Origin of the sequence: Pseudomonas sp. Os17, assembly GCF_001547895.1 — a bacterium.
Classification (GTDB): domain Bacteria; phylum Pseudomonadota; class Gammaproteobacteria; order Pseudomonadales; family Pseudomonadaceae; genus Aquipseudomonas.
This window is the reverse complement of the sequence record NZ_AP014627.1, coordinates 3152940-3210610: the sequence shown is the minus strand read 5'-3', so window position 1 is coordinate 3210610 and position 57671 is coordinate 3152940. Positions and strand designations below refer to the sequence as shown.

At 65.4% G+C, this 57671-nt stretch carries 47 protein-coding genes (2 of these 47 cut by a window edge); 18 read left to right on the top strand and 29 right to left on the bottom strand.

Features of this window, described 5'->3' with window-relative positions; all coding sequences use genetic code 11:
* Nucleotides 1–651, top strand: partial view of an NAD(P)/FAD-dependent oxidoreductase gene (locus POS17_RS14430; RefSeq protein WP_060839193.1) — the 3' end only. It extends 663 nt beyond the left edge of the window; only the last 651 of its 1314 coding nucleotides appear in the window; the start codon falls outside the window, past its left edge; its stop codon occupies nt 649–651.
* Nucleotides 652–777: 126 nt separating this feature from the next.
* Here POS17_RS14430 and POS17_RS14425 read toward each other — a convergent pair whose 3' ends face one another.
* Together POS17_RS14425 and POS17_RS14420 are read right to left on the bottom strand one after the other, a co-directional pair.
* Nucleotides 778–1725: an alpha/beta fold hydrolase gene (locus POS17_RS14425; protein WP_060839192.1), complete on the bottom strand. Its 948-nt coding sequence runs from the start codon at nt 1723–1725 to the stop codon at nt 778–780.
* Nucleotides 1726–1858: 133 nt separating this feature from the next.
* On the bottom strand, nt 1859–2614 hold the full coding sequence (locus tag POS17_RS14420; RefSeq protein ID WP_060839191.1) for a TetR/AcrR family transcriptional regulator: 756 nt from the start codon (nt 2612–2614) through the stop codon (nt 1859–1861).
* Between the two features lie 365 nt (nt 2615–2979).
* Here POS17_RS14420 and POS17_RS14415 point away from each other — a divergent pair, with 365 nt between their 5' ends.
* From POS17_RS14415 to POS17_RS14400, 4 genes are read left to right on the top strand one after another with little or no spacing between them, the layout of a single operon-like run.
* On the top strand, nt 2980–3684 hold the full coding sequence (locus POS17_RS14415) for an ABC transporter ATP-binding protein (RefSeq protein WP_060839190.1): 705 nt from the start codon (nt 2980–2982) through the stop codon (nt 3682–3684).
* Nucleotides 3681–4880: an ABC transporter permease gene (locus tag POS17_RS14410; RefSeq protein ID WP_060839189.1), complete on the top strand. Its 1200-nt coding sequence runs from the start codon at nt 3681–3683 to the stop codon at nt 4878–4880. The genes POS17_RS14415 and POS17_RS14410 overlap by 4 nt, the downstream gene beginning before the upstream one ends.
* On the top strand, nt 4873–6372 hold the full coding sequence (locus POS17_RS14405) for a TolC family protein (RefSeq protein WP_060839188.1): 1500 nt from the start codon (nt 4873–4875) through the stop codon (nt 6370–6372). Before POS17_RS14410 ends, POS17_RS14405 begins: the two co-directional genes overlap by 8 nt.
* Complete coding sequence (locus POS17_RS14400) at nt 6353–7648, top strand: efflux RND transporter periplasmic adaptor subunit (RefSeq protein WP_060839187.1); 1296 nt, start codon at nt 6353–6355, stop codon at nt 7646–7648. The genes POS17_RS14405 and POS17_RS14400 overlap by 20 nt, the downstream gene beginning before the upstream one ends.
* Nucleotides 7649–7847: 199 nt before the next feature.
* Here the strand turns inward: POS17_RS14400 and POS17_RS14395 are convergent, their stop codons facing one another.
* From POS17_RS14395 to POS17_RS14350, 10 genes are all read right to left on the bottom strand, one after another.
* Nucleotides 7848–9551, bottom strand: a complete 1704-nt coding sequence (locus tag POS17_RS14395) for an AMP-binding protein (protein WP_060839186.1) — start codon at nt 9549–9551, stop codon at nt 7848–7850.
* Between the two features lie 19 nt (nt 9552–9570).
* On the bottom strand, nt 9571–10869 hold the full coding sequence (locus POS17_RS14390; RefSeq protein WP_060839185.1) for an acetyl-CoA C-acetyltransferase: 1299 nt from the start codon (nt 10867–10869) through the stop codon (nt 9571–9573).
* A complete protein-coding gene (locus tag POS17_RS14385) occupies nt 10866–11759 on the bottom strand; it encodes a MaoC family dehydratase (RefSeq protein WP_060839184.1) in 894 nt (297 codons plus the stop codon). The genes POS17_RS14390 and POS17_RS14385 overlap by 4 nt, the downstream gene beginning before the upstream one ends.
* A gap of 3 nt (nt 11760–11762) precedes the next feature.
* On the bottom strand, nt 11763–13115 hold the full coding sequence (locus tag POS17_RS14380) for a 3-oxoacyl-ACP reductase (RefSeq protein WP_060839183.1): 1353 nt from the start codon (nt 13113–13115) through the stop codon (nt 11763–11765).
* A 30-nt stretch (nt 13116–13145) separates the two neighbouring features.
* Nucleotides 13146–15695 carry an acyl-CoA dehydrogenase gene (locus POS17_RS14375; protein ID WP_060839182.1) on the bottom strand — a complete coding sequence of 850 codons (2550 nt, stop codon included), beginning with the start codon at nt 15693–15695 and terminating at the stop codon, nt 13146–13148.
* Between the two features lie 277 nt (nt 15696–15972).
* A complete protein-coding gene (locus POS17_RS14370; RefSeq protein WP_060839181.1) occupies nt 15973–17409 on the bottom strand; it encodes an outer membrane protein transport protein in 1437 nt (478 codons plus the stop codon).
* 124 nt (nt 17410–17533) lie between these two features.
* Nucleotides 17534–18025 (bottom strand): alkane oxidation protein activator PraB, encoded by a 492-nt coding sequence (gene praB, locus POS17_RS14365; protein ID WP_060839180.1) that lies wholly within the window; start codon nt 18023–18025, stop codon nt 17534–17536.
* Nucleotides 18026–18230: 205 nt separating this feature from the next.
* Nucleotides 18231–18722 carry an alkane oxidation protein activator PraA gene (gene praA, locus POS17_RS14360; RefSeq protein WP_060839179.1) on the bottom strand — a complete coding sequence of 164 codons (492 nt, stop codon included), beginning with the start codon at nt 18720–18722 and terminating at the stop codon, nt 18231–18233.
* A gap of 129 nt (nt 18723–18851) precedes the next feature.
* Nucleotides 18852–20144 (bottom strand): alkane 1-monooxygenase, encoded by a 1293-nt coding sequence (locus POS17_RS14355; RefSeq protein WP_060839178.1) that lies wholly within the window; start codon nt 20142–20144, stop codon nt 18852–18854.
* A 295-nt stretch (nt 20145–20439) separates the two neighbouring features.
* Nucleotides 20440–21435, bottom strand: coding sequence for an alpha/beta fold hydrolase (locus POS17_RS14350; protein WP_060839177.1), 996 nt, complete (start codon nt 21433–21435; stop codon nt 20440–20442).
* Between the two features lie 267 nt (nt 21436–21702).
* On the opposite strand from POS17_RS14350, the gene POS17_RS14345 reads away from it, so the two are divergent.
* Genes POS17_RS14345 through POS17_RS14335 form a run of 3 tightly spaced genes read left to right on the top strand, consistent with a single transcriptional unit; the run spans nt 21703 to nt 25040 of the window.
* Nucleotides 21703–23262, top strand: coding sequence for a flavin-containing monooxygenase (locus tag POS17_RS14345; RefSeq protein WP_060839176.1), 1560 nt, complete (start codon nt 21703–21705; stop codon nt 23260–23262).
* Nucleotides 23259–24158 (top strand): SDR family NAD(P)-dependent oxidoreductase, encoded by a 900-nt coding sequence (locus POS17_RS14340; RefSeq protein ID WP_060839175.1) that lies wholly within the window; start codon nt 23259–23261, stop codon nt 24156–24158. The genes POS17_RS14345 and POS17_RS14340 overlap by 4 nt, the downstream gene beginning before the upstream one ends.
* 42 nt (nt 24159–24200) lie before the next feature.
* Nucleotides 24201–25040, top strand: a complete 840-nt coding sequence (locus POS17_RS14335; protein ID WP_060839174.1) for a metal-dependent hydrolase — start codon at nt 24201–24203, stop codon at nt 25038–25040.
* 31 nt (nt 25041–25071) lie between these two features.
* Here the strand turns inward: POS17_RS14335 and POS17_RS14330 are convergent, their stop codons facing one another.
* Entirely contained in the window at nt 25072–25845 is a 774-nt protein-coding gene (locus POS17_RS14330) for an AraC family transcriptional regulator (protein ID WP_060839173.1), read from the bottom strand.
* 151 nt (nt 25846–25996) lie between these two features.
* Between POS17_RS14330 and POS17_RS14325 the strand changes: the two genes are divergently transcribed.
* Both POS17_RS14325 and POS17_RS14320 read left to right on the top strand, forming a co-directional pair.
* The gene (locus POS17_RS14325) at nt 25997–26395 is read left to right on the top strand and encodes a DUF3224 domain-containing protein (protein ID WP_060839172.1); all 399 of its coding nucleotides are present in this window, start codon (nt 25997–25999) and stop codon (nt 26393–26395) included.
* Between the two features lie 35 nt (nt 26396–26430).
* Nucleotides 26431–27210 carry a type 1 glutamine amidotransferase domain-containing protein gene (locus tag POS17_RS14320; RefSeq protein WP_060839171.1) on the top strand — a complete coding sequence of 260 codons (780 nt, stop codon included), beginning with the start codon at nt 26431–26433 and terminating at the stop codon, nt 27208–27210.
* 69 nt (nt 27211–27279) lie between these two features.
* Here the strand turns inward: POS17_RS14320 and POS17_RS14315 are convergent, their stop codons facing one another.
* From POS17_RS14315 to POS17_RS14295, 5 genes are read right to left on the bottom strand one after another with little or no spacing between them, the layout of a single operon-like run.
* Complete coding sequence (locus tag POS17_RS14315; protein WP_060839170.1) at nt 27280–28044, bottom strand: ABC transporter permease; 765 nt, start codon at nt 28042–28044, stop codon at nt 27280–27282.
* Nucleotides 28044–29243, bottom strand: coding sequence for an ABC transporter substrate-binding protein (locus tag POS17_RS14310; RefSeq protein WP_060839169.1), 1200 nt, complete (start codon nt 29241–29243; stop codon nt 28044–28046). Before POS17_RS14310 ends, POS17_RS14315 begins: the two co-directional genes overlap by 1 nt.
* Nucleotides 29209–30048, bottom strand: a complete 840-nt coding sequence (locus tag POS17_RS14305; protein ID WP_060839168.1) for an ABC transporter ATP-binding protein — start codon at nt 30046–30048, stop codon at nt 29209–29211. Before POS17_RS14305 ends, POS17_RS14310 begins: the two co-directional genes overlap by 35 nt.
* A complete protein-coding gene (locus POS17_RS14300; RefSeq protein WP_060839167.1) occupies nt 30045–31112 on the bottom strand; it encodes an acyl-CoA dehydrogenase family protein in 1068 nt (355 codons plus the stop codon). The genes POS17_RS14305 and POS17_RS14300 overlap by 4 nt, the downstream gene beginning before the upstream one ends.
* A gap of 48 nt (nt 31113–31160) precedes the next feature.
* Nucleotides 31161–31721, bottom strand: a complete 561-nt coding sequence (locus POS17_RS14295; protein WP_060839166.1) for a carboxymuconolactone decarboxylase family protein — start codon at nt 31719–31721, stop codon at nt 31161–31163.
* Between the two features lie 104 nt (nt 31722–31825).
* Between POS17_RS14295 and POS17_RS14290 the strand changes: the two genes are divergently transcribed.
* Nucleotides 31826–32737, top strand: coding sequence for an AraC family transcriptional regulator (locus POS17_RS14290; protein ID WP_060839165.1), 912 nt, complete (start codon nt 31826–31828; stop codon nt 32735–32737).
* Between the two features lie 20 nt (nt 32738–32757).
* On the opposite strand, the gene POS17_RS14285 is transcribed toward POS17_RS14290, so the two are convergent.
* Genes POS17_RS14285 through POS17_RS14265 form a run of 5 tightly spaced genes read right to left on the bottom strand, consistent with a single transcriptional unit; the run spans nt 32758 to nt 36534 of the window.
* Complete coding sequence (locus tag POS17_RS14285) at nt 32758–33429, bottom strand: methionine ABC transporter permease (protein ID WP_060839164.1); 672 nt, start codon at nt 33427–33429, stop codon at nt 32758–32760.
* Entirely contained in the window at nt 33426–34403 is a 978-nt protein-coding gene (locus POS17_RS14280) for a methionine ABC transporter ATP-binding protein (protein ID WP_060839163.1), read from the bottom strand. The genes POS17_RS14285 and POS17_RS14280 overlap by 4 nt, the downstream gene beginning before the upstream one ends.
* On the bottom strand, nt 34400–35209 hold the full coding sequence (locus tag POS17_RS14275) for a MetQ/NlpA family ABC transporter substrate-binding protein (RefSeq protein ID WP_060839162.1): 810 nt from the start codon (nt 35207–35209) through the stop codon (nt 34400–34402). Before POS17_RS14275 ends, POS17_RS14280 begins: the two co-directional genes overlap by 4 nt.
* A 30-nt stretch (nt 35210–35239) precedes the next feature.
* Complete coding sequence (locus POS17_RS14270; RefSeq protein ID WP_060839161.1) at nt 35240–36277, bottom strand: isopenicillin N synthase family dioxygenase; 1038 nt, start codon at nt 36275–36277, stop codon at nt 35240–35242.
* Between the two features lie 41 nt (nt 36278–36318).
* Nucleotides 36319–36534, bottom strand: a complete 216-nt coding sequence (locus POS17_RS14265) for a TOBE domain-containing protein (protein ID WP_011061476.1) — start codon at nt 36532–36534, stop codon at nt 36319–36321.
* 244 nt (nt 36535–36778) lie between these two features.
* Between POS17_RS14265 and POS17_RS14260 the strand changes: the two genes are divergently transcribed.
* From POS17_RS14260 to POS17_RS14235, 6 genes are all read left to right on the top strand, one after another.
* Entirely contained in the window at nt 36779–37600 is an 822-nt protein-coding gene (locus tag POS17_RS14260; RefSeq protein ID WP_060839160.1) for an aldo/keto reductase, read from the top strand.
* A 202-nt stretch (nt 37601–37802) separates the two neighbouring features.
* Entirely contained in the window at nt 37803–40637 is a 2835-nt protein-coding gene (locus POS17_RS14255; protein WP_060839159.1) for an ATP-binding protein, read from the top strand.
* The gene (locus tag POS17_RS14250) at nt 40624–41814 is read left to right on the top strand and encodes an EAL domain-containing response regulator (protein ID WP_060839158.1); all 1191 of its coding nucleotides are present in this window, start codon (nt 40624–40626) and stop codon (nt 41812–41814) included. The genes POS17_RS14255 and POS17_RS14250 overlap by 14 nt, the downstream gene beginning before the upstream one ends.
* Before the next feature lie 109 nt (nt 41815–41923).
* On the top strand, nt 41924–45130 hold the full coding sequence (locus POS17_RS14245) for a hybrid sensor histidine kinase/response regulator (RefSeq protein ID WP_060839157.1): 3207 nt from the start codon (nt 41924–41926) through the stop codon (nt 45128–45130).
* A 74-nt stretch (nt 45131–45204) separates the two neighbouring features.
* Entirely contained in the window at nt 45205–45852 is a 648-nt protein-coding gene (locus tag POS17_RS14240) for a response regulator (protein ID WP_060839156.1), read from the top strand.
* Between the two features lie 23 nt (nt 45853–45875).
* On the top strand, nt 45876–46289 hold the full coding sequence (locus POS17_RS14235) for a TIGR03067 domain-containing protein (RefSeq protein WP_060839155.1): 414 nt from the start codon (nt 45876–45878) through the stop codon (nt 46287–46289).
* A gap of 25 nt (nt 46290–46314) precedes the next feature.
* Here POS17_RS14235 and POS17_RS14230 read toward each other — a convergent pair whose 3' ends face one another.
* Complete coding sequence (locus POS17_RS14230) at nt 46315–48627, bottom strand: ATP-dependent DNA helicase (protein ID WP_060839154.1); 2313 nt, start codon at nt 48625–48627, stop codon at nt 46315–46317.
* Nucleotides 48624–50276, bottom strand: coding sequence for a VRR-NUC domain-containing protein (locus tag POS17_RS14225; protein ID WP_060839153.1), 1653 nt, complete (start codon nt 50274–50276; stop codon nt 48624–48626). The genes POS17_RS14230 and POS17_RS14225 overlap by 4 nt, the downstream gene beginning before the upstream one ends.
* 202 nt (nt 50277–50478) lie before the next feature.
* On the opposite strand from POS17_RS14225, the gene POS17_RS14220 reads away from it, so the two are divergent.
* Nucleotides 50479–50703 carry a YgdI/YgdR family lipoprotein gene (locus POS17_RS14220; RefSeq protein WP_060839152.1) on the top strand — a complete coding sequence of 75 codons (225 nt, stop codon included), beginning with the start codon at nt 50479–50481 and terminating at the stop codon, nt 50701–50703.
* 15 nt (nt 50704–50718) lie between these two features.
* Here the strand turns inward: POS17_RS14220 and POS17_RS14215 are convergent, their stop codons facing one another.
* The 4 genes from POS17_RS14215 to POS17_RS14200 all read right to left on the bottom strand — a co-directional run.
* Nucleotides 50719–51102 carry a hypothetical protein gene (locus tag POS17_RS14215; RefSeq protein WP_060839151.1) on the bottom strand — a complete coding sequence of 128 codons (384 nt, stop codon included), beginning with the start codon at nt 51100–51102 and terminating at the stop codon, nt 50719–50721.
* A gap of 186 nt (nt 51103–51288) precedes the next feature.
* Entirely contained in the window at nt 51289–53142 is a 1854-nt protein-coding gene (locus tag POS17_RS14210; protein WP_060839150.1) for a polyurethane esterase, read from the bottom strand.
* A gap of 108 nt (nt 53143–53250) precedes the next feature.
* Nucleotides 53251–56343, bottom strand: coding sequence for an autotransporter serine protease (locus POS17_RS14205; RefSeq protein ID WP_231979034.1), 3093 nt, complete (start codon nt 56341–56343; stop codon nt 53251–53253).
* Nucleotides 56344–56865: 522 nt separating this feature from the next.
* Nucleotides 56866–57671, bottom strand: partial view of a polyurethane esterase gene (locus POS17_RS14200; protein WP_060839149.1) — the end only. 877 nt of this gene lie beyond the right edge of the window; only the last 806 of its 1683 coding nucleotides appear in the window; the start codon falls outside the window, past its right edge — the gene reads right to left on this strand; the stop codon is at nt 56866–56868.

Below are 57671 nucleotides of genomic sequence, written 5' to 3'. Positions count from 1 at the left end.
CACGGCGACAGCGTCACCGTGCGCTGCGCGACGGGCACGGTCAGCGCCGGGCACCTGGTGCTGGCCTGCAATGCCCACCTGGAGGATCTGGAGCCGCGGCTCAGTGGCAAGGTGCTGCCGGCCGGCAGCTACATCATCACCACCGAGCCCCTGAGCGAAGAGCGCGCCCGCGCGCTGATCCCGCAGAACCTGGCGCTGTGCGACCAGAAGGTCGGCCTGGACTACTACCGGCTGACCGCCGACCGGCGCCTGCTGTTTGGCGGTGCCTGCCACTATTCGGGACGCGACCCGGCGGACATCGCCGGCTACATGCGGCCGAAGCTGCTCAAGGTGTTCCCGCAGTTGCAGGATGTGGCCATCGACTTCCAGTGGGGCGGCAAGATCGGTATCACCGCCAACCGCTTCCCCCAGGTCGGACGTCTGCGCCAGTACCCCAACGTGTATTACGCCCAGGGGTATTCCGGGCATGGCCTGAACGTCACCCACTGGACCGCCCGGCTGCTGGCCGAGGCGATCGAGGCCGGCCACAGCCAGGGCCTGGACGTGTTCAGCGGCGTGCCGCACATGACCTTTCCCGGTGGTCCTGCGCTACGCGCACCGCTGCTGGCCCTGGGCATGCTCTGGCACCGGATGCGCGAAATGCTCGGTTGAGCGACCTCCTTCGCCGGCCGCATCCGCCGCCGTGGGAGCCGGCTTGCCGAACAGGGATCGCCGCCTTGCGCCGCCCCTGCCGAGGCCTTCGCTGGCAAGCCAGCGTCCGAGGAACCGGCGGGTGCTCTAGGTGAACCGTCGCTGCAGAAAATCCAGCAACAGGGCATTGACCCGCTGCGGCTGCTCATTCTGGATCCAGTGTCCGCAGTCCGTCAGCAGGTGCTGTTCCAGGTCGGCCACCTGACCGGGCATGCGCTTGAGGGTATGGGCTTCGAGCACGCCCACCGGATCACGGTCGCCCAGCAGGAACAGGGTCGGCTGCTGCACCCGGGCCTGGGCCAGGAACTCGGTGCGCTGCCAGGTGCGCTCGAAGTTGCGGTACCAGTTCAGGGCACCGCGAAAGCCGCGCCCGGCAAAGGTCTGGCGATAGGCCTGGAAGTCCTCCTCGCTGCACCACGGCGGCAATTCTCGTGGCACCCTCACCCCGTCGAACAGCCGGGAATCGGCCGGTTTGGGCTCGAGCAAGGCCTGCACATTGCCCATGAACAGCCGCAGGCTGGCGTCGATATCGGCGTCCAGTTCCGCCTCGGCCACCCCGGGCTGCTGAAAGTAGAGGATGTAGTTGAAATGCCCGCCATGCACCTCGCGCATGATCTCGCTGGCCGGCCGTTTCGGACGCCCGGCAAAGGGCACGGAAAGGGTCGCCAGCGCCGCCACCCGCCGCGGCTCCAGCAATGCCAGGTGCCAGGCGACCGGGGCGCCCCAGTCGTGGCCGACCATGCACACCCGCTGATGACCAAAGGCATCCATGGCCTGCTGGATGTCCGCGCACAGGGTCAGAAGATCGTAGGCCTCCACCGCTTCCGGAGCCGAACTGCGGCCGTAACCGCGCATCTCCGGCACGAACACGCGAAACCCGCCGCGCACCAGGGCCGGCACCTGATGGCGCCAGGAGTGCCAGCACTCGGGAAAACCATGCAGCAGCCACACCGGGACTCCGTGCTCCGGTCCGGCGACCTGGACACTGAGTTCGATTCCGTTGACGGCCAGAAGATGCTGTTGATAGGCAGGCATGCCGGGCGCTCCAGGGCAGATGCGAGGAGCAGAACCTAGCAGATGGTGGCCGCAGCCTTGAGCAATATTGATGGTTTGAATGAGGGTGCCACGCCTGCCGACACCCTGAGGTGCGGGCAGGCGTGGCGTCCGCTCAGGCGGGAATCATGCCGGCCAGGGACTGGCTGTGCTGACGAATCAGGCGCTGGGTGTTCAAGACCTTTTCCAGGGCCTGCTCGGAATCGGGATCTTGCATGGGGGCGCGAATCGCTGCCGACACCAGGCTGATCAGCTTGGCCATGACTTCGGCATCGGTGGCCGGACGCCCCAGGCTCATGGCCTGCATCAGCAGGCGCAGTTCGGTGCCGGCCATGACCCCGGAAATCGCCTTGAGGGCGAACTGCAGACGCACCCCCAGTTCGTTGCGCGGCAGGTCCGGTAGCGCCAGGGCAAAGGCCTTGAAGAAGCGCTCGAACACCGGTTGATAGTGTTCCTTGAGGTATTCCTGAATGAATGGCGAGGTATCGCTGTACACCCGGCCGAGGAAACGAATGAACGACCGGCCTTCCAGGCCACCGCTTTCATCACTGCGCTCCAGGCCCATGGCGGGAGCGAAAAGCACCCCCAGCAGGGTCTCGCAATCCAGCGGTCCGTCGGCCTGCTCTTCGCACTTGGCCAAGAGTTCCAGACGTTGATCGTTGAGCGGCCCCAGGCGTTGCATCAGCAGGGCCTTCATCAACGAATCCTTGTCGCCGAAGTGGTAGTTCACCGCCGCCAGGTTGACCTTGGCGCGCTCGGTGATCTGACGCAGCAGCACGGCGTCGTAGCCGTACTTGATGAACAATGCCTCGGTCGCTTCCAGCAGTCGGGTCTTGGTGACATTGGGGGCACTGAGTTTCTTGGCGACCATGGAGGACTAACCTTTGCTGGGTGAAAAAACTGACCGTTCGAACAGTGTTTTAAAAAAAAATTTGATTTTTTATACCCGCGAGAAGCCCTAAAAGCAAGCGCCCCAAGGACGCACGCCGGCCTGCAAGAACCTTTTATGACCCACGGGTCCCCGTGTTTCAGTCGCCGCGAAAAAACCTCGAAAAGCCCCCAATTAGCCGGTTCAGACGGCTGGCGCACCAGGATGAACGCAGTTACTATTCAAACAATTTTTTAAAACAATAAATAAAAACCAGAGCTTGGCCTTGCCCCTGGACCCCGCGCAACGCGACGCCTGCGCACCGTGGATATTCAAGCAAGCAGTCGAGCCAGCCGGCGCGGTAAGCGATGACAGCGACGATAATCGACTCAGGTTTTATCTCCCTGCAAGGCATAGGCAAGAGCTATCGGCTGGCGGAGCAACCGCTCCACATTCTCAAGAACGTCTCCCTGTCCATCGACTCCGGCGAGAGCTGCGCCATCCTCGGTGCCTCGGGTTCCGGCAAAAGCACCCTGCTCAATATCCTCGGCCTGCTGGACCTGCCCGACAGCGGCGAGTACCGCTTCGCCGGCCACGATATCTTCCGCGCCAGCCCCGACCAACTGGCGGCCATCCGCAACCGGCAGATCGGCTTCGTGTTCCAGAGCTTCAACCTGCTGCCGCGCCTCAGCGCCCTGGACAACGTCGCCCTGCCCCTGAGCTACCGCGGCGTGGCCCGGCGTGAATCCCTGGAACGTGCCCAGCACATGCTCGATCAGGTGGGCCTGGGGCAACGGGCTCAGCACCGCCCCGCCGACCTCTCCGGCGGCCAGCGCCAGCGCGTGGCGATCGCCCGGGCCCTGGTGGGCGAGCCATCGGTGATTCTCGCCGACGAACCCACCGGCAACCTCGACAGCCACACCGCCCGGGACATCATGGACCTGCTGCTGGCGCTGAACCGCGAACGCCAGGTGACCCTGATCATCGTCACCCACGACCCGGGCATCGCCCAGCGGCTGGAGCGGCAGATCCGCGTGACCAACGGCGTGGTCCAGGAGGTCTGCCCGGCATGAGCCTCAAGGTCGAGCAGAGCGCCAGCCAGCTGCTGCACGAAGCCTTCGTCAGCCTGCGCACCCTGGGCAAGCGTTCGATCCTGGCCCTGCTGGGCATCGTCATCGGCAGCTCATCGGTGGTAGCCCTGATCAACATCGGCCATAACGCCGCCCAGGACGCCGCGGCGATCTTCCAGGACATGGGCACCGACACCCTGGCGGTGCAATTTCCCGATTCCTCGGCCAGCCGCGCGCCCATGCCGCCGCTCCTCGACCTGGCGGCCCTGCACCAGGCCCTGCCGCAGTTGCTGGACATCGCCCCGGTGGCGCTGTTCAGCGGGCCGGTGGTGTACCGCGGACGCTCCAGCAACGCCAACCTGGTGGGTAGCACCCCGTCCCTGGCCAGTGCCATGCGCCTGCAGGTGCAGCAAGGGCGCTTTCTCTCGGCGTTCGACAGCGGGCAAACCTACGCGGTGGTCGGCGCCCAGGTCGCCGAAGCCCTGAGCACGCCCCACGACCCGCTGCGCCTGGGGGAGCGGATTCGCATCAACGACTACCTGTTCCAGGTGATCGGCATCCTCGCCAGGCAACCGGCGGCGGTGCTGATCCCGGTGCAGACCAACGAATCCCTGTTCATCCCCCTGGAAGGCATGCGGCGGATTTCCTCAAGCCCGCAGATCAGCAACCTGATCGCCCGCGCGGCACCGGCCCAGGACATGAACCGGCTGGCCGCGGCCCTGGGCGACACCTTGAAGCAGCACCTGCCCGGGCGCAGCGTCGAGGTGCAGGTGCCACAGAAGATCATCGACGGCATGACCCGGCAAAGCCGCACCTTCGGCTACCTGCTGATGGCCCTGGGGGGCATCTCCCTGGTGGGCGGTGGCGTCGGGGTGATGAACGTGATGCTGATGAACGTCTCGGAGCGGCGCCGGGAGATCGGCATCCGCATGGCCCTGGGCGCGCGGCGCCGGGACATCCGCAACCTGTTCCTGCTCGAAGCGGTGACCCTGACCGCCGTGGGCGCACTGTCCGGTGCGGTGCTGGGCATGAGCGCCGCCTACCTCTATGCCCGCCTCTCCGGCTGGCAGTTTTCCCTGGCCGGCACCTCCCTGCCACTGGGGATCGGCAGCACCCTGCTGATCGGGCTGTTCTTCGGCCTGTACCCGGCCGTCTCGGCCTCGCGCCTGCAACCGGTGGAGGCGCTGCGGGATGAATGATCGCCAACGCGCCGCGCTCTTGCTGCTGTGCCTGCTCAGCCCCCTGGGCCAGGCCGGTTCCCGGGACATGGACGTGGCCCGCCAGGCGTCGGCCCCGACCCTGCGCAGCGCCTACGAACGCAGCGTGCTGCTGAGCCAGCAGCAGACCGAGCTGACCCTGGCCGATGCGGTCTACCTGGGCCTGCGCAACAACCGTGGCATCCGCAGCGCCTACCTGCAGCGGGTGGCACAGAAGTTCGACCTGCGGGTGTCGGAGGACACCTTCAACCCCAAGCTGCTGCTCAGCGGCACCTACCGGGCCAACAAGGGCAGCAACGACGGAGTGCGCAACACCACCCTCAATCCCAGCTCCAGCCTGCTGGGGGAATACGGCACACGCCTGAACATGGCCTGGCACCAGGAACTGAGCCAGGCCAACCGGGCCGGCTACTACCGCCGCGACGGCCTGGACCTGTCGATCATCCAGCCGCTGCTCAAGGGCGCCGGCTGGGACGTGACCACCGCGCCGCTGCGCCTGGCGCGGATCAACGAACAGGCCTACCGCCTCAACCTCAAGGCCAACGTGGCGCAGACCATCAGCGACATCATCGGCGCCTACCGCGAACTGCTGCGGGCCCAGGAACAGCTGGCGATCGTCGAGGACGCCCTCAAGCGCGCCAATGCCCTGCTCCAGGTGAACAAGGCGCTGATCGCCGCCGGGCGCATGGCCGAGTTCGAGATCGTGCAGACCGAAGCCGACATCGCCAGCCAGGAGCTGGGGGTGGAAGAGGCGCGCAATCAGGTGGACATCAACCGCCTGTCGCTGCTGCGCCTGCTGGCCCTGGACCTGTCGACCCGGATCCGCGCCAGCGACGGCCTGCAAGCGGCGAAAGTCAGCATCGACCAGCAGGACGCCCTGCGCCTGGCGCAGATCCAGCAACCCACCTACCTGGCGACATTGCTGGGCAGCCAGCAGGCCGACCTCAACCTGATCATCGCCAAGGACCAGAGCCGCTGGGATGTGTCCCTGGTGGCCGGCGCCAATCAGGTGCGCAACCGTTACGACAACGACGGCGGCAACGGCGCGGGACGGACCTGGGACAGCTATGCCGGCGTGCAGGTGCAGATTCCCATCGGCGACTTGAGTACCCGTCAGGCCGAGGTGCATGCCCGGGTCGACGTGGAAAACCAGGCCCTGGTGCTGGCCGATGCCCGCCAGGCCCTGGAGCGCAGCGTCAGTGACGTGGTGCGCGACCTGGGCACCCGCTGGCGCCAGTACGAGATCGCCCAGCGCGCCGTGGAACTGTCCAGGCGCAAGCTGGATATCGAACGGGAAAAACTCAGCGCCGGGCGCTCCAGCAACTTCCAGGTGCTGAGTTACGAAAGCGATTTGCGCACCAGTGAAAACGCCCGCCTCAATGCACTGATTGCCTACCTCAACGCCCAGACCCAGCTGGATCTGACCCTGGGCACGACCTTGGAGACCTGGGACATTGCGCTCAACGACTTCTGAGCAGAAAAACTGGCGCAAGCGCGGCCTCCTCGGCGGCACCGCCCTGATCGTGCTGGCCGTGGCCGGCGTCGCCCTCACCCACTACCGCGCCGTGGACGATCCGGCGCTGCAACAGGGTCGCTGGATCGAGGTCAGCACTACGCCGCTGATTCATCAGATCGGCCTGGTGGGCAAGATCGAGCCCCAGCGCACCATCAGCCTGACGGCGCCGTTCGACGGCAACGTTCTGGCCAGTCTGGTGGAACAGGGCCAGCGGGTGGAGGCCGGTCAAACGCTGCTGAAGATGGACCCCAGCCTGATCGAGATCCAGGTGCGCGAAGCCTTGTCAGCCCAGCTCAAGGCCCGGCGCAGCGTTCAGGAACTGCAGAACTGGGACAGCAGCGCCCTGGTGACCCGGGCCCGGCGCACCTTGCGCGCCTCGCAGATGGCGGTGAGCAATTCCGAACGCAAGCTCAGTGAAAGCCAGAGCCTGTTTGCCCGGGGCATCATTCCCCGCAACGAACTGGACGATCTCAAGCAACTGCTGCAGAGCCAGCGCCTGGACCTGACGGCGGCCCAGGGTGAACTGCAACAGGCGCTGGACCAGGGCAAGGGTGAATTCCGCCAGATTGCCGAGATGGAACTGACCAATGCCACGGTCAAGTACGAAGCCCTGCGCGCGCTGCTGGCGGGCAAGGACGTGGTCGCCCCCTTTGCCGGAATCGTGGTCCCGGCGCCGGGGCTCAACCTGACGCCCATCGCGTCGGCGGCGGCCTCGGGGCCGGTGCAGACCGGCAGCAAGGTCGGCCAGGGCCAGGCCCTGTTCGGCCTGGCCAACATCGAGCAACTGAAGATCGTCAGCAAGGTGTCGGAGTTGGACATCAACCAGCTGCGCCAGGGCCAGAGCGTGGAAATTCTCGGTGACGGCTTTGACGGCGAGCGCCTCCAGGGCCAGGTGGACATCGTCAGCAGTCTGGCGCTGCCGGGGGACGCCAGCGGTGCCAGCGCGCAGTTCCCGGTGACCCTGTCGGTGCCCAAGCTGACCCGCGAACAACAGCAGCGCGTCCGCCTGGGCATGAGCGCGCGATTGAGCATCATTACCTACCGCAACGATCAGGCCATAGTGCTGCCGCCAGCGGCGATCCAGCGCGAGGCCGACGGCATGAGCGTGGAATACCGGGCAACGGCCGATCAACCAGGCCGGCGGGTACCGGTGAGCGTGGGCCAATCGACCCCGGAGGGCGTGGAAGTGTTCGGCCTGCAGCCGGGCCAGGTCCGCCTGCCCAACGCCTTGTAGGTTCAGGCTTGCCCGGCTATCACCCGAAGAACCTCTAGCGCCCTCGGGACACTTGCGTCCCTGCGGGCCGTTCGCAGCCTTCGGCAGCGGCTACAGTGATCGCCGTGGAGGTAGCCGCTGCCGAGCCCCGGCGAGGCTGCGAAAAGGCCCGCAGGGCCTTGCTTGACGATCTTCAGAAGAACCTCGGACGCCCTCGAAACTAACGCAGGGCGCGGCGCAGGACCTTGCCGACGGTGGTCTTGGGCAACTCTTCGGTACGGAACTCGACGTAGCGCGGCACCTTGTAGCCGGTCAGGTACTCGCGGCAGTGGGCCAGCAACTGCTCCTGGGTCAGGTTCGGGTCCTTGCGCACCACGAAGATCTTCACCTTCTCCCCGGTCACCCCATCCTCGACGCCAATCGCCGCCACCTCGGCGACGCCCGGATGCAGGGCCACCACGTCCTCGATCTCGTTGGGGTACACGTTGAAACCCGAGACCAGGATCATGTCCTTCTTGCGGTCCACCAGACGGATGAAGCCCTGCTCGTTCATCACCCCGATATCCCCGGTGGACAGCCAGCCGTGGCGGTCCAGGACCTTGGCGGTTTCTTCCGGACGCTGCCAGTAGCCCTTCATCACCTGGGGCCCGCGCACCTGCAGCTCGCCCTCCTCGCCCAGTTCTGCCAGCTCGCCGTCCTCGCGCACGAAGCGCACCCAGGTCGACGGCAGCGGCACGCCGATGGTCCCGGTGAAATCGCCCTCGCGCATGCGCGCGATGTCGATCGGGCTGATGCTCACCACCGGCGAGCACTCGGTGAGGCCGTAGCCTTCGATGATCGGCACCCCGGTGACCTCCTTCCAGCGCCGGGCCACGGCGGTGTGGGTGGCCATGCCACCGGCGATGGCCAGTTTCAGGTCGGAGAAGTCCCGGCCGCGAAACTCCTCGTTTTCCAGCAGGCCGTTGAACAGGGTGTTGACCCCGACGATGCCGCTGAACTTCTCCTTGCGCAGGATCATCTGCACCCGCTTCACGTCCCGCGGGTTGGCGATGAGGATGTTGCGCCCGCCCAGGCACATGAACATCAGGCAGTTCACCGTCAGCGACAGCACGTGATACAGCGGCAGCAGGGTGACGTTGGTTTCCTGCTGGTTCTCGTCCAATTGATCGCCGACCCAGGCCTTGGCCTGCATCAGGTTGGCGAGGATGTTGCGGTGGCTGAGCATCGCGCCCTTGGCATCGCCGGTGGTGCCGCCGGTGTATTGCAGGAAGGCGATGTCATCCTGCTTGAGCTCCACCGGCCGGTGCTCCAGCACACTGGCCAGTTTCATCATCGCCGGGAAGCGGATCGAGCCCGGCAGGTTGAACTTGGGCACTTGCTTCTGCACGTGGCGCAGGGCGAAGTTCAGCGCCGCGCCCTTGAAGGTACCCAGCAGGTCGCCGATGGCGGCCACCACGATGTTCTTCAGGCGGCTGCCCGGCATCGCCTGCTCCAGGGTGTGGGCGAAGTTCTCGAAGATCACCACCGTCTCGGCGCCACTGTCCTTGAGCAGGTGCCGCAGTTCATGGGCGGTGTACAGCGGGTTGACGTTGACCACCACCGCCCCCACCAGCAGGGTGCCGAACAGACAGATCGGGTATTGCAGGCAGTTGGGCATCATCAGGGCCACCCGGTCGCCCTTCTTCACCCCTTTGGATTGCAACCAGGCGGCGAAGGCGAACACCCGCTTCTCCCACAGGTCGTAGCCCATCTCGGTGCCAATGCTGACGTAGGCCACCCGGTGGCGGTACTTGTCCACGTGTTCGAGGAACACTTCCCGCAGTGACGGGTAGCGGTCGATGTCGGCTTCGATATCGCTGGGCACCCCCGGCAGGTAGGCGTTCAGCCAGATACGCTCGGCGGGTTGCAGGCTCACGACACTCATTGGCAGTCTCCTTGTTATTTTATTTTTCGACGATGGCGGTGACACCCAGCCCGCCCGCGGCACAGACGGAAATCAGTCCCCGACCGGAGCCACGCTGGTGGATCGCCTTGGCCAGGGTCGCCAGCAAGCGTCCGCCGGTGGCGGCAAACGGATGCCCACAGCCCAGGGAGCCGCCGTTGACGTTGAGCTTGCTGCGCTCGATGCTGCCCAGCGGCCCTTCGAGGCCGAGTTTTTCCCGGCAGTAATCGGCGTCTTCCCAGGCCTTGAGGGTGCACAGCACCTGAGCGGCGAAGGCTTCGTGAATCTCGTAGAAGTCGAAATCCCCCAGGCCCAGCCCTTCCCGGGCCAGCATGCGCGGCACAGCGTAGGCCGGGGCCATCAGCAACCCTTCGCTGCCGTCGACAAAATTCACCGCGGCGGTTTCCCCGGTGCGCAGGTAGGCCAGCACCGGCAGGTTGTTGGCCGCGGCCCAGTCTTCGCTGGCCAGCAGCACCACCGAGGCACCGTCGGTGAGCGGGGTCGAGTTGCCGGCGGTCAGGGTGCCGTTGTGGCGGTCATAGGCCGGGCCCAGGCCGGCGAGCTTCTCCAGGCTGGCATCGGCTCGCAGGTTGTTGTCCCGGGTCAGGCCGCGATACGGGGTGATCAGGTCGTCGAAGAAGCCGCGCTGATAGGCGGCATGCAACTGCTGGTGGCTGGCCAGCGCCAGTTCATCCTGGGCCAGGCGCTTGATGTGCCAGCGCTTGGCCATTTCTTCACAGTGCTCGCCCATGGACAGCCCGGTGCGTGGCTCGCCGTTGCGCGGCAGCAGCGGCTTGAAGAACATCCCCGGGCGCACCTTGAGCAGGCTGCGCAGCTTGTTGCCGGTGCCCTTGGCCCGGTTGGCCTGGAGCAGGATCCGGCGCAGCCCTTCATTGATGCCGATCGGCGCGTCGGAGGTGGTGTCGGCACCGCCGGCAATCCCCACCTCGATCTGTCCCAGGGCGATCTTGTTGGCCACCAGCAACGCCGCCTCAAGCCCAGTGCCACAGGCCTGCTGCACGTCATAGGCCGGGGTCTGGGGCGCCAGGGTGGTGGACAGCAGGCTCTCCCGGGCCAGGTTGAAATCCCGGGAATGCTTGATCACCGCCCCCGCGGCGAACTCCCCCAGGCGCTGGCCGGACAGGCCGTAGCGATCCACCAGCCCCTGCAACGCCGCCACCAGCAGGTCCTGGTTGCTGTCGTTGGCATAGACCGTGTTGGAGCGGGCGAAGGGAATCCGGTTGCCGCCGATGATCGCCACCCGGCGCACCGGCGCCGGATTGAAACTGTACTCAGTCATTGCCCAGCTCCCCAGATAAATAGGCCGCGCATGTGGGGCTTGTCCCCCGCGTTGTTGCGCACTTCGAACTCATGGCGCGGACCGTCCGGCAGACGGTTCCACAAGGTCACCGCCGCCGGCAGCAGGATCGGCAGCTTGAACTCGCAGTCCAGCTCCGCCGCCGCCAGCGCATGAGGCGGTTGCTGGGCCGCCAGGGCCCGGCCCAGGGTCCACATGCCGTGGGCGATGGGGCGGCGGAAACCGAACAGCCGGGCGCCGAGCCAGGAGGTGTGAATCGGGTTGAAGTCGCCGCTGACCTGGGCGAAACGCCGTCCCAGGTCGCCCCCCAGGTTCCAGCGCTGGGTGCGAATCAGTGGCGCTTCATCCTGCTTCAGCGCGCCTTCCCAGGGCTCGCCGATGGGGCTGGGCACGCCACGGCGCAGGTACAGGCTGTGGCTTTCCCAGACCAGGCTGCCACCGCTGTGGGCCCGGGTGGCGATAGACAGCGCCTGGCCCTTGGGATGGGCCAGCCAGCGTTCGGCGAACACTTCCAGGCGCAGGGCCTGGCCCTCCTCCAGCTTCTGGTACTGGCGAATGCGATTGGCCAGGTGAACCATGCCGCTGGCCGGATAGGGAAACCTGCGGTCGGTCAGCAACAACAGGTGCAAGGGAAACGCCAGGGTGTGGGGAAATGCCAGCGGCACCCCGTGTTCCCGGCGAAAGCTGCAGGCCTGGGCGTAGCGGGCGATCCCGGCGGCCTGCAACTCCACCGCCGGACGCACCAGGCGCTCGGCGGGCAGCGCCGGCGCGGCGTCCGGCTTGGGCTTGCGCAGGCTGCGGATGCCGTCATAGAGCAGTTGGCCCCGGGACGGTGGCGGTTCGATGATGCGAATGGCGCTGTCGCTATTCATGGCTCAGGCCCCCAGCAGGCTTTGCCCGCAGACGCGGACCACCTGCCCATTGATCCCGCCGGAACCCGGATGGGCCAGCCAGGCGATGGTTTCCGCCACGTCCACGGCCTGCCCGCCCTGGTTCATGGAGTTCATGCGCCGTCCCGCCTCGCGGATCAGCAGCGGGATCTTCGCGGTCATCTGGGTTTCGATGAACCCCGGGGCCACGCCGTTGACGGTGATCTGCTGGCGCGCCGCCAGGGGCGCCAGGTTCTGCACCAGGCCAATGACCCCGGCCTTGGAGGTGGCGTAGTTGCTTTGCCCGAGGTTGCCGGCGATTCCGGAAATCGACGACACACAGACGATCCGCCCACCGGGGTTCAGGCCCTGGCCCGCGAGCAACGCCTGACTGAGCAGCAGCGGCGCTTCCAGGTTGACCGCCATGACCTTGCGCCACGCCGCCTCGGTCATCTTGGCCAGGGTCTTGTCCTGGGTGATGCCGGCGTTGTGCACGACGATATCGAACGCGCCGTGCTCACCGACGAACTCCAGCAAGCGTTGCCCGACCCCGGCGGCAGTGATGTCCAGGGCCAGGGCATCGCCCTTGAGGCCGGCTGCGGCCTGCTGCAACTCGGCCTCGACCTGGGGAATGTCCAGGCACACCACCTGGGCGCCGTCCCGGGCCAGGACCTTGGCAATCGCCAGGCCGATGCCGCGGCAGGCACCGGTGACCAGGGCTCGCCGTCCGCTCAAGGGCCGCTCCCAATCGATGTGCCGGGGCACGTCCACCGGCTCGCCGATGCGCACCACCTGGCCCGAGACATAGGCCGAGCGCCGGGACAGGAAGAAGCGCAGGCTGCTGTCCAGTTCGGCTTCGGCACCGGGCTCGACATACAGCAACTGGACGGTGATGGCCCGACGCAGTTCCTTGCCCAGGGAGCGCACGAAACCTTCCAAGGCCCGCTGCGCCACCGCCTGCTCCAACGCCTTGCAGTGTTCCGGCGGCGTGCCAAGCACCAGCACCCGAGCATGGGCGCCCAGGCGCCGGACATTGGCGTGAAAGCAGCGGTACAGCTCATCGAGCTGGGCGATATCCGCCAGCCCGCTGGCGTCGAACACTAGGCCCTGGACCTTCACCGTCGAGGGTGCATTGATACTCGCGGCCTGGGCCGCCACGGTGTCGGTGGCGGCGAAGATCCGTTGCAGCTCGCCCAGCAGGCGGCCTTCGGGCGCCGCGGCGAGGATCACCGGGTTGATCAGGTTGCCGCCCTGCCCCTCGCGGTGGCGCTGGAGCGGCACCGGTTGCGGCAGGCCGGTACGCTGGGCCAGCCAGCGGCCCCACCCGGAATTGACGAACGAAAGATAACCGTCAGACATAAAGAGATCCCGATCCAATCCAGTAGAGGGTCAATAGGCCGAATCGCTGGCGACCACCGCGTCTTCGCTGCTGGCCGTACGTTTGCGCGAGGCCGGCCTGGCGCCTTGCTCGAAGTGCGCCTGACGCTGCTGCAGGGCTTCCAGCAGACCGAAGTCCTGAGGGAAGTCGTCGACCTGGATCGCGTGATCGCCGTATTCCACGTAGCGCCCCAGCAGCTCGTCCTCGTCCGCGCTGATCAGTTGCAGTTCCAGGGCCTTGACCCGCCAGATCACGAAGGCCTCGCGGGAGATCGGCAGCGGCGCCAGGACGCCCTGCTTGATCGCCGGCTTGAGCCGCGCCTCGATCAGGTCCACCTGCGGCTGCAGGCGGAACGCCAGTTCGCCATAGGCCAGCTTGTCGATGTCCGGCTGCGGGATGTAGGAGTCGGCCAGCAGGCGGTCGCGGGTCGGGCCCGGGGTCTGCACCAGCTCGGCCACTTGCGCCAGCAGGCGATCCGAGGGTTTGCGCTGGGCAATGCCCAGGGGAAAGCTCAGGCCGCGAATGATCCGCGCAGCCGCCTTGGACGGGTAGTTGTCCAGCACTTCGGCCAGGGCTTCATGGGCTCGCAGCAGGGAGTCTTGAGCGGCCCAGTGCACCAGGGGCAGATCGGCCTGGGGCCGGCCGTCGTCCTCGAAACGCTTCAACACGCAGGACAGGATGTACAGCTGGGACAGAATGTCCCCCAGGCGCCCGGTGATGCTTTCCTTGCGCTTGAGGGCACCGCCCAGCACGCCCATGGAAATGTCCGACGCCAGGGCCAGCACCACCGACAGGCGCTGGATCTGCCGGTAATAGCCGGCCAGGGCCTTGTCGGTATTGGCCGGGGCCTTGATCAGCCGGCCGCCGGTCAGCGCATGCACGGCGGCACGCACGGTGTTGGCGAAGACAAAGCTGATATGACCGAACATCGCGCTGTCGAACTCTTCCAGGCCCTTGCGCCCGGTGTCCCGCGCCGCTTCCATTTCGCGGAACACGTAGGGATGGCAACGGATCAGCCCCTGACCGTAGATGATCAGGCAGCGGGTCATGATGTTCGCGCCTTCCACGGTGATAGCGATCGGGCTTTGCTGGTAGGCCCGGGCCAGGAAGTTGTTGGGGCCCATGCAGATGCCCTTGCCGGCAACGATGTCCATGCCGTCGTTGACGATGGCCCGGGCCCGCTCGGTGACGTGGTACTTGGCGATGGCCGAGATCACCGACGGCTTCTCGCCAGCATCCAGGGACGCCACCGAGACCTTGCGCACCGCGTCACAGGCATACAGATGCCCGGCCATGCGCGCCAGGGGCGCCTGCACCCCTTCGAACTTGCCGATGGGCAGGCCGAACTGCTTGCGCATCGCCGCATACGCCGTGGTGCCGCGCACCGCCACCTTGCCCAGGCCGACGTTGGCCGACGGCAGGGAAATGGCGCGCCCGGCGGCCAGGCATTCCATCAGCATGCGCCAGCCATTGCCCACCTGGGCGCCACCGCCGATCACCCATTCCAGGGGAATGAACACATCCTTGCCGGTGGTCGGGCCGTTCTGGAACACCGCGTTCAGCGGCCAGTGGCGACGCCCGGTATTGACCCCCGGATGGGTGGTGGGAATCAGCGCGCAGGTGATCCCCAGGCTGCCCTTGCTGCCCAGCAGGCCCTCCGGGTCTTCGGCGCGAAACGCCAGCCCCAGCACCGTGGCGATCGGGCCCAGGGTGATGTAGCGCTTGTCCCAGGTGACGCGAAAGCCGAGCACTTCCTGGCCTTCGAACTGGCCCTTGCACACCACCCCGACATCGGGGATGGCCCCGGCGTCGGAACCGGCATAGGGGCTGGTCAGGGCAAAACAGGGAATGTCTTCGCCGCGAGCCAGGCGCGGCAGGTAATGCTGGCGCTGGGCCTCGGTGCCGTAGTGCAGCAGCAGCTCGGCCGGGCCCAGGGAGTTGGGCACCATCACCGAAATCGCCGCCGCCGAGCAGCGGGTCGAGAGCTTCATCACCACTTGGGAATGGGCGTAATGGGAGAAACCTTTGCCGCCGTACTGCTTGGGAATGATCATCCCCAGGAACCCGGCGTCCTTGGTGTATTGCCAGGCCTTGGGCGACAGGTCCTGCCAGATCTGGGTGGTCTCCCAGTCGTTGGCCATGTCGCACAGGGTTTCCACTTCGTTGTCCATGAACGCCTGTTCCTCGGCGCTCAAGCTGGCCGGAGCGCTCTGCAACAGACGCGGCCAATCCGGCTTGCCGCTGAACAGCTCGGCGTCCCACCAGACCGTGCCGGACTCGATGGCCGCACGCTCGGTGTCGGACATGGCCGGCATGATCTTGCGAAACATCGCCAGGGCGCGGCGGGTGAGCAAGGCGCGGCGCAAGGGCTTGATGCACAGCAGCGCGGCCGGCGCCAACACCAGCAACACGCCGAGGGTCAATCCCAGGGTGCCCACCAGGCTGAACAGATACGCGACCGCCAGCCACACCACTGCGGCGCCCAGCCACAGGGCGGCTGTCGCCTGTCGATAAGCCAGCGCGAGCGCTGCGGCAAGTCCCACCAATAACCAGACAATCATGGAATACCTCTCTTGTTCTAACGAGACGACCACCAGGGCCCTGGGCGTTGTGCCGGCCCCCTGCAGATCACCCTACAAAGGAAAGAAGCATGTTTCAAATTTTATTTTTAAATATTGTTTTGAGTGAATTCGCCAATGCATAACGGCTGAACAGCGTCAGCCCGGGGTTGAAAAAAACAGGTTGAAGACGGGTCTGGAGCCGACCCGTGCAGCCAACGGCAGTAGCGCAATCCCTTTGTACTGCCGTCGTATCAGCGCCCGGATAAGGCCTGGGGCCTCAGAAGTGATAGGTCGCGGAGAGACTTACCACTTCGCCTTTGGCGTCGACCTTGCCATCGATGCTGGAACCACCGAGGCGATCCTGGTTGACGGTCTTGAGCTTGGCCTCCTTGACGAACTGCCGCGAGTACGCGCCGTCGATGGTCAACCCTGGAATGGCCTTGATGTCATAGCCGAATCCCAAAGAGGTGAACCAGCGATCGTTGTCCGGGATCCGTGGGTCACGTGTGGAATTACGGGTTGGGGTTTCATCGAAGGCCACACCGGCGCGCAGGGTCAGTTGGTCGGTGAACTTGTAGTCGCCTCCTAACGAGTACATCACCGCGTCCTTGTACTTGTAGGGAATGGCGACCAGGACATTGCCGTCGGACTTGAGCGTCAGGTCCTTGAACGACGACCACTGGGTCCAGAGCACACTGGCGCCGAGGGTGAAGCGGTCATTGAACACGTGCACCCAATCCAGCCCGGCGGTGGCGGGAATATCCAGTTGGGTACTGGCGTTGGCACCATCGGGGAAGAGCTTGAGGCCTGGATACGCCAGTTCCGTCAGGGTCTCGCCATTGGGGCCTGCCGGCAGAGTGGTGAAGTTTCGACCCAAGGCATCGACGCGAATGTTGTACTTGCCCTCCATCTTGTTCTTGATCTTGGCGTGATAGTTCAGGCCCACGGTGTCCTGTTCGGTGGGTTTCCAGGTGACGCCGGTGAACCAGCCGACCGAGGTGTTATCCACCTTGACTCGCATCAGGTCCGAACCGGCGCCGGAAGGCGCTCCAGGCAGTACGGACATGCCAGCTGCGCCGCTGAGGTTGAGGTTCTGGCTGACGAAGCCCTTGCTGTGCTGCACGATTACACCAGCACCGATGGAGAAATCTTCGCGAACCTTGAACGAAAGAGCCCCGGTCAGACCAACCGTTTCGATCTTGGTATCTACAGCGAAGTCGCGGCCCTTCCAGCCCTCATCCCAGGTGCTGCGCATGCCCAACGGCACCACCTGACTGAGGCCGAAGGCGAAGCGGTCGTTGATCGGCAATACCATGAAGCCGGTAGGTAGCCAGGCAGTGAAACCACCCTCCCCGCCATTTCCGGTCAGCGGCACGGGGTCTCCACTGATGCTGCCAAACTCGTCCACGGGAACGGTGGAGGCCGGATTGCCCTGATAGTCGTTGACATTGCCTTTGAATTTCATCTTGATCCGTGCGTAATCCACGGTCATCTGTGCCACGTTCTGATCGATGAACGCCATGGCCGCCGGGTTGTTGAAGGCCGCACTGGGATCATTCTTGAACAGCGAACCCCCACCGAACGCCCGGCCCCAGCCGGGAGCACCGTACGTTGGAGTAGAGAAACCACCCGCTTGAACCGACCCGGAACTGATCAAGCCACCCAGCACGGCCAGGCCGATGACTGTCTGGATCTTGTGTTTCTTATTATTCATGCCCCACTCCTTATTATTATCGACCGCGGTCGGTCACCACCGATCCGGGGGACTGCAACAGGCGCCTCTGACGAGGCGCCTGTTTTTTTCAGCAAGTGATCAACAGGCTGAAGTCAGATCAACTTCATGGAGTGACAGTGAACGCCGGGCTTGGGTTGACGCTCAGAGCCGTGATCTTGCAGCTGCCGACGGTTTGCGCCGAAGGAATGCTCAGGGTGTTGGTGGCGTTGTTCCAGGTGACGTTGATGGTCACTGGAGCGCTGCTGCAGTTGGAGAGGATCTTGAAGTTGACCCCGGTCACGGTACCCGCAGTGGCGCTGGACGCGGTCAGGGTCCAAGGCAGGCCCAGCAGCGACGGCACGCCGCACAGCGAGTTGCTGCCACTGACAGTGGCGCCGGTGATCGAAGCATTGGAGCCGTTGGCGGCCACGGTACCGGTGAAATTGATGTTGCAGTTGACCGGCACACCGAACGACGCCGGCGAAGACACCGAAATGGTGCCCGGTGCCGAGAAGGTCGCCCCGGCAGGCGCGATGGTTGCGGCGTTGGCCATCGACGCGGCGCCGAGGCAGATGGCGAAGGAAGCTACGGATACCAGAGTCTTGATGCTTTGCATTGTTGTTTTCCTCAAGATTTAGGCAACAGGCAGTTGCCAGGGGGTTATCAGCCTTGCCAGGGGGTCGATGACGCCATCGGCTCTCGGGCTCGACCGAATTCGGTACTGGAGCGCGCTAGGGCGATACCGACCCGGCTTGAACAACCGGTACTTCCGGACTCAATCGCAGTGTCATCAGCGTCCCTCCATGGATGGTGTGCTGGCTTCAGGGCGCCACCCGGAACGTGGGCGGCATCTGGATCGATACGGTCTTGATGGTGCAGCCGCCGTCGAGGCTGACCTGGGCCGCCTCGAGTTTTCCGGTGCTGTTGTTCCAGCTGCCCTCGGCGGTGCTCGGTCCGCATTCGCCGCCCACCAGGGGCGCGTGCACCGTGACCCGGATGCCGGACATGGCGCCGCTGGTTTCGTCCTTGGCGACCAGCTTCCAGGGCAGGTGCGTGGCCTCCACCTGGCCGCACTTGAGGCCACCGCTGAAGTCGACCTTGTCGACGCTGGCAAAGCTGCCGTCGGGGCTGACCTTGCCGCTGACCTGGATGGTGCAGTCGGCATTGATGATGCTTTTGGCAAAGCTGATGGGGCCCTTGGCACTGAACTCGGTATTGGCCGGTTCGATGCGCGCGGCTTCGGCGGCGTTCAGCAGTGACACGCCCACCAGGACCACGAACAGCCGGGCAGCGAACAGAGGTGAAATAGACATCCGTGACTTCCTTGCAGTTGCTTATTGTTGTTGTCGGTCAACTTGGCGTAAGGACTTCGGTGTTGCCTCGCTGGCCCTTCAAGCGGATGCCCCGGACAGGCCACCGGCGCTTGAAGGCGAGCGGAACAGCTAAACGGCGGTGCCTGGATCGGTGTCGGTAAAACCGTATTGCCGCAGCAGTTCGGCACGCTTGGCCGGATGCAGATTGGCCAGCCGCACGTCCCCGGCGTAATGCGCCAGGACCCGGTGGTCCATCAGCCGCCGCCAGAGCACTGGCACATAGGCCCAGACGATCATGGTGGCGTAGCCATAAGGCAGCTGCGGCGACTCGTCGAAGTGGCGCAGGGCCTGGTAGGGGCGGGTCGGGTTGGCGTGGTGGTCGGAGTGCCGTTGCAGTTGGAACAGGAAGATGTTGGTGACGATACGGTTGCTGTTCCAGGAGTGACGTGGCGAGCAGCGTTCGTAGCGGCCGTTGGGCTGCTTCTGGCGCAGCAGGCCGTAGTGCTCGACGTAGTTCACCACCTCCAGCAGGGAGAAACCGTAGATGCCCTGGATCACCAGGAAGGGAATCACCGTCACGCCCAGCCAGGCGATCAGCACGCCCCAGAGCACCACGCTGTAGAGCCAGGCGCTGAGCACGCCGTTCTTCCAGTGCAGGGTCGGCAGCCCGAGCTTGTGCAGGCGCTCGCTTTCCAAATGCCAGGCCGAACGCAGGCTGAACCACACGGTGCGCGGCAGGAAACTCCAGAACGACTCGCCAAGGCGCGAGCTGGCCGGATCTTCAGGGGTCGCCACGCGAACGTGGTGGCCACGGTTGTGCTCGACGAAGAAGTGCCCGTAGAAGGTCGAGGCCAGGGCCAGTTTGGCCAGGAACTTGGCCATACCGCGGTTCTTGTGCCCCAGTTCATGGGCGATGTTGATGGCGATGCCGGTGGCGGCACCGGTGGACATGGCCATGCCCAGGTAGGTGAACCAGCCGACGCTGCCGTGCAGTTGCGCACGCTCGGTAAGGAATGTGGCGAAGTTCGCCAGGCCGCCCTGCAGGTGTAGCTGCTGGCTCAACTGCAGCAGGCCGCCGGCGATGATCCAGTCCACCCCGCTGACCGCCATCCAGGCAGTGACCACCAGGGACAGCACCGAGAGCACGGCGCAGCTGTAGACGATAAAGCGGTAGTAAGGCTGTTTCTCCAGATCGGGAACCGCGGATTCCGGCGGGTTGCTGGCGTCTTCCCCCAGCAGGCCGTCAATCAATGGAATCAGGCCAAAGATCACCACCACGCCGCTCCACCAGAACACCTGGACACCGGTGGTGAGGGCAAACAGCCCGGCCAGCAAAGGGGTGATCATCGGCAAGGTGCCAAGCCACCAGAGGTGGCGCTTGCCATCGGTCCAGACGCCGGGTGCCGCCACGGAAACAGTCATGGCAGCCTCCGCACAGAGGCAGTGGACAGGGATGCTATAAAGGACAGCGCGATGACGCTGCATGACGCGTGATTGGATGAAAAAACAAAAGCGTGAAATGGCGTTATTTTCATTATTTTAATCGCTCAATTGCACTTTCAAAAAAAACATTCAAAACATTTTTTTAAAAAAATAGCTCGGGTTCGTTAGCTCGTCAACTATTTTTTCGGCTTGTCCTGAATGTCGCCCGTGACGCATTTACAGCGGCTTGCAGAGGGGTTGGGGGGGAGGCTCGAAACCGTCCCCCACCTCCCCTCTAGCTTGCTCGTGATGCCGCGAACGGCGGGCGCAGCACCGTGGCGCTGCGGTGCGGCGTCGCCCGGGAGGCGACCTCCTCAACCAGGGCCACCACCCGTTCAACGGCGCTGATCGGCAGCATGTGCCCCCTGCCCTGAACAATCTCCAGGGACAGCCCCGGCACCTTGCCGACCATCGCTTGCCCATGCTTGCGATAATTGAGTACCGAGTCCGCCGAGCCATAGATCAAGCCGACCGGCAGCTTCAGGCTGGGGTAGCGCTTGACCATCTCCGGCAAGGAACGGTTGACCACGGCGATCTCGCTGGAAGCGTTGTAGAAGTTCTGCGAACGCATGCCCAGCAAGCCCCCGCCGCGCTCGGCGAAGTCCTCGGGGACCGGGTCCGGGGCGAATATCGCCTTGACCAGCCCACGGCGGCCGAGCATGGCCATGGGCGCCGCCAGGGTCAGGGCCATCCAGCGGCGCAGCCAGGCCGGGCGCACGCCCAGGGACAGGAACACCAGCGGCAGCATGCGCTGCGGATGAGTCAGGGGCGCCACGAGGATCAGCCCGGACACCGATTGCGGATGATCCAGAGCCAACGACAGCGCCACCGCGCCCCCCAGGGAATGCCCCAGTACCAGCGGCTGCCCCAGATCCAGGGTACGTATGAATCTGGCCACCAGGGCGGCCTGGGCCGGCAGGTCCGCCGCCGCCCCGCGGGCCCGGGTGGAATAGCCGGACCCGGGGCGGTCCAGGGTGATGACCCGGAACCGCTCGCGCAATGAAGGAGCCAGGGAGTGGGTCAGGTTGCGCCCGCAGCCGGACAGGCCATGAATCATCAGCAATGCCGGACCGCGGCCTTCGTCGGTGTAGTGAATACGCTCGCCGCCGACCTCCAGAAAACGCCCGTTGATCGGAACCTGGCGTTCGATCCTGCGATTGATGCGGACGCTCACGCCCCAGAGCAGCGCACTGACCACCAGGAAGACTGCCGCCGCCACTAGCCATTCCATAACCCGCCCCCTCAGCTTCCCTGCGCCGCACGCCAGGACCAGGATGATCCGGCTGCATGGCTGTCGCCTTGGCCTGGTGCCGCCTGTGGCGTCGCCGGCGCAGTGCGCAGGCGCCCGGTCAAAATCCACAAGCCGATGGCGTAGGTGACATTTCCAGGTGATTTATTTAAATTAATTTTTAAAACATTATTTTAAATTGTGCAATCCTGAGATTTCACTCACCGACGAAAGTCACCCAAGCGTCACCCTACAATCGAGGTACACACCATGAATGCGTACTCGCCACCCGACGACCCCGAGGTCGTGGACATCGCCATCATCGGCGCCGGCTTTGCCGGGCTGTGCATGGCAATCAAGCTCAAGGAAGCCGGGCTAGTGGATTTCTTTGTCGCCGAACAAGCCGCGTCCCTGGGGGGCACCTGGCGCGACAATCACTACCCCGGCTGCGCCTGCGACGTGCAATCCCATGTCTATTCCTATTCCTTTGCGCCCAATCCGCACTGGACCCGGCAGTTCGCGCCCCAGGCGGAGATCCGCGAATACCTGGAAAACTGCGCCCGGGATTTCGCCCTGGCACCCTGGCTGCGCTTCAACATGGGCCTGGAACAGGCGCGGTTCGATGAGGCCAGCGCGCGTTGGCAACTGCGCTTTGGCAACGGCCGCCAGGTCAGTGCCCGGGTGCTGGTGTCCGGCATGGGCGGCCTGTCGCGCCCCGCGCTACCGGAGATTGACGGGCTGGAAAGCTTCACCGGCAAGCGCTTCCACTCCCAGCAGTGGGACCATCGCTATGCCCTGCAAGGCAAGCGCGTGGCGGTGATCGGCACCGGCGCCAGCGCCATCCAGTTCGTGCCGAAAATCGCTTCGCGGGTGGCCCAGCTCAAACTGTTCCAGCGCACCCCGCCCTGGATCATGCCCAAGCCCGACCGCAAACTCAGCGCCCTGGAACGCTGGGCCTTCAAGCACCTGCCATTCACCCAGCATCTGGTGCGTTCGGCACTGTACTGGGCCCTGGAAAGCCGGGTCATTGCCTTTGCCCGGCGGCCGCAACTGATGAAGCTGGTGCAGCGCGTGGCTCTGCGTCACCTGCGCAAGCAAGTGCCCGACCCGCTGTTGCGCCAGAAACTGACCCCTGACTACAGCATCGGCTGCAAGCGCATCCTGATCTCCAACGACTACTACCCGGCCCTGTCCCGGGGCAATGTCGGGGTCATCAGCGAGCCGATCCTGCGCATCGACGGCGACGCCGTGATCACCGCCGACGGCAACCGCCATGCGGTGGACTGCATCATCTTCGGCACCGGCTTCCAGGCCACCGACCCGTTGCCCCGCGGCCTGCTGTTCGGCCGCCAGGGCCAGGACCTGGTGGACAGCTGGTCACAGGGCGCCCATGCCTACCTCGGCACCTGCCTGCCGGGCTTTCCCAACCTGTTCATGATCGTCGGCCCCAACACCGGCCTGGGCCACAACTCGATGATCCTGATGATCGAGGCCCAGGTGGACTACATCCTCAAGGCCCTGGACCGGATGCGCCAGGACGGCCTGGCCAGTATCGAGGTGCGCCCCGAGGTCGAGCGCCAGTACAACCAGCGCCTGCAGCAGCGCCTGGCCGGCGCCATCTGGAGCGTCGGCGGATGTCGCAGCTGGTACCTGGACCCGCGCAGCGGCAAGAACACCACCCTGTGGCCCGGGTCCACCTGGAGCTTTCGCAGGACCGTGCAGCACTTTCGCCTCCAGGACTACCTGAGCACCCAGCTGCCCCAGCCCGGAACCATCGCCGCCGCCGAAGCCGCAGCGCGCCCACTGAACCTCGAAGAGGCCGTCCGATGAAAAACTTTAACGGTAAAGTCGCCGCCATCACCGGCGCCGCCTCCGGCATGGGCCGGGCCCTGGCCGTCGCCCTGGCCCGCGAGGGCTGCCACCTGGCCCTGGCCGACAAGAACCCCCAGGGGCTGGCCCAGACCGTGGCCCAGGCCCGGGCCGCCACGCTGTTGCCGCTGCGCATCAGCAGCCAGGAGCTGGACGTCGGCGATCGCGAGGCGATGTTCGCCTGGGCCGCCGCCAGCGCCGCCGAACACGGCCAGATCAACCTGATCTTCAACAACGCCGGAGTCGCCCTGTCCAGCACCGTGGAAGGCTCCAGCCTGGCGGACCTGGAGTGGATCGTCGACGTCAACTTCTGGGGCGTGGTCCATGGCACCCAGGCCTTCCTGCCCTACCTCAAGCAGGCCGGCGAGGGGCACATCATCAACACCTCCAGCGTGTTCGGGCTGTTCTCCCAGCCGGGCATGAGCGGCTACAACGCCACCAAGTTCGCGGTGCGCGGCTTCACCGAATCCCTGCGCCAGGAACTGGACATGCAAGGCCACGGGGTCTCCGCCACCTGCGTGCACCCGGGGGGCATCCGCACCGACATCGCCCGCACCAGCCGCATCAGCGACAACGTCAAAGGCTTTTTGATCGACAACGAACAGCAGGCCCGGGACGACTTCGAAAAACTCTTCATCACCAGCGCCGAAACCGCCGCCAAGGTGATCCTGCACGGGGTGCGCAAGAACAAGCGACGGGTGCTGATCGGTCGCGACGCGCACCTGCTCGACCTGTTCGTGCGCCTGCTGCCCAGTGCCTACCAGGGACTGGTGGTGTGGCTCAGCCGGCGCCTGGCGCCCAAGCCGGGCCGGGAGCGGCCGCCGCTCTACAAGCCCCAGGACGAACGCGGCCTCTGAGGCCGCCACCTTCACCGCCAAGTGTCTAGAGGAGCGCCAGCCATGCTGCCCATCCGCCGTGACATCAAGGTTGAACTGCCCGCCGAACGTGCCTGCGACTGGCACGAACAAGGCAGTCACGTCAGCCACTTCTTCAACGCTCTGTCCCTGCTGTTTCCCGCCGGCGAACTGTTCTTCATGGACAGCGTGCGCCACTACCGCGAGCAGATTCACGACCCCGAGCTCAAGCGCCAGATCCAGGGCTTCATCGGCCAGGAAGCCATGCACAGCCGCGAGCACCAGCACTACAACGACCTGTTGCAGAACGCCGGACTGCCGGCCCATCTGCTGGACCGGCGGCTGCGGATCATCCTCGACTTCCAGAAGAAACACTTTCCGCCGGCCTTCAACCTGGCGATCACCGTGGCCCTGGAACACTACACCGCGATCCTCGCCGACCTGCTGCTGCGCGACCCCAGCCGCTTCGGCCACTCGGTGGAAGGCTACCGGCAGATGTGGCTGTGGCATGCCCTGGAGGAAACCGAACACAAGGCGGTGTCCTTCGACGTCTTCAACCAGGTGATCCGCCCCGGGCCCAAACGCTACCTGCTGCGCAGCGCGACCATGCTCTTCACCACCCTGACCTTCTGGCTGGTGGTGTTCGACTTCCATGTGCGCATGCTGATCGCCGACCGCCGTCGCGGCGGCCACTGGCGCGGACTGTGGCGGGTGCTCAAGTACCTCTATGGCAGCCAGGGCGTGTTCCCGCGCATTGCCCTGCCCTGGCTGCAGTTCTTCAAACCCGGCTTTCATCCCTGGGATCACGACAACCGCGAGCAACTGCAACGCATCGAGGGCCTGGTGCAGGACATCCAGCGCACCCGAGCCGCCGCGGCCAAGTGACGGGGCAACCGCCAGCCAGGCCGGCGCGGGCTCAGTCCCGCGCCACCTGGCTCCGCACATAGGCCGCCGGCGGCTGGCCCACCATGCGCTGGAAATCCCTGACGAAATGCGCCTGGTCGAAGTAACCCAGGCGCAGGGCCAGCTCGGCATCCGGCTGGGCCTCGCCGCGCTGCAGCAAAGCCAGGGCCTCGTGCAGGCGATAGCGGGCAATGACCCATTTCGGGCTCACCCCCACGTAATGGGCAAACAGCCGCTGCAACTGGCGCGGGCTCACGCCGGCCCGTTGCGCCAGGTCCTGCACGCGGGTCAGTTGCGGGTCGGCGGCGGCCCGCTCCACCAGTTGATTGAGCCACTCCACGCGCTCATCGACCGCGGGCAAGTGGGCCAGCAGCCAGGCCGTGGCCCGCTCGCACATCGACGCCATGCCCGGCCAGGGGCCGGCCTCAAGCAGGCTGTCGGCCGTTCCCAAGACCTCGGCCGCAGCGAGCGAACGGTCGCGCAACAGCTCCATGGAGCGCCCCCAGAACGGCTGGAACGCCGCCGCACGAAACTTGATGCCGAACACCCAACCGTGACCGGCCAGGGTCTTGCAAAAGCGTTGCCGGTGCGGCCCCCAGATCCGCGCCTGATTGCCCTCCAGCACCAGATGCACGTTGGGGTGGGGCAAGGTTTGCTGGTGCTCGACCTGCGATTCGGGCAACGCCCAGCCCACGTACCAGAAGTGCTCCACCCAGGGCGCCAGGGCGGGCGGCGGTGCCTGCCGCAAGTGTTCGACGTGCCGGGCCGCCAGACGCTGATTGAGCACGCCCCGAGCCGGCCCGGGAGCGGTGGCGGCTGGCGGTCGCGTTTTTCCAATGCACTGCATGATGCGTGTGTTTTCATCCTTGTTCCCGAACCGGGGCCCAACGCCCCAAGGTCCGCCGCGCATTATCACCCAGCCGATACCGGAGAACAGCATGCTCGCCACAGGACAATTCAGCGTCAAACTGCCCGCCCACCCCGTAGCCCCGGGCACCGAAGCGGCCCAACTGGGGCGCATGGCCATTCACAAGACCTTCGAAGGCGACCTGCAGGGAACCAGCCTCGGCGAAATGCTCAACAGCCTCGGCACCGTGGCAGGCTCGGCAGGCTATGTGGCCCTGGAACGCGTCGAGGGCAGCCTGGCCGGCCGACACGGCAGCTTCGTGCTGATGCACTACGGGGTCATGGACCGGGGCCAGGCGACCCAGCATATCCAGGTGCTGCCCGACTCCGCCGGGGGTGAACTGCTGGGCCTGGCGGGCCGGATGCAGATCCGCATCCAGGATGGTCAGCACCACTACGAGTTCGACTACAGCCTGCCCGGCGACTGCTAATCTGCAGCGCACCTTTTGTGCTGCGAGCCCGCGCCATGTTCCTGATCCTGCTGCCCCACGCCGACTACGACCCCAGTGAAAGCAGCCTGCCCTGGCAGGCCGCCCGGGACGCCGGGTTCCAAGCGCAATTCGCCACGCCGCAAGGGATGCCGGCCTACGCCGATTCGCGCCTGGTGAGCCTGGGCTTCGGCCCGCTCAATCCGCTGTTGATGACCCCGGCGGCGGATCTGCAGCGCTACCACAGCATGACCCGGGACCCGGAATTTCGCCGTCCGTTGAAGTACACCGAGGTCGATCCGCAGGCCTTCGAGGGCCTGCTGATTCCCGGCGGCCATGCCCGGGGCATGCGCAGCCTTCTGGAGTCCGAGGACGTGAGGCGGATCATCCTGGCCTTCTTCAAGGCCGACAAGCCGGTGGCCGCGGTGTGCCATGGCCCCCTGGCCCTGGCCCGCTGCATCGATCCCGACACCGGGCGCTCCGTGCTCTATGGGCGCAAGGTCACCGCGCTGCTGGCCGGCCCCATGGAACTGGCGGCCTGGATCGTCACCGCGCCCTGGCTGGGGCGCTACTACCGCACCTACGACTGCAGCGTCGAGGCAGAGATCAAGCAGGCCCTGGCCAGCCCGGCGGATTTTCTGTCCGGACCCTGGCTCCCGCGCCGGGACTCGGCCGCCCATCCCGAACGCGGTTTTGTGGTGCGCGACCGCAATCTGCTGACCGCCCGCTGGCCAGGAGACTGTCACCGCTTCGCCAACGAATGGGTGACCCTGCTGCAACAGGCGCGGCAGGCTCAGCCGGAGCAAAACCCTGCTTGAAGGCGTGACCACGAGCGCCGCCGCTTCAAGAGGCTCTCGTCATCACTGCGCCTGCACCTGGCTGCGGGCTCAGGCGTGGGACCAGCGACGGTGCAGGCCGCGGGCCAGGGCGTCGAGGGCAAAGCCCAGCACGCCGATCAGCAGGACCATGGCCATCAGTTCCGAGTAGGCCAGGCGGTCCCGGGTGTCGAGGATGAAGTAGCCCAGGCCGGCGCTGACCCCGAGCATTTCGCAGGGCACCAGGACGATCCACAGGATGCCGATGGACAGGCGCACCCCGGTCAGCACGTGCCCCAGGATCCCCGGCAGGATGATCTTGCGCAGGGTTTCCCAGCGGGTGGCGCTGAGGCTGCGGCTCAATTGCAGCCAGCGCGGGTCCAGTTGGCGCACGCCGGCCGCGGTGTTGAGCAGGATCGGCCACAGCGCGGCGAACGCCAGGAGGAAGTAGATCGGCTGGTCGCCCACGCCCATCAGCATCACCACCACCGGCATCCAGGACAGCGGCGAGATCATCCGCAGAAACTGGAACGCCGGGGTGGTGGCCGCTTCCAGGTGCCGGTAGCTGCCCACCAAGAGGCCCAGGGGCACGCCGATCAGCAGCGCCAGCAGCAGGCCCACCAGGATGCGCTTGAGGCTCACCAGCACGTGCTCATACAGCTCGCCACGCCCCAGCAGTTCCACCAGGCTGGCGAAGGTGGCCTCGGGCGAGAAACGCGCCGCCAGGCCGCTGCCACCGCCCAGCAGGTGCACCCCCAGCCACCAGGCCAGCAGCAGGCTCGCCAGCCCCGCCAGGCCCAGGACCCAGTGGTTCAAGGAGGAAGGTTGCTTGCCCATCAGAGACCGAACTCCTCGCTACGCTCGAAACTGTCCGCCAGGCCGAAGGCCTTGAGCCCGCCGACGGCGGCGATGGCGTTGCGCACGAAGCGCTCGTCCACCAGGTCCTGGGCGGTGTGCGCCGGATCGAGGCCGGCGAGAAAACCCTTGTCGCCCTCGATCAGGGTGTCCTTGAGGCGCTTGACCAGCTCTTGGGTGTAGCTGGGGAACGGGTACGGCTGGAAGTCGATGCGCTGCTCGTCCCAGTGGCTGTGCCGGATCGCGCCGCTGGCCAGGTAGGCCTCGCGGTCCGTGGCCGCCGGGGCCAGCACCCGGTTGAGCACCTGGGGCGCATGGGGCGTGTAGCGGTTGGCACCGTCCTTGGACAGCAGCTGGGCGGCCTCGGCGCGGTGGTCGCGGGTCCACAGCTGGGCCTTGACGATGGCGTTGACCACCTTCTGCGACCACTCGGGGCGGTTGTTCAGGTCGTGCTCGTGCATGAACACCACGCAGCAGGCGTGGTTGCGCCAGACATCCCCGGTGAAGCGCTGCACCCGGCCGACCTTGAGTTCCTCGGCCAGGGCATTGAACGGCTCGGCGACGATGTAGCCGGCGATCCGCTGGCTGGCCAGGGCCGGCGGCATGTCCGACGGCGGCAGCACCAGCAGGTTGACCTCGTTGGCCCCCAGGGCACTGCCGGCGGCCTTGCTCACCGGCACCAGGCCGTTGTCACGGAACAGTTGCTGCACCACCACGTTGTGGATCGAGTACCAGAACGGAATCGCCACCGACTGCCCCGCCAATTGCTTGATCTCGGTAATGCCCGGGGCCACGGTCAAACCGGAGCCGCCGACGTGGTTCCAGGCCACCACCTTGGCCGGCACCCGGCTGCCGTAGCGGGCCCAGACGGTCATCGGCGACAGCAGGTGGATCACATTGACCTGGCCGGAAATGAACGCCTCGATCACCTGGGCCCAGCTGCGCAGCAGCACCGGCCGCTCGGCCTTGATGCCTTCGGCCTCGAACAGGCCGTTGTTGTGGGCCACCAGCAACGGCGTGGCGTCGGTGATCGGCAGGTAGCCGATGCGCACCGGCGCGTCCGGCTCCTGGGCGGCGCGGACCTGCAGGCTGTTGAGCAGCGGCATGGCGCCGCCGGCGGTCAGCAGCGCGCTGAGTTTGAGAAAATCACGCCGAGTGTGAGTGAAGTCGTCCAGGCACATGGTCAATCTCCGACGGTGCAGGCAATGGGGAAGTTGAGGGATTGCGGCTCGCCCGCCGAAGGGTCTTGAGAATCTCGATACGCAGGGCGCCCAGCTCCTCGATCCGCTCGGCGCGCGGCGCCGGCAGGTCGATGGACCACTGGCCGAGGGTGCGCGCCGGGCTGTGACCCAGTAGCAGGACCCGATCGGACAGCAGCAAGGCTTCGTCGATGTCGTGGGTGATCAGCAACGCCGCGGTGCGCTGCCGACCGATGATCTGCAGCAGCAGTTGCTGCATGTCGGCCCGGGTCACCTCGTCCAGGGCGCCGAAGGGCTCATCCAGCAGCAACACCTGGGGCTGCCGCGCCAGGCAGCGGGCCAGTGCGGTGCGCTGGGCCATGCCGCCGGACAGCTGCGCCGGGTAGCGCCGGCGGGCCTGCTCCAGGCCGACCGCGGCAATCGCCTGATCGACGCGTTGCTGGCGCTGCGCCGGGCTCAGGTGCGGCTGGCGGGCAAAGTCCAGGCCGAAGGCGACGTTGTGTTCCAGGTTCAGCCAGGGCAGCAGGCTGGGGTCCTGAAAGGCCACCGCGACCCGTGGATGGGGCCCGCTGAGCTCCTCGCCCAGCAGGCTGACCCGGCCCTTGTGCGGTTGCTGCAAGCCGGCCAGGACCCGCAGCAGGCTGGACTTGCCCACCCCGCTGGGGCCGAGGATCGACACCACTTCGCCGGCGTGCAATTGCAGGTCGAAGTCTTCCAGCACCGCGTGCCAGCCGTCGGCCCCGGGGTAGCCCAGGCTGATCTGTCGGGCATCGAGCACGCCACTCATGCCGCGCTCCGCCCTTGGCGTTGCAGTTCGGCGCGCAGTTGCACCAGGCTCGGGGTGACGATGGGCACGAAGGCCGATTCGCGCCAGCGCCGGGCGAAACCGCTGCCGAACTCGCTCAGGTAGGCCTTGCCGCCACTGGCCTGCAACTCCAGCTGCACGGCGTTGGCGGCGGCTTCGGCCAGGGCGATGCGCACCCGGAACAGCGCCGCCGGCTGGCTCAGGAAACGCCCGTCGAGCAAGCCGCTCTTGAGCTCGTCGACGCTGTGTTCCAGCTGCTGGCGTTGCTCCTGCAACGGCTCCTGGAGCACCGAGCGGGAGCCACCGAGGTGCTGCTGCACCTCGCTCAGGGCGCGACGCGCCAGACCGATGGCCAGGGCGCATTGCAGGCCGAGGAAGGCCGGGCGCACCGCCGGCAGGAAAACTCGGGCGTCCTCGTGCAGCAGCCAGTCTCGCGGAACCTGCACCTGACTCAAGTCCAGGGCCGCGGTGTTGCTCGATTGCAAGCCCATCAGTTGCAGGTCGTCGGAGCGCTGCAGCCCGGGCAAGGCATCGGGGAGTGCCAGGATAAAGGGCGCACCGCCCTCCTCGTGCTCGATGGCCGCCGCCACCACAAAACCGCTCTTGCGCAGGTTGGTGACCCAGTGCAGGCGGCCGTTGAGGCTCCAGCCCTGGCCGTGGTCCCGCGCCTTGACTTGCAGCGCCTCGATCCCGGACAGGAACTTCATGGCGTTGGACAGCCCGGTGGCCCCGGCCAGCTCGCCACTGAGCAACGAGGGCAGCAAGCGCTCGCGCAGCGCCTGGTTGGGACTGTGCAGCAGGTATTCGATAAAGGCCCGCTGGCCCCAGAACACGAAGGCGGCCGCCAGGGAGTGACTGGCCACCGCGGCCATGACTTCCAGGGCATCGGTCAGTTCGCCGCCGCTGCCTCCCAGTTCCTGGTCGATGCCGACCCGCAGCACGTCGGCCCCGGCCAGTCGAGCGAGTACCTGCTGAGGATCGCAGTGACCCTGGTCCAGCGCCTGGGCCTGGGCATCCAGCCATTCACTCAAGTGCGCACTGAGCATGTGGTTTTCTCCTTGAAGGGGGCGCCGTTGGATAACCGGCGCCTTGAATCATTGACCCTGGGCCGACCAGCGATACTGGGCCAGCTCGGGGTTCAGTTCGGTCCCGGCGAACACGTTGGCGAAGTTGCACAGGGTCGCCAGACTGATGCCCAGGATCACTTCCAGGGCATTGCCCTCGCTGTAGCCTGCGGCCTTGAACCGGGCATACGCCGCTTCGTCGACCTTGCCGCGGGTGGCGATCACTTCCCGGGCAAAGGCCGCCAGGGCTTCCAGCCGGGCTTCGGGCAGGGTGCTCTGCTCGCGCAGCGCACTGACCACCGGATCGGGGAGTCTGGCCTTGTTCAGGGCCACCGCGGTATGACCTGCGACACAGAAATCGCAACCATGGGTGGTGGCGGCGATCAACTGCACCACTTCCCGCTCCGCCAGGCTCAGATCAGCCTTGGCGTTGAGGCCCGAGACGGTGACGTAGGTTTCCAGGGCCGCCGGGGCATTGGCCAGGATGCCCAGCAGGTTGGGAATGTAGCCGGAATTCTTCTGGGCGTTTTCAAGAAATGGCCGGGCCGCTTCTGGGGCAGTGTGCAAGGTGTGTAGAGTGACGCGGGACATGGAGTGGACTCCTGCTGTGTAGGTGTGCGTCAAGTCTGTTGGTTATAAGAATTCCGATCCATATTCTAAAGTAGCGATTACTTGCTCCTGAGTGTTTCCCTTAGATGATTTCATCAAGCCCCTTGGTCGATTGGTTATTAGAAAGCCTGGAACTGGACGCCAGCCTGTTTCATGTCGGGCGCTACTGCGGTGGCTGGCACGCCAGCACCCAGGGGCTGGCCCGGGCCAGTTTCCACCTGATCGTGCAGGGCCATTGCTGGCTGCATATCGACGGCGTGCCCGAGCCCCTGCGCCTGAACGCCGGAGATGCGGTGTTCCTGCTGCGGGATCTGGGCTATCGACTGTCCAGCGCCCCGCAGCCTGAAGTGGCGCAGCAACTGCCACGCATCGCCATGAGCGCCCTGGATGCCGGCGCCCAGGATGGGGTCGGGCTGGTGTGCGGTTTCTTTCATTTCAAGCCCGGGTTGTCGTCGCTGATCATCGAGGGTCTGCCGGGCTGGCTGGTGCTGCGAGCCGGCGATCCGTCGCTGAACGCTGCCCGGGCGCTGTTCCAGCTGATTCTCGATGAGTGCCAACGCGCTCCCGCGCCCTCGTCGGCACTGCTGGAGCGCCTCAGCCACCTGCTGTTTCTCTATGTGTTGCGCCAGCAGGTCAGTGACAACCAGGACCTCGGCGGCCTGGTGGCCCTGGCCCGGCATCCGGGGTTCGCCCCGTTGCTGGAGCAGTTGATCCAGCACCCTGGCCAGGCCTGGCCCCTGGAAAGCATGGCGGCGTTCACCGGGCTGTCGCGCTCGGCGTTTTTCAAGCGTTTCAATGAACTGGCCGGGCAATCGCCGGGACAGGTGCTGCTGGCCCTGCGCATGCGCCATGCCTGCCAGCTGCTCAAGGCCAACCAGACGGTGGAACAAGTGGGGGCCGCGGTGGGCTATCAGTCGATTGCCGCGTTCACCCGGGCCTTCACCAAGGCGGTGGGGCTGCAGCCGGGGGCCTATCGCAAGCAGCATGAAGGACGCTGAAGCGCCCTTTCGCGTCGGACTCAGCGCCGATGGGCCAGGGCCCGCACCAGCCGGTCGCCGGCGCTCTGCACCCCCTGGACCAGCAGCACCAGGATCAGCACCGTAGCCACCATGATCTGGTTGTTGAAGCGCTGATAGCCGTAGCGGATCGCCAGATCCCCCAGGCCTCCGCCGCCGATCACCCCGGCCATGGAAGAGAAGCCGATCAGCATCACCAGGGTCAGGGTCAATCCGGCCAGCAGCGCCGGCAAGGCTTCCGGCAGCAGGGCCTTGAAGATCACGTGGCCGATATGCCCGCCCATGGCCAGGATCGCCTCGATCCGGCCCTTGTCCACTTCATCCAGGGCGTTCTCGACGATCCGTGCAAAAAACGGAAAGGCGCCAATGGTGATCGGCACCACCGCCGCGGTGCTGCCCAGGGTCGTGCCCACCACCAGCCGGGTCAGGGGGATCAGGGCAATCAGCAGCACCACGAAAGGCAGGGAGCGTCCCAGATTGACCAGGGCGCCCAGCAGGCGATTGAGTCGGGGCATGGGCCGCAGGCCGCCCGGGCGGCTGACGAACAGCAACACCCCCAGGGGCAGGCCGATCAACAGGGTGAACAGCGAGGCCAGGAACACCATGTACAGGGTTTCGCCGGTGGCGGTGAGCAGCAGTTGCGCCAGCTCCGGCCAATCGAGGCTGCGGTTCACAGGCGTTCACTCCGAATCCCTCGCTGGGCCAGGGCCGTCAGCAGTTGTTGGAATTTGCCGGCATCGGCGGGGGCGGCGGCGATGCGCAGGCGCCCTACCCGCTGGCCGCCCACGGACTCGACACCAGCGGCCAGCACCTTGAGTGGCAGCCCCTGCTGGCGACTCAGTTGCTGCAACAGCGGCGCGGCGCGCTGGTTATCGAAAAAGGTCAGTTCGGCTTCGGGCTGGCTAGCGTTGAACGGCAGGTTGTAGCCCGGCAGCAAGGCACGGCCCAGTGCCGATTGCGGGTCCGCGAGCAATTGGCCGATCGGGCCGCTCTCCAGCAACCGGCCCTGGGCCAGGGAAGCGGCGTGGCTGCAGATGGCCTTGACCACCGCCAGTTCGTGGGTGATCAGCACGATGGTCAGCCCCAGCTCGCGGTTGATGTGGGCCAGCAGTTGCAGGATCGAGGCGGTGGTTTCCGGGTCCAGGGCGCTGGTGGCTTCATCCGACAGCAGATAGCGAGGCCGCGCCGCCAGGGCCCGGGCAATCCCGACCCGCTGCTTCTGGCCGCCGGACAGTTGGGAAGGAAAGGCCCGGGCCTTGTCGCTCAACCCCACCAGGTCCAGCAGTTCCAGGACCCGGGCCTGGCGTTGCGGCTTGGCCAGGCCGGCGATTTCCAGGGGCACCGCGACGTTGTCCTCGACCGTGCGCGAATGCAGCAGGTTGAAACCCTGGAAGATCATGCCGATGCCCTGGCGCTGCCGGCGCAACGAGCCCTCGGACAATGCGCCGAGGTCCTGGCCATCGATCAGGATGCGCCCGCTGCTGGGACGCTCCAGCAGGTTCAGGCAACGCAGCAGGGTCGACTTGCCGGCACCGCTGCGGCCGAGAATGCCGTACACCGCGCCGTCGGGAACCGTCAGTGAAACCCGATCCAGGGCCGGAGGCTGGCCCTTGCCATAGACTTTGCTGACCTGCTCCACCTGGATCATGGCTGGCGGCCCGCGACCGGGATCACCGAGCCCGAGTAGGTTTCACTGATGTATCGGGCCACTTCCGGTGAATTGAGGTCATTGGCCAACTGGCGGATGCGCGGGTCGTCCTGCAGGTTGGGGGTGGTCACCAGGATGTTGGCGTAAGGGTTGTGCTCGGCCTTCTCCAGCCCCAGGGCGTCCTTGGCCGGCACCAGTCCGGCTTCCAGCGCGTAGTTGCCGTTGATCACGGCCAGGTCCACGTCCTCCAGGGCCCGGGGTATCTGCGGTGATTCGATTTCGAGGATTTTCAGCTGCTTCGGGTTGTCGGCGATGTCCTTGGGGGTGGCCTGGTCCCGGGCCGGGTCGCTGAAACCGGGCTTGAGGCGGATCAGCTGGTAACTCTGCAACAGGTACAGGGCGCGGCTGAGGTTGGTGACATTGTTGGGCACCGCCACGCTGCCGCCCTGAGGCACCTGGTCGAAGTTCTGGTGCCGCCGGGAGTAGATGCCCAGAGGCTCGATATGCACGCTGGCGGCCACCGCGAACGGCTGGCCCAGCGCCTGTTCCTGGGACTTGAGATACGGCAGGTGCTGGAAGTAGTTGGCGTCCACGTCGCCGTGGGCCAGCAGTTCGTTGGAGTTCACGCCGTTGGGGATCTCGATGATCTTCAGTTGCAGTTGCGGGTCGAGCTTCTGCACATAGGCGAGGATCTGCGCGTGGGGCACCGGATCGGCGGCCACCCGCAACGGTTGCGCGGCGCTGGCCGGCAGGGTGTGTCCCAGGCTGACCAGCAGCGCCAGGGCAAACAGGGGGGTCTTCAGCATGGCAATCATCCTTGGTTCGACGAATGAGGGTCAGGCGCTCAGGGCCTTGGGTATCAGGACATCGGCGTAGTAACGCTGGGCCACGTCGGGGTGCGAGCGCAGGCGGCCCTTGAGGTAGTTCCAGCCGACGTCGCGAAACAGCGGGTTGTGGGGGTCGCTGGCCGGGCCCCGGGCCTCCTGTCGCAGCGCCTCGGGCAAGGGGTACAGCGGCACCCGGGCATCGAGTTGGGCCCCCAGAAAGAAGGCGATGGACAGCCGCTCGCGGTCCGCCGGCGGCGACAGCACCCGGTGCACCGTGGCGCGCAGGTAGCCGTGGGTGGCCAGTTCCAGCAGTTCGCCGATGTTCACCACCAGGGTGTTGTCCCGGGGCGGTGCATCGATCCAGCGGCCCTCTTCCACCTCCACCTGCAGGCCGGCCTGCTGGTCCTGCAGCAGAAAGCTGAGAAACCCGGAGTCCTTGTGCGCGCCGACGCCCTGGTTGCTTTGCCCCGCAGCGCGGCCGGGGTAGCGGATCAGCTTGATGTGTTCATTGGGCCGTGCACCGTACAGAGGGTCGAACGCCTGCTCCGGCAGGGACAGGGCCTGGGCGAAAGCGCGCAGCAGCCGCAGGGACATGCGGGTCATTGCCTGCTGCCACTCCAGCAGCAACGGCTTGAGTTGCGGCAGCTGCGCCGGCCACTGGTTGGGCCCTTGCAGGCGCGCCCAGGGCGGGCTGTCGGGGTCCAGCGGCAGGGCCTGGCGTTCGGCTCCCAGATCGAACTGCTCGCGCAGGTCCGGCTGGCCGCGGGTAATCTCCGAAGCCGCGCGGTTGTAGCCGCGAAAATGCGGCGAGTGGATCATTCCCACGGCGGCCTTGTCGGCCTCGGGCAAGGCGAAGAATGCCCGGGCCTGCTCCTGCACCCGGCGCAGCAGATCGCTGTCGATGCCATGCCCGGTGAGGTAGAAGAAGCCGACGTCCCGCGCGGCCTGGCGCAGGTTGAGCAAAAACGCCTGGCGCTGTTCCTGGCTCGCCTCCAGTTGGCTCAGGTCCAGAATCGGTAGTGCGGTGATATCCAGCGAGTGCGGCATGGTTCACTCCCCTGTGAGTTGACGATGTCCGGTGGTCGGGCTCAGAGCTTGGCGATGGACACTTCGGTGGATTTGACGAAGGCGATCACTTCGCTGCCGACCTTCAGTTCCAGATCGCGCACCGAGCGGGTGGTGATCACCGAGGTCACGATGCCCGAAGCGGTCTGCACGTCGATTTCCGACACCACCTGGCCTTCGTGGATCTCCTTGATCACGCCTTTGAACTGGTTGCGTACGTTGATGGCTTGAATGGTCATGCTGGCAAATCCTCTGCGGGCACCGGACTCAGGAATTGAGCGGCTGGTGACAAACATGCACCTTTGGCCAAAGCCTTCAAAGGAATAAATAATTAGTATTTTATGCCTTTTAGATATATTGAATTGCCGCCCTCGCCCCGGGATTTGCCGGTCTGGAGTCCGTACAGCGGAACTTGACCGCCGCCCATGGCTTTGTTTCCCTGTGCCCTTCCCATCCGACTCGCCACAGATCCCAGGAGGCAGCATGCGCACGCTCGAGCTCGCGAACACCCAGGTTCCGGTCATTGGCCAGGGCACCTGGCGCATGGGGGAGGATCGTCGACTGCGGGATCGGGAAATCGCCGCGCTGCGCAGCGGGATCGAGCTGGGCATGACCCTGATCGACACCGCGGAGATGTACGGCGAAGGCGGCGCCGAGGAAGTGGTCGGCCAGGCCATTGCCGGGCGCCGCGATCAGGTGTTCCTGGTGAGCAAGGTCTATCCCCACAATGCCGGTCGCCAAGGCCTGCCCCTGGCCTGCGAGCGCAGCCTGCGGCGCCTGGGCACCGAGGTCATCGACCTGTACCTGCTGCATTGGCGCGGACACTACCCTCTGGCGGAGACCGTGGAGGCATTCGAGCGCCTGCGGGAGGCCGGCAAGATTCGCCGCTGGGGAGTGTCCAACTTCGATCTGGCGGACCTCGATGAACTCGACGCGCCAGCCTGCGCCACCAATCAGGTGCTGTACAACCTGGAGTCCCGGGGCATCGAGTTCGACCTGCTGCCCGCCTGCCAGCAGCGCCGGATGCCGATCATGGCCTATTGCCCGATCGGCCAGGCCGGCGCCCTGCTGGCCGAACCGCAGTTGCAGCGGATTGCCCGGGAACATGGCGCGACCCCGGCGCAGGTGGCCCTGGCCTGGCTGTTGCGTCAGGACGCAGTGCTGGTGATTCCCAAGGCCGTGAATCCGGAACACGTGCGCCTCAATGCCCGGGCCGGCGAACTGCAATTGCGGCCCCAGGACCTGCAGGCACTGGATCAGGTGTTTACCCCGCCTCGCCGCAAGCAGCCTCTGGAGATGGTTTAAACGTTATAGCGGAATCAGACATGTTCGATTGCAAGCGAAGTTACAAGAGATTAATTGCAAGAAAGTGACTACCCGCAAAGTTGCTCTTTCAGACAATTAACTTAGTGTCCGGAAAAGTTTCAACAGTATAAAAATCCTTTGCTTCCGGTTATTTAAGAATTGTCTGATCCCTGCTTGTCATGCCCCCAATTACAGTTGGCGGATGAGATTAAAAAGCTACCTGCATCAGATCAATCCCCTTTTTTCCAGTCCTGAAGCAGCCCGTCGGCTGCTTCGTGTCGTCGCGCTGATTTTCCTGATCGGCCTGCTCGGCGCCGTCTACAACTTCCTGCGTTCGAGCATCAACAATGAACTGTCGCAACGGCGCAGCTACATGAGCAGCGCCATTGCCGAAGCGCAGACGTTCTTCACCAGCCGCGAAGCCTTGCTGGAAAGCCTGAGCCTGTCGGCCGTGCACAAATCCCGGCAAAACCCCAACTATGAATCCAGCAGCGACCCCGAGGAGGAAATCCACCTGCAACTGGGCGCCCCCGGGGAGCATCAATGGGGGGTCTGGCTCACCCAACGCATGCGCGACTACCTGAAAAGCAAACAGCTGAACCTGCTCTACGTCCACGACGGCGAACAACCGCCTGTCCAACGTCTGTTCAGTACCCAGCCCGAAGCCGCCTACCTGCCCGCACTGATGCTGGCCAAGCTGGCCAGCCTGAACTCCTCGCAGATCCCGACGGGGCAACAGTTGTGGCTGATGGATCACTCCTCGAGCAGCGCCCGCCTGTACATCTTCACCCGTCTCGACGAGCGCTACCCCAACTCCGGCTGGCTGGGCCTGGAGATGGAAGGCAACAGCGTATCCGCCGCCCTCAGCGATCAGAGCGCCGGGGACTTCATGATGTTCAACTCCCAGGGTGGACTGATCTTCAGCAGCACCCCCAGCGCCCAGCTGAGCGAGGAGGTCCGGCAAGTCCAGGGCGGCAGCTTCTTCGGGTTTCTCGGCGGCCGCTGGTGGCCCGATCACCTGGTGATCCGCAAACAGCTGGGGTCGTCGGACTGGCAACTGGTCTACGCCTTCGACCTGCACAATCTGCTCAAGAGCCTTTGGCCGCAATTGCTTGCGGCCTTGCTGATCAGCCTGTTCGGCATGGCCTTGATCGGCTTCCTGAGCCACTGGATCGAGGTGCGCCTGATCGCTCCGGCGCTGCACCGGATCCAGGCCCTGATCGAAAGCGAGGCATTCAGCCGCGACGTGATCCAGATCGCCCCGGTGGCGCTCTGCGTGCTGCGCCGCAGCGACGGCCAGGTGGTGCTGGAAAACACCTTGTCCCAGCAGTGGCTGGGCAACGGCACCGAGCGCGACCAGCTGTGTGCCGGCTGGATCGAGCAGGCTTTCGACCCCAATCGCCCCAACAGCTCGGACTACTTCGAAACCGCCGACGGGCGCCATCTGTACCTCAGTTCGGCGCCGACCCGCTACAACGGCGAAGACGTGCTGTTCTGCGCCTTCAGCGACATCAGCGCGCGCAAGCAGATCGAAGCGGCGCTGGAGGAAGCCAAGCGCCTGGCCGATACCGCCAACGAAGCCAAGACCCTGTTCCTGGCCACCATGAGCCACGAAATCCGCACACCGCTGTACGGCGTGCTCGGCACCCTTGAGCTGCTCTCGCGCACCCAGCTGGACAACCAGCAGAAAGACTACCTGCGGGCCATCGAGGGCTCGTCCGGAACCCTGCTGCAGTTGATTTGCGACGTGCTGGATGTGTCCAAGATCGAGGCGGGTCAACTGGCCCTGGAACTCAGCGAGTTCTCCTCCCTGGATCTGGTGCACGAGATCATCCAGGGTTATGCCGCCGCGGCCCAGGCCAAGGGCTTGCAGTTCTACGCCTGCGTGGATCCGCATTTGCCCGAAGTGCTGCTCGGCGACGTCACGCGCATCCGCCAGATCCTCAGCAACCTGCTGAACAACGCGGTCAAGTTCACCGACTCCGGGCGCATCGTCCTGCGGGTCCGGGTGGACAGCCGCGACGGTGAGCGCAGCAATATCCTCTGGCAGGTTTCCGACACCGGCCGCGGTATCGCCCAGGACGACCAGACCCTGATCTTCGAGCCCTTCTACCAGACCGAGGGCAACACCAACGTGATCGCCGGCACCGGGCTGGGCCTGCCGATCTGCCAGCGCCTGACGCAGTTGATGAACGGCAACATCCGCATGGTCAGCGAACTCGGCCTGGGCAGCAGTTTCACCCTGACCCTGCCTCTGGAAGCCTCCTCCCTGGGGGCCAGCGCGCCACTGATCAGCCCGTTGCTGCCGGAGATGATCTATGTGGTGTCGCCGGTGCGCGAACTGGCGGAGTCCGTGGCCGGCTGGTTGCGCCGCTGGGGGGCCCGGGCCCAGTTCAGCCTGCCGACCCAGTCGGATCGCAACCGCGGCCATGTGCTGATCGAACTGCATCCCGGCACCGTGGAGCAGCGCCTGGAGCCGGACTGGCAGGGCCCTCTGGTGCTGGCCAGCGGCGACGGCCACAACGAACCGCGGATTCGGGGCGGCTGCTGGCATGTCAACACCAACAACCTGCGGGCCATCCACCAGGCGGTCAGCCAGGCCCAGGGCGTCTGGGTGGTTGCGAGCGAGGAGCACCCCGACAGCCGAGAACTGAAAAAACTCAGCCTGCATGTCCTGGTGGCCGAGGACAACGTGATCAACCAGCTGATTCTCAAGGATCAGCTGGAAGAGCTCGGTTGCAGCGTGGAATTGGCGTCAAACGGCGAAGAGGCGCTCTGCATCTGGAGAGCCGGGCACTTCGACGTGATCCTGACCGATGTGAACATGCCCAAGCTCAACGGCTACGAACTGGCCAAAGAGCTTCGGCGTCAGGGCTGTTCGATCCCGATCATCGGGGCGACGGCCAATGCAATGCGCGGAGAAGAAGAGCTCTGTCTTGCAGCCGGGATGAACCACTGCCTGGTCAAGCCGTTTGCGTTAAGAGCGTTGTTCAACTATCTGGCGCCCTATGAAAGAGCCCCTCATGAAGTCCTGTAGCATTTTGATCGTCGAAGATCAGCCGTTTCAGTACATGTACCTGCAACACTTGTTCAACGAGCTGGGCCCGTATCAGCTGGAGGTCGCAAGCAACGGCAGGGAGGCCCTGGAGCGTCTCAAGCAGCGGCACTTCGATCTGGTTCTGACGGACCTGCTGATGCCCGGCATGGACGGTGTGCAGTTCATCCAGGGCCTGGCCACCCATCGTGTGCGCCCGGCCCTGGCAATCATGAGCGCCTCTTCGCGGCGCATGCTCATGGGCGCCAGCCTGGTGGCCCGCAACCTGGGCCTGCGGGTGATTGGCCTGATCTCCAAACCGGTCAACCTGGCCGCCCTGCGCAGCATCACGGCGCAACTGCCGGGGCTTACCAGCAACGAACCGACGCCGGCGGTGTGGGTCGAGTGCAGCCGTGAAACCCTCCAGCACGCCCTGCGCGACGCGCAGATCCAAGCCTGGTTTCAACCCAAGAAGGCCCTGAACAACGGGCGCATCGTTGCCGCCGAGGCCCTGGTGCGCTGGATGCACCCGCAGCACGGCATGTTGCTGCCCTGCGACTTTCTTCCGGAGCTCACCGAGGCTGGCCTGGAGGAAGAACTGCTGTGGCTGATCCTCGATCAGGCCCTGGCGGCCCAGGTGTGCTGGCGCGAGGACGGTTATGACATCCCGGTCTCGATCAATCTGCCGACCCACCTGCTCAACAGCGCCGACCTGGCCGACCGCCTGTATGACTTTGTCATCCAGCGCAACGGCATACCGGGGAAGATCTGCTTCGAACTCATGGAATGCTCGACCCCGGAACACATCAGCAACTTCTACGCGGGCGCCTGCCGCCTGCGCATCAAGGGTTTCGGCTTGTCCCAGGACGACTTCGGCAAAGGCTACAGCTCCTACATGAACCTGGTGTCCACGCCCTTCACCGAACTGAAGATCGACCGGGCCCTGGTCCAGGGCTGCCACGCCAACGAAGAACTGGCCCAGGCCCTGACCAGCATCATCGCCCTGGGTCGGCAGTTGGGCCTGACGGTGGTCGCCGAGGGCGTGGAAAGCGCCCAGGAGCTGGCCCTGCTGAGAAAGATCGACTGCACCCAGGTGCAGGGCTTCCTCATATCCCACGCGGTGTCCTCGCAACAGTTTCAGCAACTGCTGGCCCAAGATGGACCGGCGACGGTGTACTAGCCGATGAACCCATTACCCTGCTCCGCACCAGCCACTCATCGCTGACCGCCTTGCTTCAGAGAGAGGAATCTCGAACGCGGGGCCCTTCTACGTATCTGGGAATTCAGTGATGAAATACCGCAATACCTTGATGGAGAATCTGACTCGCAGTTCGATTCGCCTGAACAAGGGCCTGCTGACCCTGGCGGGCCTTGCGCTGCTGCTGTTCGCCCTACTGTTCTGGACCACCCAGCGCCTGATCGATGAACAGCACAACAGCGTCAGGCTGCATTTCGCGCGGTTGATGGAAAACATCCAGGAACAGGAACTGTTTCTGCAGAAGCTGGCTTCCCGTCAAGCGAGCGCAGCGCCGCTGGCTGCCGAGCAGCCCCTGCCCCATGACGCCAATGACCTCTCCCAGGCCCAGCCGCCGTTGCTGACGCCCTTCGACCCGAGCTTCGACTCTCAACCGCAGGCCGCCAACGAACTGCCCAAGGCCTTCGCCCTGGGCCTGCAGCTGTCGACCTTCTACAACGCCTTCTGGTCCACGTCGCCCTATCACGCGCCCCGCACCTTTCTGTTCAACAGCTTCGGCAACTACGACATCAGCCTGCCGGCGGCGCGCCAGGCGCGCGGCAATCCGTGGCAGGGCAACGGCTCCCATGACGGCGAAATGGAACAGGTGCTGCGGCAACTGAAGGTCAAGCACAGCGACCCGCGGGACCAACAGGTGCATTGGCAAACCTACAGGCTCCCGGAGTCACTGGACGTCGCCCCCAAGCTGCTGGCCTACGTCAATCTGCACCTCGGACCGCAGCCGTTGCAGCTGCATGGCGCCAACAGCTGGATGATGGTGGCGTCGCTGCTCAATCTGGACAAGATCAACGACATCGAGCGCCTCATGGACTGGTCGATCTACGACGACTTCACCCTCATCGAACCTTCCGGCAGCATCCTCAGCGGCTCCCTGCCTGCGGCCAAGGCATTGCGCGAAGGCCCGAACTTCGGCTTGCGGGGCATGGTCTTCAAGGTCACCAGCCCGACTCCGGCGCTCTGGACCGGGCTCTACAGCATCAGCTACAAAAGTTATCTCGGTTATGCACTGTGGCTGCTGCTGGGCCTCCCGGCGCTGGCCCTGGGCGCGATCGTCTGTGGCTGGATCGCCAGCCGCTGGTACCGCGACCGGGTGGTGGCTCCGGCGCAACTGGCGCACCAGACCCTTGCCGAGAGCGAGGCCTTCAGCCGCGTGGTGCTCGATACCGCGCCCACCGGCCTGTGCGTGGTGCGCCGTGAGGACTTCAAGGTGCTGATGGAGAATCGCCAGGCCGTGCAGTGGCAAGGCACGACCCAGTTGCTGAGCATGCTGCAGCGCGACCCGCCCTTGAGCGACAGCGGCGAAACCTGCCTCGAGATCGAAGGCCGGCACTTGCAGGTGGGGCTGGTCGCCACCCGCTACCAGGGGCAGGACGTTCTGCTGTGCACCTTCTATGACATCACCGCGCATGTGCAGGACGCGCAACTGCTGGAACAGGCCCGGCTCGCGGCGGACGCGGCCAACCAGGCCAAGACTCTGTTCCTGGCCACCATGAGCCACGAGATCCGCACCCCGCTGTACGGCGTGCTCGGCACCCTGGAGCTGCTGGGCCTGACCCCGCTCGACGCGCGCCAGAGCGAATACCTGCAAACCATCCAGCGCTCTTCCAGCAACCTGTTCCAACTGATCAGCGACGTGCTCGACGTGTCCAAGATCGAGTCCGACCAGATGAGCATCGAACCCGTGGAATTCTGTCCACTGGACCTGGTGGAAGACGCGCTGCGTAGCTATGCGGCGTTCGCCGAACGCCGCGGACTGCTGCTCTACGCGTGCATCGACCCGAGCCTGCCGAACCTGATGCGCGGGGATGCCGGGCGCATCCGGCAGATTCTCAACAACCTGTTGAGCAACGCCATCAAGTTCACCGACAGCGGCCGGGTGGTGCTGCGAGTCCGGGTGCTGGCGCAGCAGGACAGCCTGGCCAGCATCGAATGGCAAGTCACCGACACCGGGATCGGCATCTCGCCGTCGCAGCAGCCGCAGTTGTTCGACCCCTTCTACCAGGTCCGCGACGCCTCCAATGAGGCCGGTGCCGGGCTTGGGCTGGCGATCTGTCAGCGTCTCAGCGAGATGATGGGTGGACACATACAGGTGATCAGCGAACCGGGGCTGGGCAGCAGTTTCTCCCTGCGCCTGAGCCTGCCGTGCCTGGCAGGAGCCCTGCCCGGCGGCGCGCCGCTGCCCGAGGGGCCACCGGTGTATGTCCGGGCGCCGGTGCCGGAGCTGCAGAAAAGCACCTGCGAATGGCTCAACCGCCTCGGCCTGCAAGCCTTTCCGGTGCCCCTGTGCGCGGACGACAAACCGCGCAATACGGTGCTGATCGACATGCTGCCCCGTGACAGTCAGTCCGGCTGGCCCGGTCCCTGTGTCACCGCCGGAGCGGCGGGTCACCGGGACCACCCACAAGCGCAATGGGCGGTCGACGCCCACGATATCCGCGCCATCGCCCAGGCCGCGGCGCTGGCCCGCCAGGGACAACCCCTGGACCTGCTGCAACGCGCCCCCGGGACCTTGCGCCACCTGGCGCTCAATGTCCTGGTGGCGGAAGACAATCCACTCAATCAGACGATCATCAAGGAACAACTCGAAGCCCTGGGTTGCCAGGTGACCCTGGCGTCCAACGGCGAACAGGCCCTGGAACAATGGCAGCCCCAGCTGTTCGACATTGCCGTCACCGACGTCAACATGCCGCTCATGAATGGCTACGATCTGGCCCGGGAGCTGCGCCGACGCGAGCCGAAGCTGCCGATCATCGGCGTCACCGCCAACGCCCTGCGCGAGGAAGGCAGCCGTTGCCTGGCCGCCGGCATGAGTGCCTGGATCGTCAAGCCCATGACTCTGCAGACCCTGCGCGGGCAACTGGAAAAACTCTGCCCGGTGCCTGACAGCAACACCGCAGCGCCCGCGACCATCAGGCCGGTGGAGCCGCTGCCGCCCCGGGAACCGGCTCCGGCCGAGCAGCGGATACAGGTGTCGGAGAAAATGCGACCGCTGTTCCTGAGCACCATGCGTGACGATCTGCAACGCCTGGCCAAGGCCCTGGAAACCGGCTCGGGCCGGACCGCCGCCGAGCGCCTGCACAGCATCGCCGGGGCCATGGGCGCGGTGCAGGCCGGCATCCTGGCCAAGGCCTGCGCCGAGCTGGAGTGCCAATTGCTGGAAAACACTTTGAATCCGATTCTGGAGGGCCAAGTCAGGCAACTGATGCAGCACTTGTCGGAACTTCTGCTGCCCCTTGAATAATGGGTGGCAGGGTTTAATGTACCGTCAGTCTTATGTTTCTTTACTAAATTGCGTATTACACGGGTGTGTTTGCCATGGAAAAACTGAAAGTAGTCATTGCTGACGATCACCCTATTGTTTTGCTCGGCGTGCGCGAGCTCATGGAGCGCGACGACCGCTTCGAAATTGTCGGTGAAGCGGTATGTTCCAAAGGCCTGATCCAGCAGCTGGAATCCCGGCCGGTGGACATTGTGATTACCGACTACAACATGCCCGGAGACTCGCCTTACGGCGATGGCCTGAAGCTGGTGGAGTACCTCAAGCGCAACTTCCCGCACTTGCAGATCCTGATCCTGACCATGATTTCCAATCAATTGATCCTCACCCGCCTGCGCGAGTTGGGGGTGGTGGGCGTGATCCAGAAAAGCCAGTTGCACGAGGAGATCCAGACCGCCCTCAAGGCCATCGCACAAAAAGGCGTGTACCGCAGCCTGGAGCCGGCCTCCCATTCGGTGATGGAATCCAATGTGGCGATCGACGAGCGAATTTCCACCCTGTCGCCCAAGGAGTTTGAGATCCTGCGGCTGTTCGTTTCCGGCAAGAGCGTCAGCGACATCGCCCGCAGCCAGAACCGCAGCTCCAAAACCATCAGTGCCCAGAAGATCTCCGCCATGCGCAAGCTGGACGTGCAGAGCGACCAGGACCTGCTGACCTACTGCATTGGCCGCAACATCTTCAACTGATCGTCATAAGGAAGCCCCCGAAAATGGATGGTTCGTCTCCCCTGAAGCACGCCGACCTGCTGCAGCTCGAGGCGCTGCAAGGCGCCTGGGAACAGATCTCGATGGAAGACAGCGGCGTACTCGACCCACCGGACGAGCACAGCGCGCCAGGCGCCCTGACCCTGATCGAAGGCAACCGCTTTCGCGTGGTGACGGTGGCCGGGGACACCCTGCTGGCGGGGAGCTTCAGCCTCGACAGCAGCACCCGGCCCAAGTCCATCACCTGGGTCGATTCCATCGGCGCCGACGCCGGCAAGCCCTTGCCGGCCAGCTACCAACTGAGCGCCGATGAGTTCGTGTTCATCGCCGCCGACGAGGGGCAACCGCGGCCCACCCGTTTCAGCACCGGGCCGGGCCAGACCCTGCGCCGCTTTGTCCGCGTCCACCGGGGCCAGTGACAGCGCCATCCCCCGCCGCTGATCGTCACTCCCCGCCAAACCCTGCCGCCGGCTCCACCTCAGCCGGCCCGGCACCCTCGGCCTGGATCGCCCACCACCCCGGCAACAACTGCCGCACCCGGGACTCGGCGAAACGGTCGTCAATCAGCATCAGCACGCCACGATCGGTCTGGCTGCGAATCACCCGCCCCGCCGCCTGCACCACCTTCTGCAAGCCCGGATAGAGGTAGGTGTAGTCGTAGCCGGAACCGAACAACGCCGCCATGCGCTGTTTCATCTGCTCGTTCAGCGGGTTGAGCTGGGGCAGCCCCAGGGTGGCGACAAAGGCGCCGATCAGCTGCGTCCCCGGCAGATCGATGCCTTCGCCGAACGCCCCGCCCAGAACGGCAAAGCCTATGCCCTGCCCCTCGGCGCGAAACTGCTGGAGAAAGTCCTGGCGCGAGGCTTCATCCATGCCCCGGGACTGCAACCACAGGGGGATGTGCCGGTGTTCCCGGGCCAGCAGCTCGGCCACCTGCTGCAGGTAATCGAAGCTGCTGAAAAACGCCAGGTAGTTGCCCGGCCGCGCGGCGAACTGGCGAGCCAGCAACTCGACGATCGGTGCCAGCGACGCCTGCCGGTGCACATAGCGGGTGGAGATGCGGCTGACGATCTGCACCTGCAACTGGGCGGCGGCAAAGGGCGACTCCACCTCCAGCCACACCGTGCTATCCGGCAGGCCCAGCAGGTCACGGTAGTAACGCTCGGGATTGAGGGTGGCAGAAAACAGCACGGTGCTGCGGGCCGCGCTCAGTCGCGGGCCCAACAACGCCGCCGGCACCACATTACGCAGGCACAAGCGCGACAGGCTGCGCTTGGCGCTCAGGGCGCGCTTGCTGATGTCGAAGATGAACTGCCGCTCATCGAACAGCTCCGCCACCCGGGCAAACTGCAGCAACTCGAAGTACAGCCCCTGCAGGCCGGCGTCCAGGCCCTGGGGCTGCTCGTTGAAGTAGTCACCCAGGGCCGCGACGCACAGGGCCAGGGCCCTGAGCAGCGCCGTGGGCAACTGGCTATAAGCCTGATACGGCGCGAGCTGTTCCTTGTGCAGGGCATTCCATTCTCGGTTCAGGCGTTGCAAGGCGCCTTTGAGCACCTGGGGCGCAGTGTGGCGCACGGCGGCCAGCTGTTGCTGATCCAGGCTTGCGCTGTACATGCCGCGCCCGCGCTCCACCAGGTTGTGCGCCTCGTCCACCAGCACCGCCAACTGCCACTGATTGGCCTGGGCCAGGCCGAACAGCAAGGCGCTGAAGTCGAAGTAGTAGTTGTAGTCGGCCACCAGCAGATCGCTCCAGCGGGCCATTTCCTGACTCAGGTAGTAAGGACAGACCTGATGCTCCAGGGCCACCTGGCGCAGCGCCTGGCGGTCGAGCATCGGCACCTGGCTGGCCGCCTGGCGCGCCGCCGGCAGGCGTTGATAGAAGTCCCTGGCCAAGGGACAGGACTCACCATGACAGGCTTTGTCCGGGTGTTCGCAGGCCTTGTCCCGGGCCACCAGCTCCAGGACCCGCAACGGCAGCCCGGCCTGTCCGGCGAACAGCACCCGCGCCGCATCCAGGGCCAACTGCCGTCCCGGGGTCTTGGCGGTGAGAAACAGCAGCTTGTCCAACTGCTGCGGAGCCATGGCCTTGAGCATGGGGAAAATCGTGCCCAGGGTCTTGCCTATGCCAGTGGGGGCCTGGGCCAGCAGGCAGCGGCCGGTGCTGACCGCCTTGTACACCGATTCGGCCAGGTGCCGCTGGCCCTGGCGAAACGTCGCGTGGGGAAAGTTCAGGGCGCGGGTCGCCTGGTCCCGGGCTTGACGGTGGGCCAGTTCCTGCTGCGCCCACTGCAGAAACACCGCGCATTGGCGCTGGAAGAACGCCTCCAGTGCCGCGGCACTGTGCTCCTCCACCAGGGCGGTTTCCTGTTCGCTGGCCACGTCGAAATACACCAGCGACACCCGCAGGCTCGGCAACTGCAGGCTCTGGCACAACAGCCAGCCATAGACCCTGGCCTGGGCCCAATGCAACTGCCGGTGGTTGTCCGGCATGCGCGCCAGATCGCCACGGTAGGTCTTGATCTCTTCCAGCAGGTTCTGCGCCGGGTCGTAGCCGTCCGCCCGCCCCCTGACCAGCAGCTCACCGTATCGGCCCTCCAGGGGCACTTCGCTCTGGTAGTCGGGATTGCGCCGGGCCGCCACGGTGCGGTGCCCGAGCATGCCCTCCAGCGCACTGGGCGACGGGGTGAAGCGCAGATCCAGGTCGCCGGTCTTGGCACTGAACTCACACAGGGCTCGCACCGCGACGCGATAGCTCACGAGGACGGGTCCTGCCACTGCACGTAGCACACCACCACCGGCATCTGGTGCTCCTGGCAGAAGTCCAGCCAGCGCAGCTGGTTGTCCTGCAGGCGATCCCCCGGGCCCTTGACCTCGATCATCCGGTAGCGCTTTTCCTCGGGCCAGAACTGGATCAGGTCCGGCATGCCGGCGCGGTTGGCCCGGATGTCCAGCAGCAGCCGCTGGAACCAGTGTTTCAGGTGTTCGGCCGGCAGGCAGTCCAGGGCCAGTTCCAGCAGTTCCTGGCTCAAGACGCTCCAAAACACGAAAGGCGATTGCAGGCCCCATTTGGCGACAAAGCGCTGACGGATGCTGTCCCGGTAACGGCCATCCTCCAGCTCCTCCAGGCACGCCTGGAACAGCTCGCTGCGCCGCGGGTGAAAGTCCTCGCTCAACAGATCCACCGGCCCACGCTGGAACGGGTGGAAGAACGCCCCCGGCAAGGGCGCGAAGATCGCCGGCCAGCACAGCAGCCCGAACAGCGAGTTGATCAGGCTGTTCTCCACGTAATGCACCGGTGCCTGGGGCTGATGCAGATGAGCCTGGACCTGCAGCTCCACCGTCAGCCCGGCGGGGTCCCGGGGCAGGCTCAGGTCCAGCCGCGCCACCTCGCGGCTGACCGCCCGGGACGCCGGTGGCCCGCCCAGCTTGCGCCGCAAGCGCGGCATCACCCGCAGCAACTGCTGGGCCTCGGCGGCGCTCTGGGGCGCTGCCGCGGCCTGTTCGGCCAGGGTCAGGGCCGCCTGGTACTCGGCGCTGAGCTCCAGAACCCGGATCAGCCGCAAGCGCGCCCCGGGGTAGCTGCACTGCTGATAGATCTGCCGGGCCAGCGGCCAGTCGGCCTGGCGTTCGCAATGCTGCCCCAACAGGAACAGCAGCTTGGCGCGACGCTTCTCCAGCCAGGCGTTGGCGCTGCTGAACGCAACGATACGCGGCAGCACCGCGGGCAGCGGCTCGCCGGCCTCGAAGGCCTCCTGGCATTGCTGCAGGTAGATGAAACCGTCGACGTCGTCGCGACTGCGCAGGCCCCGGGCATCGGCGCTGATCTCGACTTTCTCGTAGCTGTAGATCCCCAGGTCCGCGAGCACGAACTCCGACCAGTCCTGATAGAGGTTGCCGAAGAACATCAGCCGCAACCGATCGCACAAGGGCATGACCGTCAGGCTCAGCAGCCGGTCGGCCAGTGCAGGACACCATTGGCCGAAAGCCCGAGGCTGCGGAGACAGCGCCTGCAGCGCTTCCAGCCACTGGCTCTTCTTGGCCTTGGCCGACAATCCCCGGTCGCTGAAGCACTGCAGGATCTCGGCCTTTTGCAACAGGCCGAACAGCTCATCCAGGGTCAGCGGCGCTTGCTCGTCGACCCAGCCCAGCGCCAGCAACGGCAACAGGGCCCCGGCGCTGTCGGCGATTTCCGGGTAGCTCAGCTTGCTCAGGCGAAAATGCCGGCCCTTGCGCATCACCATGCGCACCAGCAAGGCCTGGGACGGCTCGGCCAAGGCAGCGAAATCCGTGATGAAGCGCTGCTCCTCGGGGGTCAGCACATCGGCATAGCGCTGCTCCAGCCAGTTCAGCACTTGCTGGAAGTTGCACAGGTAATAGAGGGGGTTTTCGAGGGGGTTGGAAGTCACTGAACAAACACGCCACGGCTGGATCGATACTGGTTATGCGTACAGATAACAGCCGGCGCCCCGCTCTGGCAAACACTATTGGATAAATGGCGGGACGAAGATTTTTCCAATGACCCGGCGAACTTTCGTCGTCTTCACTACACCAAGGGGCCATGACTATAGTGTCCGCCGCAACGGGGACACCCCCTGATGAGAGGTCTGTATGAATGTGAAGAACCTGGGACTGCTGTTGACCGCCTTCGGCGCCCTGACCCTGGCCGGCTGCGCCTCGCCCACAGTGGTGACCTTGCAGAACGGCACCCAGTATTTGACCCGGGACCAGCCCAAGACCAGGACCGCGGATGGTTTCTATGAATTCCAGGACATTTCCGGCAAGACCGTACGGGTCAAGGCGGACGATGTGGCCACGGTCCGCCAGGAAAAATGATGCAGCTCCCGCGCTTCAGGGCGACCAGGGCAACGGGCCCTGCCCTGGCGTGCAGGAAATCCCCAGAGGCTTGCCTCGCCTGGACAACTGGTCACGCACTTGCTGGCAGCGCTCGCGCTCGCGCGCCTCGGCGTTGTCGATGCTGATGTTGCCGGTGCTCGGCGGCGCCGTGCCGTCCCCCAGGCGCAGATCGACCAGCGGTGGCTCGGGCTGCAGGTTGAAGCGGCTGGCAGGCGCCGGCTGCGACTGGGCAGGCGCCGGCTGACCGGCCGGCAACTGATCCACGCTCACCCCGTAACGTTGCAAAATCGAGCTGCGAGGCAACTCCTCGGCGACGACCAGCACCGTCCACAGGGCCATCAGCACCCCGGCACTCGCCCATCTCTTGGTGTTGCTCACAGTCAAAACTCTCCTGCCATTACCTTGAATCCGTTGCTGTCCGGCCCCCACAGAACCCTGGGTTGCTGTAATAACGGGTCAACCGGCGGCGGCTTTAAGGATATTGGAGTCGTCACTTGACCTGCAGGTCACTTTTTCCCGTCCGGACAGCGCGGGGCCCGTGCCGGCCCCCGCGCCGCGGATGCATCAGGCGATGGTGATGCCCGAGCCGTTGAGCTGCTCAAGACTGACGCCCACCAGGGTCACCGTGTCCTGGCCAAAGGTCAGCAGCGTGTCATGGCCGCTGCTGCTGGCGTGGGCCCGGTAGTCCTGGCCCGGCAGCACCCCGCTCACCCCCATGAACACCAGTTTGTCGCCGCTCTGGTAGCCGAGGATGCGGTCCTGGCCGAAATGACCGGTGAACAGGAAGGTGTCGTTGCCCCCTCCCGACTCCATCAGGTCATTGCCGGCGCCACCGACAAACACGTCATTGCCCCGGCCACCGATCAGGTGATCGTTGCCGTCCAGGCCGAACAGCCAGTCGCCGCCGGCACCGGCCTTGAGCAGGTTGTCCCCGGCATCGCCTTTTACCGACGAGGCGTAGTGGGTCAGTTGAGCGCCCACCTGCAAGCCCTGGTCGGTCACCTGATGCAGCACGTCGTCCTTGAACAGGCCCCAGAGAAACCCCGGCTCCTTGCTCTGGATCGCGCCGATGTCACGGGTGATGCTGATCCCGCCGTTGGCATCGCGCACGTACAGGGTGCCGGCGCCGTCGCTGGCAAAGCTGTAGTCGCCGATGGAGTGCTGCAGGTCCAGGGTGTTGCTGCCCTTGCCCCCGAGAATGATGTTGTAGCCGCCATCGTCGCGGAAGGTGTCATTGCCGTCGCGGCCCTCCAGGTAGTCGTTGCCACGGCCGCCCTGGATCAGGTCGTTGCCGTCGCTGCCGATGATGAAGGTGCTCCCCTTGTGGGTTTCGGCGTTGCGGTTCAGGTCCTGGACCCAGGTGCTGCCCCGGGCCGGGTCCGACAGGTTGGCCACGACAATGGTCGAGTCCTTGCTGGTGAAGTCGTAGAACTTCGATTGCAGGACCCGGGTCAGGCCATCGCCGTAGCCGGTGGGCAGGTGGGAGATCCAGGTGGGGATGTTGAGGATCGAGAACGGCAGCACGTTCCACAGCGACGAGGCGTAGTGGTCGTTGAAGTTGACGATGTTGTTGGTGGCCGAATCCTGATGGGCGTCGTGCACGCCAAGGGACGACAGGTTGAAACTGGAGCCGTCCAGGGCGCGGAACACCGGGTCGTTCTCATAGCCGATGTTCAGCACCTTGTCGCTGGCGCTCTGGGTCGGCGAGGCATAGGCGATGTAGTTGGCATCCTTGTAGAACCCGGACCAGCGTTCGCCGCTCAGGTCCGCCAGGCTGTTGACCCCCAGCCCGCCGAGGCTGTGACCGCTGACCAGGATGTCCTTGCCCGACAGGCCATTGGCCTGGGCAAAAGCCGCCACATCGGCGAACAGTTTGCCGAAGGCCTCACCGGCGTAGTTCTTCGCATAGTCCTTGGGTCCCAGGGCGGCCAGCAGGTCACTGATGACATCACCGATGGTGTCGCCGATCACCGACTCCCGTGGCCCGCTGGTGCCGCGAAAGGCGATGCCGATGGAGCTCAAATGCCCCTGGGCATCGTATTTGCCGAGGATTTCCACCTGGGCCGTGCCGTAGCCGTCCTTCTCGCCGAAGAAGGTGCCCCGGGCATCCACCTTGCCGCTGTAGCCCAGTTGCTGGGCACTGAGGGTGGACCACCCGGCCTGGTGCAACGCGTCCTTGGCGGCCTGCTCCGAATCCGGGTTCCAGGGAATGCCAGGGATCACGCCCTGGGAATCGCTGCTGCCGATCAATGCGCTGACCAGGGTTGCCGGCAGGCCCAGCCCGAAGCCGTTGTGCTGGTAACCCACGGCGAAGCCGTTGTCGAGGTTGTGATAGGAGTACAGCGTGATCGCCAGCGCATCGGAAAACAGCGCCTTGGAATCGGCTGCGGTGAAGTTCTTGTAGTCAAAGACACCCATGGTATTGCCTCTCTTTTGTTGGAATTGTCAGAGAAAGCTCAGGCCCTCCAAGCCCGTTTCCGGGTCCGCAGGACCTGTACAACACCTTGCACATCCGTTGCCTGGGTCTTAGAAAGTCCAGTCCAGGGTCAAGCCGACCCCATGGTTCCGGTCACGGCTGCCCAGCAACCCGTTGTAATCCAGATTGACCCGGGTCTGCCGACCCAGGGCAATGCCCGCCCGTGCACCGACGACCGCTGCATCCCGGTCCAGTGACAGGCTCTGCACCTTGTAGCTTTGTCCACCGTCGGCAAACGCCAGATGCTGATCGGCGCCGGTGGCGCTCAGATTGTGCTGCCAGCCGAGGGTAGCGGACAGTTCCACAGTCTGCCCGGAAGACAACTGCAACTGCTTGCCGGCACGCATGCCCAGGGTCGAGAGCCAGGCCGCGCGATTGTCGCTATCGCCCTTGAGTGCCGTGGCGCCGCCGTGTTCCTTGAAACGCTCGCTGTCCACCTGCACATAGGCCAGGCTGGCAAAGGGTTCCAGGGCCATGGGCTGCAGATCCAGGTGCCACGCCGCCTCGCCGAACAACTGCAGGCTGCGGGCATCACGCTTGCTCTTCTGGCGATCGGCAACCTCGTCGTATTGCAGCTCGCGCCGGGTCGCGATGCGGTGCCAGCTGTAGGAACCGCCCAGGCTCAGGCGCAGTTGTGCAAGCTCGCGTCCGGCGTAGGCACCCAGGTGGTAGCTGTCGATGCTGGCCGAAGAATGCCGGCCATCGCCCATGCTCAGCGAGCTGTCGCTGTAGCCGGTGAACACGCCCAGACGGGTGCTCGGGTCCACTTGCCCGTCGACACCGGCCAGCAGGCCGCCGATGGAGCGGGTGTAGCCGGCTCGATCCTGGCCGCCGTCGGCCTTGCCCCAGGCGCCGAGGGTCTTGAGCCACAGCCCCTGCTCGCCACCCTCGACGATAGGCACCGCGTCCCCGCCCTGCAGGCGTAGCCGCTCACCCATCGCGTCACGCAGGTAGCGGCTGTCATTGAGCAACTGGCTGCCAACGGCCGGATGAATTTCCCCGGACAGTTGCTCGAAGGCCTGTTGTGCACTGGCCGCGCTGGCGGCCAGCAGCAGGCTTTCATACACCGGGTTGCCCGCCCCCAGTTGCTCGGCAGCATCGGCCACCGAACGCTGGTTGGGGCTCAGGCCGATGCTGCTGAACGAGGTGGCATTGCGCGCCACCGCCAGCTGCACACCGCCGGCGCTGTAATTGAGGTTGCCCCCCAGAAACAGCGAGTTGGACAGCACCGGGCCAAAGCTGCCCTGCACGCCATTGGCGGCCTGGAGGATATCCAGCTGCCGCCCCACCAGGCTCGGGACCCGCTGCGCATTGAGGGACAAACCCGGGTTTTCCAGTTCCAGTGCCAGGCTGGCCCCGCCGAGGGTTGCCTGGCCGTCGCTGACAATCCGGTCGCTGCCGCTGGGGGACACCTCCACCGCGTAGGTCGAACCCGGGAGGAAGTTCACATCGGCGCTGACATGCAAGGTGCCGATGGAGTTGCCCGGGGCCACAATCGCGCCCGGGTTGGCGGTCAGTGCGCCCACGCGGCCCGTGCCGCCGAGGATGCCACCAGCGTTCACCGTCACTGCCGACAGCAGCGAGCCGTTGACCGCCAGCCGCCCCTGGTTGACCAGGGTCGGCCCGGCGTAGGTGTTGGCGCCGCTGAGCACCAGGGTGCCGACGCCCTGCTTGGTCAGGCCACCGTGGCCACTGATGTCGTTGCTCCAGATATCCAGCACACAGCTGATGTCATTGCAGCGCCGCTGGGTCGGCTTGCCGGCATCCAGCAACGCGCCATAGCCCGGCAGGTCAGCGACGAACTGGGACGAGCCGTAGCCGCCCTGGACCCGCAGCGCCTCGGGGATGTCCGCCTCGGTCACCAGCATCCCCGGCCCGCGAATGCCCTTGTCCAGATTGATCATCCCCCAGCCGTACAGCTCATCGACGCCCGGGGCCCCCAGGTCGGTGGCTGTGGTGCGCAGGACGCTGGCGACCTGGGCCGCGCTCATGTAGGGGAAACGCTCCATCAGCACCGCCGCGGCGCCAGCCGCATGGGGCGCGGCCATGGAGGTGCCGTTCTTGTTGGCATAGCCCAGGGTCATGTTCGCAAGGCTGGTGCCACCGATCACCGAGCTGTAGATCCGCGTGCCGGGGGCCGACACGCAAAAGCTCGCGGTGTAGCCGCAACGCGAGGAAAAGGTGCTGATGACGTAGGGATCGGCGCTGCTGGTGTCGGGGTTCTGCTGCAAGGCCGCCACGGTCAGCCAGTTGGGGGCGATCTCCGGTACGAAGTAGGCCAGCCCGGCGATAGCGTCGGGGTTGTTCAGGTTGTAATCGTTGCCGGCGGCGAAAATCGTCAGCACCCCGCTGCGGGCTGCGGCGATCGCCCCGTCGTAGGCGCCGCCCGGCAAGCTGCCCAGCAGCGGCTGGATCTTCGCGAACTGTGCCCGGGCGTCATCCAGGGTGAAGTGCGGGAACGCCGGATCGCGCCCGCCTTTGCTGAAGCGATCGGTGATGCCGATGCCCCAGCTGTTGTTGATGATCCGCGCGCCGCTGGCCACCAGACCGTCCCAGCCGGCCTTGTACACCGCGCCATCGTTGCCGAGGATGATGCCGTCCTCGGGGCCGGGGTCGCCGTTGTCGGCACTGATGATCTGGGCGTCGAAGGCCACCCCGTGCATCGCCCCACCGTCGCGGTTACCGGCGGCAATCCCGCCGACGTGAGTACCGTGAGAACCCAGCTTGCCGTCCGAGCCCACCGATGGGCGACCGTCATAGACGAAGGCATCGCCGGCCCGCACCGGAATATAGGGATCGGTGTACTGGCGAATGCCGCTGGTGACCAGGGTCAGCACCTTGCCCGGGCTGGCGAACTCCGGATGCTGGGCATACACCGGCTGGTCGAAGATCCCCAGCTTGACGCCCTTGCCGCTGTAACCGGCGGCATAGGCACTGTCGGCATGAATCGCCCCCAGGCCCCAATCGGCCTTGAACTCGGCGCTGCGCCAGCTGCCAGCGTCGCCCCGACGGCCGTTCTCCACATAGGGCGCCGCCTGGGCCGTGCCCAGCAGCGCCACCCAACCCAACAGTGCCGGAGCCAGGGTCAACCATCCCCGTTCCTGCCCAAGCACAGCGCCATCCTTGCGTTTGACTTGCTTCACTTCGACCTTCCTTAGTTGTGTTGCGAAATGGCCCTGGCAGGCTCCCTGCCCGCCGCTCGAATGACGTCGTGGAAACGCCATTGCAGATTGACTCCGACACCCTTGTGTCGCTCACCAACACCCCAGGCGCGCCAATGCCGCAGCACAGGCGCACGGGACTGGGCAGCACCTGCTGGGCTTGCTGGTTGTTCGAATAAGGGGAAGGTTCCATGGCCAGCGCCAGAGCGCCGATGGCATGGGGAGCGGGAACGCCCCGCTGGCCGGTGTTCCGAACGGCGTTGGGCGGCCGTCAACGGCAGGCCTGCGGTAAACGCCAGGCACACCGTGCCCGCCAGCCTGTTGAACTGATGACATCTGACATCCATGTTGATGACTTCTCGTTTTTTGTTGTTGTTCGATCGTCCATCCAGGACGGATCAGGATGTTGCCGGCGACTTCAGGGGAGCCACCCCGACGTTCTCTGGGTTCAAGGTCCGCAAAGCCCGGGGGAGCGAATCCTGCGCTCCCCCGGCCGAGGCTGAATCAGGCGAACACGATGCCTGAACCGTTGAGCCCCTCAATACCGACCCCCACCAGGGTCACCGAGTGCTCGCCCACCTTGAGCAAGGTGTCGTTACCGCTCTGGGACAGGTGCTGGCGATAGTCGTACTGGCTGTCGATGCCCGGCACGCCCATGAACACCAGCTTGTCGCTGTACTGGTAGCCCTGGATCAGGTCGAGCCCGAAGTGACCGCTGAACAGAAAGGTGTTGGCCCCGCCCCCGGTGGAATGCATGACGTCGTTGCCGGCACCGCCGACGAAGGTCACGTTGGCCTTGTCGCTGCTGAGCAGGTCGTCGCCGCCATGGCCGAACAGCCAGTCGCCGTCGACGCTGGCCACCAGCGCGTTGCCATAGGCATCGCCGTTGAGGGAATGGTTATAGGCGGTCCACTGGTTGCCGTGCTGCAGGCCGTCGGCGGTCACGCTGTAGCTGACATCCTTGCCGAACAGTTGCCACCAGCTCCCGGCCTCGTGGCTGACCAGGGCCCCCACGTCGCGGGTCATGCTGATGCCGCCATAGGCATCGCGGATATACAGGGTGCCGTCGCCGTCGTTGGCGATGGAGAAGTTCTGCAGCGGCTGTTGCAGCTCCAGGACGTTGTGCCCCTGGCCGCCATGGATGATGTTGTAGCCGCCGTCGTCACGGAAACGGTCATCCCCGGCACCGCCGTCCAGGTAGTCATTGCCCTTGCCGCCGTGCAGCAGGTCGTTGCTCTGGGTGCCGATGATCAGGGTACTGCCGGTGTGTTTCTGCGCGTACAGATTGAGGTCCTTGACCCACACCTGAT

Bases quoted from the DNA above. Each gene is read 5' to 3' on its own strand.
- POS17_RS14425 (WP_060839192.1), bottom strand. From the start codon at position 1,725: ATGCCTGCCTATCAACAGCATCTTCTGGCCGTCAACGGAATCGAACTC.
- POS17_RS14420 (WP_060839191.1), bottom strand. From the start codon at position 2,614: ATGGTCGCCAAGAAACTCAGTGCCCCCAATGTCACCAAGACCCGACTG.
- POS17_RS14415 (WP_060839190.1), top strand. From the start codon at position 2,980: ATGACAGCGACGATAATCGACTCAGGTTTTATCTCCCTGCAAGGCATA.
- POS17_RS14410 (WP_060839189.1), top strand. From the start codon at position 3,681: ATGAGCCTCAAGGTCGAGCAGAGCGCCAGCCAGCTGCTGCACGAAGCC.
- POS17_RS14405 (WP_060839188.1), top strand. From the start codon at position 4,873: ATGAATGATCGCCAACGCGCCGCGCTCTTGCTGCTGTGCCTGCTCAGC.
- POS17_RS14395 (WP_060839186.1), bottom strand. From the start codon at position 9,551: ATGAGTGTCGTGAGCCTGCAACCCGCCGAGCGTATCTGGCTGAACGCC.
- POS17_RS14390 (WP_060839185.1), bottom strand. From the start codon at position 10,869: ATGACTGAGTACAGTTTCAATCCGGCGCCGGTGCGCCGGGTGGCGATC.
- POS17_RS14385 (WP_060839184.1), bottom strand. From the start codon at position 11,759: ATGAATAGCGACAGCGCCATTCGCATCATCGAACCGCCACCGTCCCGG.
- POS17_RS14380 (WP_060839183.1), bottom strand. From the start codon at position 13,115: ATGTCTGACGGTTATCTTTCGTTCGTCAATTCCGGGTGGGGCCGCTGG.
- POS17_RS14375 (WP_060839182.1), bottom strand. From the start codon at position 15,695: ATGATTGTCTGGTTATTGGTGGGACTTGCCGCAGCGCTCGCGCTGGCT.
- POS17_RS14370 (WP_060839181.1), bottom strand. From the start codon at position 17,409: ATGAATAATAAGAAACACAAGATCCAGACAGTCATCGGCCTGGCCGTG.
- praB (WP_060839180.1), bottom strand. From the start codon at position 18,025: ATGCAAAGCATCAAGACTCTGGTATCCGTAGCTTCCTTCGCCATCTGC.
- praA (WP_060839179.1), bottom strand. From the start codon at position 18,722: ATGTCTATTTCACCTCTGTTCGCTGCCCGGCTGTTCGTGGTCCTGGTG.
- POS17_RS14355 (WP_060839178.1), bottom strand. From the start codon at position 20,144: ATGACTGTTTCCGTGGCGGCACCCGGCGTCTGGACCGATGGCAAGCGC.
- POS17_RS14350 (WP_060839177.1), bottom strand. From the start codon at position 21,435: ATGGAATGGCTAGTGGCGGCGGCAGTCTTCCTGGTGGTCAGTGCGCTG.
- POS17_RS14345 (WP_060839176.1), top strand. From the start codon at position 21,703: ATGAATGCGTACTCGCCACCCGACGACCCCGAGGTCGTGGACATCGCC.
- POS17_RS14340 (WP_060839175.1), top strand. From the start codon at position 23,259: ATGAAAAACTTTAACGGTAAAGTCGCCGCCATCACCGGCGCCGCCTCC.
- POS17_RS14335 (WP_060839174.1), top strand. From the start codon at position 24,201: ATGCTGCCCATCCGCCGTGACATCAAGGTTGAACTGCCCGCCGAACGT.
- POS17_RS14325 (WP_060839172.1), top strand. From the start codon at position 25,997: ATGCTCGCCACAGGACAATTCAGCGTCAAACTGCCCGCCCACCCCGTA.
- POS17_RS14320 (WP_060839171.1), top strand. From the start codon at position 26,431: ATGTTCCTGATCCTGCTGCCCCACGCCGACTACGACCCCAGTGAAAGC.
- POS17_RS14315 (WP_060839170.1), bottom strand. From the start codon at position 28,044: ATGGGCAAGCAACCTTCCTCCTTGAACCACTGGGTCCTGGGCCTGGCG.
- POS17_RS14310 (WP_060839169.1), bottom strand. From the start codon at position 29,243: ATGTGCCTGGACGACTTCACTCACACTCGGCGTGATTTTCTCAAACTC.
- POS17_RS14305 (WP_060839168.1), bottom strand. From the start codon at position 30,048: ATGAGTGGCGTGCTCGATGCCCGACAGATCAGCCTGGGCTACCCCGGG.
- POS17_RS14300 (WP_060839167.1), bottom strand. From the start codon at position 31,112: ATGCTCAGTGCGCACTTGAGTGAATGGCTGGATGCCCAGGCCCAGGCG.
- POS17_RS14295 (WP_060839166.1), bottom strand. From the start codon at position 31,721: ATGTCCCGCGTCACTCTACACACCTTGCACACTGCCCCAGAAGCGGCC.
- POS17_RS14290 (WP_060839165.1), top strand. From the start codon at position 31,826: ATGATTTCATCAAGCCCCTTGGTCGATTGGTTATTAGAAAGCCTGGAA.
- POS17_RS14280 (WP_060839163.1), bottom strand. From the start codon at position 34,403: ATGATCCAGGTGGAGCAGGTCAGCAAAGTCTATGGCAAGGGCCAGCCT.
- POS17_RS14275 (WP_060839162.1), bottom strand. From the start codon at position 35,209: ATGCTGAAGACCCCCCTGTTTGCCCTGGCGCTGCTGGTCAGCCTGGGA.
- POS17_RS14270 (WP_060839161.1), bottom strand. From the start codon at position 36,277: ATGCCGCACTCGCTGGATATCACCGCACTACCGATTCTGGACCTGAGC.
- POS17_RS14265 (WP_011061476.1), bottom strand. From the start codon at position 36,534: ATGACCATTCAAGCCATCAACGTACGCAACCAGTTCAAAGGCGTGATC.
- POS17_RS14260 (WP_060839160.1), top strand. From the start codon at position 36,779: ATGCGCACGCTCGAGCTCGCGAACACCCAGGTTCCGGTCATTGGCCAG.
- POS17_RS14255 (WP_060839159.1), top strand. From the start codon at position 37,803: ATGAGATTAAAAAGCTACCTGCATCAGATCAATCCCCTTTTTTCCAGT.
- POS17_RS14250 (WP_060839158.1), top strand. From the start codon at position 40,624: ATGAAGTCCTGTAGCATTTTGATCGTCGAAGATCAGCCGTTTCAGTAC.
- POS17_RS14245 (WP_060839157.1), top strand. From the start codon at position 41,924: ATGAAATACCGCAATACCTTGATGGAGAATCTGACTCGCAGTTCGATT.
- POS17_RS14240 (WP_060839156.1), top strand. From the start codon at position 45,205: ATGGAAAAACTGAAAGTAGTCATTGCTGACGATCACCCTATTGTTTTG.
- POS17_RS14235 (WP_060839155.1), top strand. From the start codon at position 45,876: ATGGATGGTTCGTCTCCCCTGAAGCACGCCGACCTGCTGCAGCTCGAG.
- POS17_RS14220 (WP_060839152.1), top strand. From the start codon at position 50,479: ATGAATGTGAAGAACCTGGGACTGCTGTTGACCGCCTTCGGCGCCCTG.
- POS17_RS14210 (WP_060839150.1), bottom strand. From the start codon at position 53,142: ATGGGTGTCTTTGACTACAAGAACTTCACCGCAGCCGATTCCAAGGCG.